Consider the following 52,800-nt stretch of genomic DNA (forward strand, 5'->3'; position numbering starts at 1 on the left):
GATTTCCGCAGAGAACGCGCCGCGCGTGTCGACCGGAATGCCGGAGGTGGACCGGGTGCTCGGCGGCGGCATCGTGCCGGGCGCGGTCTGTCTGATCGGCGGCGATCCCGGCATCGGCAAGTCCACGCTGCTGCTGCAGGTGCTGGCGGCGGTGCAGGGCCGGCTGCCGACGCTGTACGTGACCGGTGAGGAATCCCTGTCCCAGGTCAGTCTGCGCGCGCGGCGCCTGGGGCTGACGCGCATGGACCTGCCGGTGCTCGCCGAAACGCGAGTCGAGGCGATCCTGCAGGCGATGGCGGTCAACGCGCCAGGCTTCGTGGTGATCGACTCGGTGCAGACGCTGTCGTCCGATTCGCTGGATTCGGCGCCGGGCTCGGTGTCGCAGCTGCGCGAGTGTTCGGCGCAGTTGGTGCGCTTTGCCAAGAATCAGGGTTGCTCGATCGTGCTGGTGGGGCATGTGACCAAGGAGGGCGCGATCGCCGGTCCGCGCGTGCTCGAACACATGGTCGACACGGTGCTGTACTTCGAACACGACCCGGGTTCGCGCTTCCGCATCATTCGCGCCGTCAAGAATCGTTTCGGCGCCGTCAACGAGCTCGGCGTGTTCGCGATGGGCGACGACGGACTCAAGGAAGTCGCCAACCCTTCCGCGCTGTTCCTTTCGCGTCACGAGGAGGCCGTGCCGGGCAGCGTGATCATGGTCACGCGGCAGGGCAGTCGGCCGCTGCTGGTGGAGGTGCAATCCCTGGTCGATACCAGTCACGGTTCGCAGCCGCGCCGCGTCGCACTGGGGCTCGAAGGCAATCGCCTCAACATGCTGATGGCGGTGATGCACCGCCACGGCGGCATTTCACTGGCGGACCAGGACGTGTTCGCCAATGTCGTCGGCGGCATGCGGATTCAGGAGACGGCGGCCGATCTGCCGCTGCTGATGGCGGCGCTGTCGAGTCTGCGCGGGCGCCCGGTGCCGATGGATACGGTGGTCTTCGGCGAGGTCGGGCTGGCCGGGGAGATTCGTCCGGTCGCCGCAGGTGAGGAACGCTTGCAGGAAGCGGTCAAGCATGGCTTCCGTCGCGCGCTGGTGCCGGCCGCGAATCAGCCACGCCGTTCCGCGAAACTCGACATGGAAATCGTGCCGCTGCAACGCCTGTCTCAAGCCATCGACGCCTTCTGAGCTGCGCTAAGGACCGTGCCGCGAGCGACACCCTGCACAATGTCGCCTGCGACATGGCCGTTGCCCTCATCCACCACTCGCAGTCGCGAGCGGTCCCCCTCCCCCGCAAGCGGACGAGGCTAGGTCGGCATCACGCGGCGCGTGATTCAGGTTAAGGGCGCGGGGAAATCAGTCGAAGCTGGAAAAATCAGGCCGCCGCTTTTCGACAAACGCGGTCATCGCTTCGCGCGCTTCGCCGCCGGCGAGCATCGCCACGAAGGCATCGGATTCGAGCTGCATGATCGCGGCGATCGCCTCGCCTTGGCCCTGCTTCATCAGGCGCTTGGTGGTGCGCAGCGCCTCGGGCGGCTGCGCCACCAGACGCAAGGCGAGTTCTCGCGCAACGGCTTCGGTTTCGTCAGCGGCGACCACGCGATTGACGAGGCCGAATTCGACTGCACGCGCGCCATCGAAGCGTTCTCCGAGCATCAACAGTTCCGCCGCCTGGCGGTGCCCCAGCAGTTGCGGGAACAGCATGCTGGAGCCTGCTTCCGGACACACGCCGATATTGACGAACGGCATCTGGAACACGGCGTTGTCGCCGGCGATGACGAAGTCGCAATGCAGCAGCATCGTGGTGCCGACGCCGATCGCGATTCCGTTGACGGCCGCCACCACCGGCTTCGGGTTGTCGATCAGCGCTTTCAGAAAGCGCCATACCGGGGCATCCTCGCCAACCGGCGGATGCTTCAGGAAATCCTGCATGTCGTTGCCGCTGGAAAAGATCTCCGCATGCCCGGCCAGTACGATGACACGGACCTCGCGGTTTTCGGCGGCGGTCAGCAAGGCGTCGCTGAGAGCCGTGTACATCGCCTTGGTCAGGGCGTTTTTCTTGCCCGGCCGGTTGATGCGAATCGTGCAGATGCGATCGCTTTGTTCGCTTAGGATTTGCGACTGTTCGGTTTCGTTCATGGTGATTGCGCCTGAAATTGAGTGCTGCGGAGATTACCACGCGGCCCCGTCCGTCCAGAGCGTCGGCGAGAGGGGCGCGGGTCTGGTTGTGGCACTCATTTTGCGAATATTTACCCGTCTGTTTACCTCCATTCAGATCAATACATGACTCGAATTCGCGTGTTCGCTGCGAGCCTGCTCCTGTCCACATTCGTTGCCCCGGCGGCGGCGGATACCGTCGACGCCGATGCGATCGATCGCGTGCGCGATGCCGCGATGGACAGCGACTACGCCTATCGCCAGGCGGGATGGCTCAGTGATCGAATCGGCCCGCGCCTGTCCGGTTCGCGCGGACATGCCGCGGCCATCGAGTATGTCGCGGAGCAGATGAAGCAACTCGGCCTCAAGGTCAGCTTGCAGCCGGTCAAGGTGCCGCATTGGGTTCGTGGCGAAGAGACGGCGAGCCTGGTGGACTACCCGGGGCGCCCGGATGGCATCACCCAGAAGGTGATGTTGACCGCGCTCGGCAGCTCCAGCGCCACGCCGCCGGACGGCCTGACCCGCGAGGTGGTGGTGGTACGCAGCCTGGACGAACTCAAGGCGCTCGGCCGCCGTGGCGTGCAGGACAAGTTCGTGCTGCTGTATTCGAAATTCGACCAATTCATGGCGGACAACGGCCACGCCGGTGCAGCCTACGGGCTCGCCGGTGCGTTCCGCTTCGGCGGTCCCAACGAGGTCTCGAAACTCGGCGGCGCGGCGGCGCTGGTGCGTTCGGTCGGCGGCGCCGAATACCGTTTGCCGCATACCGGCGCCACCCACTTCGCGGCCGATGTGGCGGCGATTCCCGCAGCGGCGCTCAGCGCGGAGGACGCCGACCTGATCCTGCGCCTCGCCGAGGATGGCCCGGTGCGCCTGCACATGACACTGACGCCGCAGACGCTGCCGGATGTCGACAGTTTCAATGTGATCGGCGACCTCAAGGGCAGCGACAAGTCCGACGAGATCGTCATCATCTCCGGCCACCTGGATTCCTGGGATCTGGGAACCGGCGCGCACGATGACGCGGTGGGCGTGGCCACGGCGATGTCCGCGGCGGCGATGTTCAAGCAGCTCAAGCTGAAGCCGCGTCGCACCCTGCGGGTGATCGCCTGGGCCAACGAAGAGAATGGCACGCGTGGCGGCAAGACCTATTTCGAGGCGCACCAGCAGGAGATCGAGCAGCATGCAGCGGCGATCGAGAGCGATTTCGGCGGCGGCCGACCGGTGGGTGTGTATGCCCACGTGACCGAAGAGACGCTGGAACTGCTGAAACCGCTCAACGAGGCACTGAAGCCAATTGGCGCCTCGCTGTCCGATCGGCGCACCACACCGACCGGGGCCGACATCAGCCCTCTCGGCAAGGCCGGCGTGCCCAATTTCGCGCCACTGGTGGACTCGCGCAGCTACTTTGATTACCACCACACGGCGGCCGATACCTTCGACAAGCTCGATCCCGAGGAGGTTCGCTACCAGTCTTCGGTGATGGCGACCCTGGCCTGGTGGCTGGCCAATACCGACGAGGTCTTGCCGCGCGTGCCGGTACAGGCGGCGACGACGGGACACTGACCGCGCCGACTGCGCCGGATCAGGGCGTCTGGTCAGGGCGTCTGGATTGAGCGCCGCATCACGAATTCACCAAAACATTTCGGAAAATCACCTGAGCAGGGGATATCGCTGTGCCTGTCGGGGCGGGAGAATGCCGGATGCCTCGACGGGCAGCGCGAAATGATCGCGGTTCCGTCGAGGCGCCGGTTGACCGTCCCCCGACGCAGGCAAGGGCTTTCCCCGGATGCGCAGATCAGCACCGTCATTTCGCAGCGTTGCGCTGCCCGAGTTTGCCGCGGCCCGTGCACGCGATCTGGCTGCGTACGGCGCGCCCAGGCCGTCGCTGCCGCAGACGTCGAGCCGCAGACGTCGATGTACAGCATTCTGCACGGTCTGAAGCGCGGCGAGCGCCAAGCCCGCTTTTTGCTGCCGGCATTCGATCGGCCGGTCACGGGCCGGGAGCGTGAAGTCCCGCCGGAACGGACGATCCGCGATCTAGTCGGCGCCGGTGTGAGTGTCGGCATCGCCATGCCACCGCGCCGCGTGCGACTCGCCGTTGCGGTGTGAGTGCTTCACCGTTCGGTAGAGACCTGCCGGGGGTGAGCGCTCAGCTACGGAAAGCGTCCGGAATGCTCAGCTCGTAGGTTGCGCCGCTGCCCTGGCGCAGGCCCGCCAGATTCGGCCCACGCTGTGAACTGAAGTAGAGGCGGCTACCGTCCGCGGTGAATGCGGGGCCGGTGATCTCGCTGCCGGGCGCGTCGATCTGCACCAGCACTTTTGCAGTCTGGTTGGGCACCACCACGATCAGGCGCTTGGCTTCGCCGTCCTCGGCGACCAGCACGTCACCATGCGGGCTCACGGTGACATTGTCGACATCGTCGAACGGCGGGTCGATGAAGCTGTTGTCGAACACCAGCTCGATCAAGGCATTGTCGATGTCGTAGGCGTAGACACGGTTGTCGCCCTTGCTGGCGAAGAACAGCAGGGCACGCGTCACCGCGCTGCCGCCGGGCGGAATCTGGGACAGCTCGGGCGGCACCTCGTACAGCCAGATGCCCTCGCCCCCGTTGAACACCGTACCCGGCACCATGCTGCCTTCGGCGCTCAGGGCTTCACGGACCGTGCCTTGCGGTTCGCCGGCACGCTGCACGTCGACCCATTCCACACGATGCAGGCTGCGCAGCAGCGCATCGTCCTCGGCGTAGCCGCCGTTCTCGTAGCCTTCGATGTTCATCGCCTGCAGCGTGCCGCTCTGCATTTGCAGACGCGGCATGCCGTCTTCGCCGGTCACCAGGTCGCTGCTATCGGCGACGAAGCGGTACAGACGCCCCGAACCGGAATCCTCGGTCAGGAACACGCTGCGCGTGTGCAGGTCCACCGCGGCGGCTTCGTGGCTGAACAGGCCCAGCGCCGGCAGGGCGCGCGCATCGTCCGCACTGCCCATCGGCAGACATTCGTAGACGCGGCCGTCGCCGGTTTCCTCGCAGGACAGCCAGGTGTGCCAGGGCGTGGCGCCGCCAGCGCAGTTGCGGCGGGTGCCGTCGAGAATGCGCCGGGCGGCGACGATGTTGCCGCCAGCATCGAACTGCAGTGCGCCGACGCCACCGTCGGGTCCGGCAACCTCGCTGTTGGACACGTAAACCCAGCCACCATCTTCGGTGGCGAAGCAGGCGCCGCCGTCCGGCGCCTCGTGCCAGTTGTAGCCGTTGAGGCCGAGAGGTTCGAAGCGGCCGGTCAGCGGATTGCTGAGATTCCGGGCCACCGCGCGCAGAGCGAAGCCTTCCGGGATGTACACCCCGTCGATTCCGGAATCCACCAAGGGCCCGACCTTGGACAGAGGCCCCGGAGCGATCGTGAACTCGGATTGTGGGCCCAGTGGTTCGCCGCCGCCGGAATCCAAAGCGCCGCCGCTTCCGGAGCCGCTGCAGGCCTTGAGCCAGGGCGTCAGCGAAACGGCGCCCGCCGTCCAGAATGCTTGCTGCAGAAAACGACGACGACTGCTGCGACCAGCCGATGAGTGTACCGACATGTGTGTGCTTCCCCGGAAAAAAGGCGAAGCATCGCAGCCTTGTTTTGCGTGGCGATGACAGCCGCCACGCGGCGGGCCTCAGAACATCTCGGTCTGATCGCTCGCGCCGACTTTTTCGCCGACCGCGGGCGCTTCACGCGACGCGATCCACTCGCCGGTGATCATCTGGTCATAGGTCGCACCCGGTCCGACCATCGGATAGACCAGGGCGTCCGGATCGATGATGACTTCGAGAAACGCCGGACCGTCGAATTCGATGAACTCGCGAATCACGCGCGGCAGATCCTCTCTGCGGTCGAGGCGCACGGCGTAGTCATAACCGTCGGCCTGGGCCGCCTTGACGAAGTCCTTCTTGTGCAGCGACTTGTCGGTGGCCGAGAAACGGCTCTTGAAGAACAGTTTCTGCCACTGGCGCACCATGCCGTCGCCGAAATTGTTGAGCACCACGACCTTGACCGGCAGGTTGTAGGTGGTCACCGTTTCGAGCTCGCCGATGTTCATGCGAATGCTGGCGTCGCCGTCGATATCGATGACCACGCGATTCTGGCCGGCGAAGGCCGCGCCGATCGCGGCCGGCAGGCCGAAGCCCATGGTACCCATCGATCCCGAGGTCAGCCACAGACGCGGTTCGCGAAAATCGAAATACTGGGCGGCCCACATCTGGTGTTGTCCCACGCCGGTGGCGATGATCGCCTCGCCGCCGGTCAGGCGATTGATCTCCTCGATCACGGCGTAGGGCTGGATCAGGGCGGATTCGCGGTCGTAGTTCATCGCGTGGCGCGTCTTGAGCTCGGCGAGGTGCCGGTGCCAGGCCGACCAGTCACGCGCGAAGCCGATGTCCTTGCCGTGTTCCGTGAGTTTGCGCAGCGCCGCCGGCAGCAGGCCGACGTGATGCCAGTCGACGCGCTTGACCTTGTTGATCTCGGCGGCGTCGATGTCCAGGTGCGCGATGAACTTGGCGCCGTGCGCAAACTGGTCGGGCTTGGTGGCCACCCGGTCGTCGAAGCGGCTGCCGACGGCGATGATGCAATCGGCGTCCTCGACAGCGTAATTGGCGTAGGCGCGGCCGTGCATGCCGAGCATATGCATCGAGCGTTCGGCGGTGGTGTCGTAGGCACCCAGGCCCATCAGCGTCATCGTCACCGGAATGCCGAAACCGTCCGCGAACTCACGCAGCGCCTGCGCCGCGCCGGCATTGATCGCGCCGCCGCCGACGTAGAGCAGGGGCCGTTCGGCGCGCGACAGCAAATCGAAGAAGCTCGTGCACTTGGATTCCGGAACCGGCGAGGCCTCCAGCGCACGCAGGCGGGCACGAAAGCCCGGCACCGGCAGCACGCCTTCGCCGGAGTAGGGCCCCATCCAGTTCTGCACATCCTTGGGCACGTCGACCACGACCGGCCCCGGGCGGCCCGAACGGGCGATCTCGAACGCGGTGCGTACCGTCGCTTCGAGCTGGCTCGGGTCCGTGACCAGAAACACATGCTTGGCGCAGGCACCCATGATGTTGGTGACCGGTGCTTCCTGGAACGCATCCGTGCCGATCGCGGACGTCGGCACCTGACCGCAGATCACCACGATGGGGATCGAGTCGGCCATGCAATCGCGCACCGGGGTCACGCAGTTGGTGGCGCCGGGGCCGGAGGTGACCAGTGCCACGCCGACCTTGCCGGAAGCGCGTGCGTAGCCGGATGCCATGAAGCCGGCGCCCTGTTCGTTGGCCGGCACGATCAGCGGCATGCGCTCGTCGTGCAGCTGGTTGTAGCGAAAGATTGCGTCGTAGGTGGGCAGAATCGCGCCGCCGGAATAGCCAAATACCGCGTCGACGCCCTCGTCTTCCAGTACCTGGACGATGATGTCCGCGCCGGACAGTCGTTGGCCGGCGAGGCGATGGCGTAGCGGTGAAAGCGGAGCTTGGGTCATGGCGACATCTTCTGCGGTATCGAACCGGGCGGCTTGCCGAACACGCTGCCCGGTCTGGGTTGAATCACCCGGTTCGAGCAGCCAAGGTCCGCAATAGCGGCCTTCCGGAACAAAAAAAGGGTGCGAAGATTAGCGCTGTTGCGTCGCCGATGCCATGCGGAGCCGCAGTTTGAGGGATACGAGACCCGCTCAGCGTCCCCAGCCGAGCTTGTGGCTGAGCTTGGAAAGCACGCTGCGCTGCTCCGGCATGCGCCCGACACCGCTTTCGGTCAGCTCGATGTCGAAGTGTTCATCGGCGCCATGGAACCGCACGATTCCTGCCTTGTAGGCCAGATCCAGGGCGTGCAGCAGCGCATTGTCGTCGAGCCCGGTGCCGTGCCAGCGGCTTTTCATTGCCGAGTAGCCGATCCGGCTTCCGGAGAAACGCTGCGGGCCTTCGAATGCGCCGGAAATCAGGTCGCGCAGTTCCGAATCAGGAACGTGCGGCCCCGGCTGAGTGATTTCCGGCGCACATTCCAGGAGTCGCGCCGGGGTCAGCGGGCCGCGGATGAACTCGGCACCGCCTTCGCCGAGCTCCCAGTAAACATCCATTCCGCGAATGCGGTGGCGCAGGTATTCGTCGCGCAGCAGGACATCGAATGCGGTCCGCAGGTCGCCGGCGCGCAGCCCGGTTTCCTGCCAGTAACGCGACACCGTGACGCCGATCAGCAGTTCACCCTTCTTGAGCTTGAGATCGCGGAAGATCGACAGCACCTGGTTGCGGAGCGCGATCTCGCTCAACGTCAGCCCGCGGCCAATGAACACGGTGGGGCGGATGTCGGGCTCGGCCACCGGCGCCGCTTCGGTGTCGATCGCGGGCGGCGCACTGGTGGAAAAGCGGGTCGCGGAGAGCAACCGCCGGTAGCCATCCGGACTCAGACGCAGATGCGGCGGCGTCAGCCCGGGCGCCAATTCCACCCATTGCTCCTGGATCAACTGCGCGAGCAGATCGGCCAAACGCTGATCGTCCTGTTCGGTGCGTCGCCAGCGTTCGCGCAGCAAGTGCAGCGGAGCGCCCATCGACAGGCTCACGCAGTGCGCGTCCAGCCATTCGAGCAGCTCGTCGCACTGCTGTTCACCGACCAGGATTCTCGGCTGCATCGCACTCTCCCCCTATCCGGACTTACTGATAACGTGCCGACAGGCGCAGTGCAAGCCTGAGTGCTCGCCGCTTTACGTAAACTCGCGCTTTGTCGGATAGCCCCACGAGTTTGCATGGATTTCGGAATTGGCGAGAGCTACGCGCTGGCCAGCGCCTTGGCCTGGGCGGTGGCAGTGATTCTGTTCAAGCGCTCCGGCGAGCAGTTGCCGCCGTTCGAACTGAACCTGGTCAAGAACCTGCTCGCGACCGTGCTACTGGCGGTGACCGTGTGGCTGCTCGCGGGTGCCCAGCTGCCGCGCCTCGGCCCGGCCGACATCGGCCTGACGGTGGCCTCGGGCGTGCTGGGTATCGCGGTGGGCGACACCCTGTATTTCCGCGCACTCAAGCTGCTGGGCGCGAGCCGCATGGGCGTGGCGCAGACGCTGTACTCGCCGTGCGTGATCCTGTTGTCGGTGATGTTTCTCGGCGAGCGCCTTTACTGGTGGCAGGTCGGCGGCGTGGCGCTGGTGTTCGGCGGTATCCTGCTGGTCGGCTATGTCGGCAAGGGCATCAGTATCGCGCGTTCGACCCTGGTGCTGGGCTTCACGCTGGCCGCAGCCTCGGTGTTCATGATGGCGCTGGGCATCGTTCTGGCGAAGCCCTTGCTGGTGCAGCATGACTTCCTGTGGATCGTGTTCCTGCGCACTGCGGCCGGCTTGCTGGGCATGCTGCTGCTGGTGGCCTGGCGTCGCCAATGGCGTTCACTGTGGCAGACCTATCGCGGCGTGCGGCGCTGGCCGGTGATCGTGGCCGGGGCCGTGTGTGGAACCTACCTGGCGATGATCTTCTGGCTGGCAGGCTACAAGTACACGGACATGTCGGTGGCCGCGGTGCTCAACGAGCTGGCGGCGGTCTTCATCCTGGTCCTGGCCGTGATCTTCCTGCGAGAGAAGGTCGGGCGTCGACAGATACTGGGTACTCTGCTGGCGATGCTCGGCGTGGCGCTGGTGGTCGCACGGCCCTCGGCGTGATTGCGCGCACGAATCTCGCTTCAGGACGAGCAGCTCACCTCGATGTGCTGCGCCCAGGCCGGCGGTTCGGCGAAGTAGCGTTCCATGTCCGGCTGTTCGTCATAGGGTCGCGCCAGCAGACGCATCAGGCGATCGATTTCGGTGGCGTCGCCTTGCTGTGCCTGTTCGATCGCGCCTTGCGCCATCCAGTTGCGCAACACGTATTTCGGGTTGACGGCGTTCATGTTCTGCCGGCGCTGCGCATCGTCCGAATGCTCGCGCCGCAAGCGTGCGCGATAGTCGTCCAGCCAGGCGTCGAAGGCTTCGAGATCGCCGACGTAGTCGCGCAGCCGCGGCGCCGCATCGGTGGCGCTTTCGAGTTCCGAGAGCATGCGGAAACTGCGTGTGAAGTCGGCACGCGAACGGTGCATGATCGTCAGCAGGCGGTTGATCAGCTCGGGATCGTCGCTTTCTTCGGCGACCAGGCCCAGTTTGGCGCGCCAGCGCCGTGTCACCGCCTCGGTATAGGTCGGCGGGAAAGCATCGAGTATCGCCTGCGCGATCTCCACGGCCTGTTCGGGAACCTCATGCAACAAGGGCAGGCAGGCCTGCAGCAGGCGTGAACAGTTCCAGTGCCCGACTTCCGGCTGGCGATCGTAGGCGTAGCGGCCGCCCTCGTCCGTGTGATTGCAGATGTGGTGGGCGTCGAAGGCGTCCAGAAAACCATATGGGCCGTAGTCCAGGGTAAGGCCGAGCACCGAGAAGTTGTCGGTGTTCATCACGCCATGGCAGAAGCCCACGGTCTGCCATTGCGCCATCAGCCGCGCGCTGCGTTCCACAACGATGCGCAGCCAGGCGGCGTGGCGCTGCGGGTGTTCGAAGAGTTCCGGAAAATGCTGTTCGATCACCTGATCGGCGAGCGGCGCCAGTGCTTCGTGGCGACCTTGGTAGTAGAAGAACTCGAATTGTCCGAAGCGCACGTGGCAGGGCGCGACGCGGCTGATCACGGCGGCGGATTCGATGGTCTCGCGTCGCAGCGGCAGGCTGGAGCCGACCAGGCTGAGCGCGCGGGTGCTGGGGATACCCAGATGATGCAGCGCGCTGCCGGCGAGGTATTCGCGGATGCTGGATCGCAGTACCGCGCGCCCGTCGGCAAAACGTGAATAGGGCGTGGGGCCGGCGCCCTTGAGCTGAATATCCTGCCAGCGCCCCTGGGTATCCTGAACCTGGGCCAGCAGAATCGCGCGACCGTCTCCGAGCTGCGGTACGAATACGCCGAACTGGTGCCCGGCGTAGACCGTGGCGATTTCGCAGCCGCCGGACAAGCGCGCATTGCCGGACATCAGCGCCAGAAATTCGGGGCTATCCAGTGAATCGGGGCTCAGCCCGAGTTCCGCCGCCAGGTCCCGATTGACATGCAGCAGTCTGGCGTCCGGCAGCGGTTCCGGTTCGACCCGGGAAAAATAGTCCTCGCCCAGCGTGACAAAGCGGTTCTGCGGATTCAGGCCGGGCAGGGTGATGTCGGGTCGCAGCGGGCTACGCTCGTCGCGGGGATCGTCAGGGCGCACGTTGTTCCGTGTTTGCGTCGGAACCCACGATCAGACGCGCGCCGCGCTTGTGAGTCAAGTAGTGGATCGACCATTGGTAGGCGACCGGCATGCGATTGCGCGCACCGATCAGGAAGTCGATGTGGGCAACGCACCACGGCAGCCAGGCGAACGTACCCTTCATGCGGATGCGCCCGAAATCGATCACGGCGGCACGTCGGCCGCCCAGATCACGGTTCGCGCCTCCACGCGAACGTCGCCGATATCCGTACCGCGTGCGTCGCAGTTGGCGACCAGGGCGTTGAGCATCACTTCCACACCCATCTTTACGGGCGAACGCTGAGTGAATGTCGACAGGGATTCCGGAAACGGCGGCAGTATGCGCGGGCCGCCTTCGAGCAGCACGATGCGTGCGTCGCGCGGCTTGATCGAATGAAAGTCTGAAACCAGCGCATGCTTCGCCTGTTCGGCGATCGCGCCCGCCATTTCCACACCGGAGGGGCCGGCACCGATCACGCAGAAGGTCGTCAATGCCTGGCGTTCGGCTTCGTCCTGCGAGTTCTCGGCGCGCTCGAAGGACATCAGCAGTCGTCGCCGGATCAGCGTGGCATCGCCGATGCGCTTGAGCCCCGGCGCCGTGGGCGCCCATTCGTCATGACCGAAATAATTGTGGGTGGCTCCCGTGGCCAGCACCAGCCAGTCGTAGCTGCTGCGTCCGTCCTTGAGCTGTACCTGTTGCCGATCGCGATCCACGTCCTGCACGTCGGCGAGCAGAACGCAGGCGTTTTTCTGATCGCGCAGCACGCCACGAATCGGCCGCGCCACGTCCGAGGGGTTCAGCTCGGCGGTGGTCACCTGGTACGGCAAGGGCTGGAACAGGTGGAATTGCGGCGATCGACGATGGTGATGTCGACCGGCGCCTTCGCCAGCGCGCGTGCCGTCGAAAGCCCGCCGAAGCCGGCGCCGACAATGACCACATGGGGGTGATTCGTTTCGTTCAAGTCAGCCTGCTCGGCGAAATGGCGGCGCGACATTACGCTGCCGGCGCTCGGTTTGTTCGTGCGGTGCGTCATGCCGATGACGCGAGCATGGCGGGGCAACGGGTCGGGCGCAATGCGGCCGCCGCCGCAGACTGGGGCGGGGGCGAAATTCGAGCTAGGATGGCCCAGCGCAAGTGTCCGTCGGGACGATTACAGGGAGAAATCAGGCATGTCGTTCGAATACCCCGGCCTTTGGGGCACCATCCTGCTGGTGCTGGATATCTGGGCGATCCTCAACGTTGTCCAGAGCCGTTCCGATACGCTCAAGAAGGCGATCTGGATCGTGGTGATCCTGCTGTTGCCGCTGCTGGGATTCATCATCTGGCTGCTGATGGGCCCGCGCTCGCCGCGCAAGACCTGAGATGTCTGCACGCTGGGGATTGGCCAAGGGGCCGGGCGCTCGTCGAATGTGCGGTTGGTTGTTGGCGGCGGCCGTGCTTCCGTGGATCGGGCCGGCGGCGGCTGCGGACCTGGATTCGATTCGGGACTGTGTGCGCGCCAATGTGCCGTCGAGCATTCGAATCCAGAACGTGAAGCTCACCGCCTTCGACCGCGCCGGCGGTTCGCGCGAAATGATGGGGCGCCTGTTCGCGATGCGCGAAGACCAGGCACAGCTTCGTCTCATGCTGAGGCTGGATGCGCCGCCGGACGTCGCGGGATCGGCCTATCTGGTGCGCGGGCGCGAACAGGGGCAGGAGACGTACGTGTACGTGCCGGCGCTCAAGCGTGTGCGTCGCCTGACGGGCTCCAACCTCGATGGCAGCCTGTTCGCCACCGACTTCAGCTACGGCGATATCAGCCAGATTTATCGTGCCTTCGACGCCGGCAGCGCGGTGCTGGAGGATGCCGGCGAGATCGGGCAGCGCGCGGTGGACCGGATTGCCTTCGACCCGCGGGAGCAGCACGATACGCGTTTCGACCGCATTCGGGTGGCGGTCGACCGCGAGACCTGCGTTGCGCTACGCATCGAATTTTTCGAGAACGGAGCGGTGGGCAAACGCTACGAAGCGGATCCCGAGCGCCTGCGGCAGTTCGACATGCACTGGTATGCCGAGTTTGCCCAAATGCGCAACCTCAAGCAGGAAACGTACACGACGCTGGAAGTGCAGGAGGTGAGCGGCGGCGACGCCCTGTCGAATCTCTACTTCATGCCCATGACGTTCTATGAGGGGCCGTAGTTGCTGAGGGCACTGTCGCGGCTGTTGGCGCGGCGGCCGGCCGCGACCGTGGCGGCGACACTGTTGCTGAGCGCGTTCGCGGGTCTGGCGGTGATCTCGGTGGACGGTGTTTTCCGCATTCATGTGGACCCGTCGCCGGAACATCTGCTGAGCGGGCGCGACGGCGAGCGCGGTGCACTGAAGCGTGTCGAAGCCCTGTTCGGCGACACCGACGGTGTGGTGGTGGCGGTGAGGCTCGCGCCGGTGTTCACGGCCGAGCATTTGCGGACCGTGACGCGAATCCACCGCGCCCTGATGGCGCTTGATGGCGTGCGCGAGGTGCAGTCACTGGCCAGCGCGCCGAACTGGTTGGCCGATGATGATGACGTTCAGACCGGCAGCTTCACACAGCAGGCCGCGCTGGATCCCTCGCGAATCGCCGCGCTGCAAGGGCAATTCGAGGCCAATCCGCTGTATCGCGGTTCGCTGGTGTCGGCGGATGGCAACACCGTAGCGTTCCTGCTCAGTCTGCATCAGGTCGACGAAGCAGCTTATCGAAACGAACACTTCGACGCGCGGATCCGCTCCGCGGTCGCTCAGGCAGCCGGCAATGAGGTCGTGCCGGTTGCCGTGACCGGCAGTGTCGCGGTGGCGGCGGCCACCACCAGCGCGCTGCTGCGCACGATGACCCGAACCGTGCCGGCGGTGTTCGTCATCGTGGCGGCCTTGCTGCTGATCGCGTTCCGCAGTTTTCGCGTGGCGCTGGCCAGTGCGCTGACGATCGGTCTGGCCCTGTGGTGGATGATGGCGCTGGCCGGCGTAGCCAGCATTCCGATCAATCTGGTCACCGCAATCGCACCACCGCTGGTGGTGGCGCTGGGGCTGTCGTATTCGGTGCATCTGCTGTCCGACTATCTGCGCGCCCACCGCGACGGGTATCCGCCTTTGCAGGCGCATCTGCGCACACTCAATCGTGCTGCGGTGCCCGTGTTGATGAATGCGGTGACCACCATCGCCAGCGTGTTGGCGCTGATGCTGTCGCCGATGCCGGCAGTCCGCGAGTTCGCGCTGCTGGCCGCATTCGGCACCGCCGTGCTGGCCCTGATGACGCTTGGCTTTCTGCCGGCCGTGTTGCGACTGGTCGGCTGCGGGACCCGCTTCAGTGAATCGCCGGGGGACCGCCTGGCGAGGCGCGTGGCGCCGGCGTTGGCGCGGTTCGCGCTGCGTCGCCGGGCACTGTTGCTGGGGCTGGCCCTGGTGATCGCGGTCTGCGGATTCTGGTCCACACGCCATCTCGACGCCGGAGCCGAATACATCAAGACGTTCTCGCCGGGTTCGCAGGTTCGGCAGGACTACGAGACCGTCAGCGCCGCCTTCGGCGGCGCAACCCGCTTGTCGATCCTGATCGAGACCGGCATCGACGGCAGTCTTGTGGACCCGCCCGTGGCGCGGGCCCTGGATCGCTTCGCGCAGTGGCTGCGCGCGCAGCCGGAGGTCGGTTCGGTCAGCTCCTACCTCGATTCACTGAAGCTGATGCACCAGGCCGTCAATGGTAATGATCCAGACGCCTTTGTCGTGCCGGGCAGTGCGGCCGCGAGCAAGCAGCTGTTGCTGCTGGGTGGGGGAGACGTGGTGCGGAGCACGCTCAACGCCGGATTCTCCACGGCGCTGATCAGTCTGCGCAGCCGGGCTGAGGATGCCGCCGCCGTCCGCGAACTGGTGACTCGTATCGAGTCGGAGATGGCGCATCTGCCGCCGGTGCTGCAAGGCGAGGTGACCGGCCGCGCGGTGCTTGCGACGCGTGCGGTGGACGATATCGTCAGCGGGCAAAGACAATCTTTGATCATTGCCTTCCTGGCGATCTTCATAGTGCTTTCGGCGCTGTTCATGTCGCTGCGCGCCGGCCTCTTGGCAATGCTGCCGAACCTCGTGCCCGTGGCCGTCTACTTCGGCGCGCTGGGCCTGTTGGACATTCCGCTGTCCCCGACCAACAGCCTGGTGGCCTGCATCGTTCTGGGCATCGCGGTCGACGACACCATTCATTTTCTGGCGCGCTTCAACGCCCGGGCGCGCGAAACCGCGGACGAACGCGGTGCAGTGGAGTCCGCGCTGGCCACGGTGTTGCGTCCGATCACGTTGACCACCCTGGCCCTGTGTCTCAGCTTTCTCGCCTTCGGCAGCGGTGAGCTGCAGACGCAGACGCAGTTCGGCGTGTTGGCGGCGATGACGCTGGCCGTGGCCTGGCTCATCGACCTCAGCCTGACGCCGGCTTTGGGCTCGATGTTCCGCGTCGTCAGCTTCTGGGATGTGCTGCGTGTCGATCTGGGCAGCTCGCCGCAGTACACGATCCCGCTGTTGGCCGGTCTCAGCGACAGACAGGCCAAACTGTTCGCTTTGCTGTCCAAGGTGCAGCGGGTGCCGGCCGGTACGCGCGTGATTCACGCCGGTGAGCGTTCCCGCGATATCTACGTGGTGATCGAAGGCCAACTGGAGGTCTGGGTGCAGCGTGGCAGTGAGCACCGCGCGCTGTCGAGCCTGCAGCGCGGCGCCACGATCGGCGAGGCCGGCTATTTCGGCCAGCGACGCACCGCCAACGTCGATACGGTGAGCGATGCGCGCCTGCTGCACTTCGATTCCCAGGACCTGGAGCGCCTGCGTCGGCGCCACCCGCGCATTGCTGCCACGATATTCCGCAACCTCGCGGCGATTCAGGCCGAGCGGCTGGCCCAAGCCACGGCGATGATCGATTGAAATCGAGCAGGCGGCGCGGGTAGGCCGTGGTGCCCGGCGGAGTGGGGCGTGCCGGCGGTGCGCGGGCTAGGATGGTCGATGGCAGAGGCGCCGCCGCGCACCGCGAATTGACCGAAACGCGCGGTGTGGCGCGAATATTTCGAAAATCCAGATAGAGGAGTGCAAGGCCATGAGCCTCAAGGGAAAGACCCTGTTCATCACCGGTGGATCGCGTGGTATCGGTTTGGCGATCGCCGTTCGCGCGGCGGCCGATGGCGCCAATGTCGCGATCGCGGCGAAGACCGCGGAGCCCCACCCCAAGCTCGAAGGCACGATCTATTCGGCCGCCGAAGCCATTGAGAAAGCCGGTGGACGCGCGCTGCCCCTGGTCTGCGACATTCGTGAAGAGGATCAGGTGCTCGCCGCGATCGCCAAGACCGTGGAGACCTTCGGCGGCATCGATGCCTGCATCAACAACGCCAGTGCCATCTCGCTGACCGGCACGATGCAGACCGACATGAAGCGTTATGACCTGATGAACCAGATCAACGCACGCGGCACCTATCTGGTCGGGCGCAGCTGCATCCCGCACCTGCGAAAGTCCGACAATCCGCACATTCTGTCACTGTCGCCGCCTCTGGACATGAGTGTGAAATGGTTTGCCCCGCACGTCGCATATTCCACCGCGAAATATGGCATGAGCCTGTGCACCCTGGCCTGGGGCCAGGAACTTCGATCCATGGGCATTGCGGCCAATTCACTGTGGCCGCGTACCGCGATCGCCACTGCGGCGATCAAGCTGATCGGCGGTGAGGAACTGATGCGGCTGTCGCGCAAGCCGGAGATCATGGCCGACGCGGCCCATGTGATCCTCAACAAGCCGGCATCCGGGTTCACCGGCAATTTCTGTATCGACGACCTCGTACTGTCCGAGGCCGGTGTGCGCGACTTCTCGAAGTATCTCGCGGTGCCGGGAATGGCCGAGTCCCAGCTGATGCCGGACTTCTTCGTGCCTGACGACCTTCCGACCCTGCCGCAATGAGCCGCTGGCGTCCGCCGTCGGGAGAGCGCAAGACGCCGTACATCACGGCCCAGGGCTATGCCAGGCTCAAGGCCGAATACGATCAGCTCTGGCGAGGACGTCGCCCCGAGGTGGTGCGCGCCCTGGCCGCGGCGGCCGCCGAAGGTGATCGCTCCGAAAACGCCGAATACCACTACCGCAAGAAGGAACTGCGCGAGATCGACCGCCGTGTGCACTATCTGCAGCAGCGATTGCCGATATTGAAAGTCGCCGAGGCGATTCCCGGTGATCCGCAGTGCATCTTTTTCGGGGCCTGTGTCGAACTTGCGGACGAGGAGGGTGTCACACGACGCTACAGGATCGTCGGCCCCGACGAAACGGACGCTGCGCAAGGGCGGATCAGCATCGATTCGCCCTTGGCGCGCGCCCTGCTGAAACGACGTGTCGGCGAGATCGTCACTGTTGCGTTACCCGCCGGAGAGGCTGAATTCGAGATTCTGACCATTTCCTATGGTCCATAATCCGTTCGGATTCTGGCGCCTGGCATCCGCGGGCGCCGTTTGTTCGCATACCCATTTCAGACGAGACACGGAACCCAAGGTCGTTCAATGAACAAGCTCCACACCATCGGCGCCCTGTTGCTGAGCGCCATCACGATTTCCGCCTGTTCCACCACGACTCCGTACCAGCCGCTGCGTAACGGCTACGGCTATTCGGATCAGAAACTGGAGTCGAACCGTTACCGCATCAGCTTCAGCGGCAATTCCTCGACGCCGCGCGATACCGTTGAAAACTATCTGCTGTACCGCGCCGCGGAGCTGACGCTGCAGTCCGGCAACGACTACTTCGTGCTGGTCGACAATTCCACCGAGGCCGATACGCGCTACCGCCAGAGCATCAATGCGTATAGCGGCTTCGGCCATTACTACTGGTATCCGTCGGTCGCGGTCAGCAGTGGCGATTCGTATCCGATCACGAGCTACGAGGCCAGCGCCAACATTCAGGTATTCAGCGGCGAGAAGCCGGCCGACAATCCTCAGGCTTTCGACGCGCGCGACGTGCGTGCCAACCTGCAGCCCTTGGTGACCCTGCCGAGCGAGTGAGGCTGCGCCAGCGTGATGAAGAACGGGGCCTGCTTGGGCTCCGTTCTTGGTTTCGGCGTCCGCGTACGGTCATGATTCGACGGGCATCAGCGTTTCAAGCGCCCGCCAGCCGCCCTCCACCGACACGACCTTGGAATAGCCCATGCGTGACAGGTTGTCGGCCGCCAGTGCAGAGCGGTATCCGCCGCCGCAATACAGGTACAGCGGTGTGTCGGGGTCGGGCACGACGGTTTCGATGTCGCGTTCGATGATGCCCTTGCCGAGCCAGCGCGAACCGCGCACGTGGCCGTCGTCGTACTCGCTGCGCTCGCGCACGTCGATCAACTGGGCGCCCGGTGCAGCCTGCAGCGCAGCGGCGAGTTCGACCGCCGGAATCTCGCGGATTCTTGTGCGCGCCTGTTCGACCAGGGCGACGAAGGCGGGGCTGTGCTGTTGCGCCATTTGCTTGCATACTCCGGACTGCGTATTTCGGACGAGTCGAAATGCTCCGGTCCTATGATAGATTGCCTTGCAGAAAGCCTGTACCAGCGCGTTTTCGAGCGCTCTGCTACAGACTTTCTATTGTGGGTACGCCTCCATCATGAGGAGATTGCGCAGCGGGCGCGCCGCGATTCTGGCGGGCGTTCTGATCATTGTCGGGACAGGAACGGCCGCGGCGCAGGACAGCGCCGCGCAAGTGGACCAGGCGCTGGATTCGACGATGCAGCGTCAGCGCGACAACATCCGTTCGCAGACGCGGATCAACCAGTTGGACGACGCGACGCGTGAGGCGCTGCAGCGCTACCGCGCGGCACTTTGGCAAAGCCAGCAGCTGGACGCCTACGCTGGGCAACTCGACCAGCTGTTGGGCACGCAGTCCGAGGAAATGGCGTCCTTGCGCTCGCAACTCGACGAACTGCAGGTGACGGAGCGCGAGATTCTGCCGCTGATGCTGCGCATGCTGGACGGATTGGAACAGTTCGTCGACGAGGATCTGCCGTTCCTGCAGGGCGAACGCCAGGAACGCGTCGACAATCTGCGCCGCAGCTTTGCCGACCCGGCGACGAGCACGGCCGAAAATTTCTCACGTCTGATCGATGCCTATCGGGTCGAGTACGAGTACGGCCGCGGGCTCGGCGCCGAGCGCGCGGCGCTGGACGAGGATGGCGCGGTGGTCGACATTCTGCGCGTGGGCCGTGTGGGCCTGTTCTATCGCCAGCTCGACGGCGCCGAGGTCGGCGCCTGGGACGCACAGCAACAGGCATGGCACGTACTGCCGGACCGGTTCGAGCCCGATATCCGTCAGGGCCTGCGCATCGCGCGTGAGACCGCGGCCGCCTCGATGCTGGTGCTGCCGCTGGCGGCACCGGGAGCGCCCCAATGACCGGCGTGATGTGCCGCGCACTGACGGTTTTGTGCCTGATGGGTTTTTGCAGTGCGCTGTTCGCTCAGGCGCCGGACGCGGACTTCGATGCCTTGCTGCAGGAGCTGCGTGAATCGGCGCAGGACAGTGCCACGCTCAATCGCGAGCGCGAGGCGCGCTTTGTCGAGCAAAAGCAGCAGCGTGAGGCGCTGATGCGCGAGGCCGAGGCCAAGCTGGCCAGCGCCCGAAAGAAGGCCGCGGCGGCCAAATCCCGTTACGACACTCAGCAGGCCGAACTGCTTGCCGCGCGCAAGAAGCTCGATGACGGCGTCGGCGAACTCGGTCAGGTCTATTCGACACTGCGCTCCGCGGCCGGGGAGTTGCGCCAGCAGGCACAGGGTTCGCTGGTCAGTGCGCAGTTCCCGCAGGGCGAATCCCTGCTCGGCACCTTGGCGGATGGGCGGCGCCTGCCGCGACTGGCCCAGATCGAGGCCTTTCAGCTGTGGTTCCTGCGCGAACTGCGGGCGCAGGGTGAAGTGGACGGTTTTGACGCCGCGGTCGTGGCTACCGATGGCGAACGCAGCCAACAGCGGGTGACGCGGGTCGGGCCCTTCACGGCATTCACTGAAGCCGGCTATCTGGTGCGTGGCGACGACGGTGCCTTGCAGTTACTGCCGCGTCAGCCGGCGCCGGGTTTGCACGGGCTGATCGACGATTTCGTGGAGGCGCCCGCAGGCGAGTCCACCGCCATTCTGATTGACCCTACGCGCGGCGAGCTGCTGAAGATCGAGTCCGAAAAGCCGCGCCTGTTCGAGCGGCTGGGGCAGGGTGGCGCGGTCGGCTATCTGATATTGACGATCGGCGCGGTCGGTCTGCTGCTTGCGATGCTGCAGTCGGCCTGGCTGACACGCGGCGCGGTTCGGGTGCAGGGCCAGCTTGCGCGAATCGAGCAACCGGACGCCGGTAATCCCCTGGGGCGCGTAATGCTTGCCGTGGACCAAGCCGATGGCGACGATCCGGAGCTGCTGGAACTCAAACTGTCCGAGGCAGTGGTGCGCGAGGCACCGCGGCTTGAGCGGTTTCAGGGTTTGTTGCGCCTGTTCGTGGCCGTGGCACCCTTGCTGGGGCTGCTGGGCACGGTGACCGGGATGATACTCACTTTCCAGGCGATCACCGTGTTCGGAACCAATGACCCCAAACTGATGGCGGGAGGCATCTCACAGGCTCTGGTCACGACCGTGCTGGGCCTGGTGGTGGCGATCCCTCTGCTGTTCCTCAACAGCCTGCTGCAGACGCGTTCGCGCGCGATCGTGCAGATTCTGGACGAGCAGTCCGCCCTGGCGCTGGCGCGGCGGCTGGATCGGCGCTCCGGTGCATCCGATGTTTGAATGGCTGGCGCCGGCCCGTTCCGTCGCCGATTTTCTCGATGCCGGCGGATGGGTGCTGTGGACCGTGCTGTTCGCCGGCGTGCTCATGTGGACCCTGATCGTCGAACGCTGGCTGTGGTTTCTGCGCGCCTACCCACAGGCACGTGCACACGCCAGCACGCTCTGGCAACAGCGACCGGATCGGCGGGACTGGGCTTCACGGCGAGTGCGCGCGGCGATGATCGGCCGGGCATCGCAGTCGATGTCGGCGACGCTGCCGCTGATCCGCACGCTGATCGCGGCCTGTCCGATGCTCGGCCTGCTCGGCACCGTGACCGGCATGATCGAGGTGTTCGATGTGATGGCGCTGACCGGCACCGGCGACGCCCAGGCGATGGCGGCCGGCGTGTCCCGCGCCACCGTGCCGACGATGGCCGGCATGATCGTGGGTATTTCGGGCCTGTTGCCGATGCACCGCCTCAACGGGCGTGTGCGCGGTGAATCGGAGCGCTTCGGCGAACTGCTCGAAGCGGGAAGCGGCGAATGAAGATGAAACGCCACGACAGTCCTCCCGAGGACAACGGCATCGACCTCACGCCGATGCTGGACGTGGTGTTCATCATGCTGATCTTCTTCATCGTGACCACTACCTTCATTCGCGAGGCTGGCATCGAGATCAACCGGCCCAATGCGCAGACCGCGCAAAAGCAGGAGCGCGTGAACATTCTGGTGGCGATCGCGCCGAACGGTGAGATCTGGATCGACGGTCAGCGCGTCGACATCCGCGGACTGCGTGCTGCCATCGAAACCCTGCGCGGCAAGGATCCGGACGCCAGCGTGGTGGTGCAGGCGGACCGGGACGCGCGTGCCGGTTTGCTGGTCGAAGCCATGGACCAGGCCAGACTGGCCGGCGTTCGTAACGTCGCGGTGTCCGCGCAGCGAACGCCATGATGGCGACGCCGCGCGTCGGCGGCGCCCTGTGCATCGCGCTGCTGGTGGTCCTGGTGCTGTTCTGGCTGATGCAGGCGATGATCGCGCCACCCGAAGCGCCGTTGGACGACGCGCGCCGTGTCGCCGAGATCGCCACGGCACCGCCGCCCGAACAGCCGCAACAGACGCAGCAGGCGCTGGCGCAGGCACCGCCACCGCCGCCGCCACCGGCGCCGGCTGCGCTGGCCCGCCCGGAGATTCCCTTGCCTGCGGCCGCGGCCGTGACGCCCAGCGAGATCGATGTGGCAATGCCGGCCAGTCTGTCCGGCGGACCGACGCTGGGCAGTGGCAGCTTCGCCGGATTTGGCGCCGGCGGCGGCACCGGCTCGGGCGGCGGCGGGTACGGACAGGGTCAGGGCTTCAGCGGAAAGCCCTTGGTACCGCTTTCGACCGCACGTCCGCAAATGCCGGACTGGGCCTGCAAGCGCAAGATTCAGGGCTGGGTCGAGGTCGTGTTCACGGTGATGCCGAATGGCCGGGTGCGCGATGTGCGCATCGTCGACGCCGACCCGCGCGGAGTCTATGAAGCCGCTGCGGTCGAAAGCGTCTCCAACTGGATCTATGCTTCGCACGACAATGCGCGTGAAGTGAAGCAGCGGGTCGAGATGGACCCGGCCGATTGTGCCTACAACTACCCACGCTGAGTCGTCCGCAATGATCCGATGCACAGACAGGCTCGGTCCAAGCATTGCGCAAGCATGCCGGGCAAGTCTGCTGATTGCGGCCTTGCTGTTGGGGGTGGCGTCGAACGCCTTCGCCGATCAGTACCGCAGCAACGTGCGCGAACTGTCGAAGCCCCCGCCGGAAATAGGGCAACAGGACCCGGCGGCGCTGTTGAAAAAGATCCGGGAGCCGTACCCACGCGCCCTGCTGCTGCGCGAACTGGCGGCGCGCGAGGCGGCGGCGGGGCGCTACAGGCAGGCGGCGGACTATCTCGATCAAGCCCTGGCGACGGGCGCGCTGTCGGGCGTAGCCGAACAGGCGATGCGTGAGGATCTCGCCGGGCTGCGCAGCGCCAGCGGCGACCCTGACGCCGTGATCGGCAGCCTGGAGCCGATGCGGCGATCCGGTCGAACGATGTCGCCCGCGCAGCGCGCCGCCCTTGGCGCCGCCTATGCGCGCAAGCGGCGCTACACCGAAGCCTTGCCCATGCTGCGCTCGGCGGTGGAGGCGGCTGGCGCTGCCGTGGACCTGTCCTGGCTGCGCGCCCTGCAGGCGGTCCATGCCGGGCTGGGCGATGACGCCGCGGCGGCCGATCTCGCATTGCGGGTGCTGCGTCGCGCTCCGCAACAGGACCAGTCCTGGCTCGATGCGGCAGCCTGGCAGCTCAAGGCAAAGCGCGATACGCGCGCCCAGGCTCTGCTGGAACTGGCGGCGCGGCAGGGCATGCTCAGCGAACCGGAACAGCGCATGCAGTTGCTGCGCCTGACGGCCCGCATCGGGGCACCGTTTCAGGCAGCTTCATTGCTGCGTCGTTGGATCGAAGACGGCACCGTGCCATCGTCCGCTGAGCGGCGGCATCTGCTGGCCCAGCTCTGGCTCGCCGCGCGCGAAGCGCGGCTCGCGAGCACTGCGATCGAGGCCTCCTTGCAGGATCGAACCGATCCGCAACTGCTGGTGCAGCTGGCACAGATCCACATGGATCAGGAGCGCTACGCCGAGGCCGAGCGGGCTTTTGAACGCGCCATCGCCGCCGGTGACGATGGCGCCGACGTGCATTTCTCGCTGGCGATGGCGCGCTATCAGCAGGCCGATATAGACGGTGCGTTGGCCGCACTGAGCAGTGGTCCGCGCGGCAACGCCGCGCAGCAGAAACTGTCGAGGTCGTGGAGCGACTATCTGCAGTCAGGTCGTGCGCGTGAGCAGGCGATGCGCGCCGCCGTGGAACGACAGGCCCAGCAACGGGGTGCGCCCGACGATCTGCAGGCACGTCTCGGCGGAGGCTTCGAGGAACGACGCCTTGATGTGACGCCGAGCGCCGCAGGCACGTCCGGCGATGGGCTGACGCCGGTCGGCGCCGAAGCCGGGGGTAACGCTGATGGCACGATCCCGCCCTGGACCGGAAAAACGGTGTCGGCCAGCGAGCGCGCGCCCGAGTTCACGATCGACGCCGCGAACCAGGCGCGTTATGCCGACAAGCTGGCGCCGGGCTATCGCGCGATGTTCGAGGCCTACCCCGATTTTGCGATGCCGGTTCATGCCAGCCAGCGCAGCGTCGTGTATCCGAAGGCTATCGACATTGCCAGCGCCGACAACCTGGAACGCGCGAAGCTCGTGGGTGCGGATACCTTGACCGGCGCGCGCCTGGGCTTTCCGTTCATCCATCCACAAACGGGCGTTGAGGTGATGTGGAATCACCGCCTGCGTTGGCGCGGCAATTCCATGGAGCGGCGCACCACCCAGGTGGTGGTGCAGGCGAACGGCGCCACCAGTAGCCGCCTCAAGCAGCACGAGCGCCTGCTGGCTCGATACGCCAATCTGGACGCGCCCTCGGATCTGCAGCAGGACAATGTGCTGCTGTACTACCTCACTTGGTTTACCGGCAGCGGTGACGACTTTCTGGCTTTGGTGCACGAAACCGCCAATGCGGAGCGGTCGCCGCGCGCCATCTGGGTGCAGCCGCCTGGTGTGCCGCGCCTGTTCCGCTTGCCGCCGGTTGGCTATGACCAGGTGTTTCCGGGCTCAGAAGGCCTCTACTTCGTCGATATGCTCGACATGTACAACGGCCCGTTCGACCGCTATGTGTGGAAGCTGGCCGGCAAGCGTGAGCTCTACATCCCGTATAACAACCGCAAGTTGGCGGAGGGCGTGTACGCGGCCAAGACCTTGCTCAAGCCGGGGCATCTTCCGTCGCAAGTCCTGCGCTATGAGCTGCATCGCGTCTGGGTGGTCGAAGCCACGTCACGGGAGGGCACCCGGCACAGCTTCGGGCGCCGTGTGTTCTATGTCGACGAGGACAGCTGGAACGTGGTGTTGGTCGAGAATTACGACAGCGAGGGACGGTTGTGGCGTTTCCAGGAGGGACACCTGAACTATCATCCCGGGATTCGCGCGGCGGACTGTGCGCCGGTGGTGACCTACGACCTCAAGGACGGGCGCTATTTCGTCAACCGGCTACGAGTCGACGATCCCGAAGCGCAATTCGACGTACCCGGTATCGGTACCAGAGACTTTCTGCCCTCGGCCGTGCGAGGCCGCTATGTTCATTGAGTCTCGATTGCGAGCGTTTCGTAAGTGGCGTCCAACATTTTGTAAAATGAACGCTAAAGTTAGTCTCCACGAAACGATGCTTCAACCGAGATAGGTGGTCAACACACGCGAAAGGTCCGGAAAGATCGTCTGCATGTCCGACTCCACGCCCTTGCGCAGCTTGTTGTAGAGCGCCTGCAGCGACTTGTGATCGGCGCGGGCGACGCGCGCATCGGCGACGCCGAGCATCGCCGGGATCGCGCGTTCGGAATGCTTCTGCAGATAGACGCTAAAATCGCCGGCGCTACTCTGGCTGAACTCCTGATACAGTGGATCGAGCGCCACCGCGAATTCCGGAATCAGCTTGCGCATGGCGTTGCGCAGGAAATTCGGCTTCGCGGAATTGGCGGTCGAAAGCGCCGCCTTGTACGCCAAGCCTTTGAGGCCGGATCGCTTCGAGACGAAACGCTCGACCAGTTGAGTGCAATCGTTGATGAGTTCTTCGCGGTGATGGTCCGCGAGCAGCAGATCCGGCAGGCTCGCCATTGGCCCTCCAGCAGGGGATTTGACGGACGTCTATGGACGGAGATGAAAAGCGCCTCAAGCCTAGCATGACGAAGCTCACAACCCGCCCCTTCGAGCGCAATTTGCGCATGGCGCGTCTGGGTTTCGGCACCGGTGCGAAGATCGCTGCGCACTCGTTCTCGAACCTGTTTCGCGATGCCGGTGGGCGCGCGGATGCCGATCGCGTGTTCTACGCGCGCGAGGCGCAGGTAATGGCCGACGAACTCGGCCAGCTCAAGGGCAGCATCATGAAGGCTGGGCAGATGCTGTCGCTGTACGGGCAGTATTTCCTGCCACCCGAAGCCGTGGATGTTCTGTCCAGCCTGCAGGACGACACCCCGGCTGTCGCCTGGCCAGTGGTGGCGCCCGTACTGGAGCGTGGCCTCGGCAAGCAGCGCCTCGCAGAGCTTGAGGTCGACGAGCGTCCCTTGGCCGCCGCTTCACTGGGGCAGGCACATCGAGCCCGGCGCCGCTCGGATGGTGCCGAACTGGTGTTGAAGATTCAGTACCCCGGTGTGGGCGATGCGATCGAAAGCGACGTCAACACCTTGTCGCGTGTGATCGGCATGACACGCTTGGCGCCGCGTGGCCTCGATCTCAACTCGATCTTTGCCGAAGTGCGCGAGATGCTGCATCGCGAGGTCGACTACGTTGCCGAACGGCGTTTCACCGAGGATTTCGCTGAACGGCTGGCCGATGACGAGCGCTACGTCGTGCCCAGGATCTACCGCGAGTTCTGCAGCGATCAGGTGCTGGCCACCAGTTTCGAGCCCGGCGAGGGAGCTCGCGCCAAGGCCGTGCAGTCGCTGCCGCAGTCGGTGCGAAACGAGCTGGCCCTGAATTTCCTGGATCTGTTCCTGATCGAATTCTTCGACTGGGGCATGGTCCAGACCGACCCCCATTTCGGCAATTACCGGATCCGCCAGGAAGCCGGACACCCACGCATCGTATTGCTGGATTTCGGTGCCACGCGCATCTTCGGGCGCGGCTTTGTCGACGGCTATCGCAGTATCGTCGCCGGAGCGCTGGCGCGTGATGCGGCACGTGTCATCGATGGCGCCAGGGCGATCGGCCTGATGGACGATGCGTTTCCGCAGAACGTGGTATCCGCCTTCGTCGACTTGTGCGAGCTGATCATGGAGCCGTTCCGGGAGCCCCATGACGCTGGCGATGGCCAGCAATGGTTCAATGCCCAGGGAGCTTATCGTTGGGCCGAGAGTGATCTGCTCAAGCGCGTTACCACCCGCGCCAGTCGCAACGCCCTGTCGCGGTACTTCAGAGTGCCGCCACGTGAAATCGTGTTCCTGCACCGCCGCCTGGCGGGTGCTTTCATCATGGCGGCCACGCTCGGCGCCGAAGTGTCGGCGCGTGAACGATTGCTGGCGCGGCTCTGAACCGCCGGCCTCGCCTGAATCCCTGCTGAATCAAGTGCGTAGGCAATTTCTTACTTCAAGTTGGCGCCACCTGCACGGGTCCGATAGGATCGCCCGATCCTGAATTTCAACTGCTCAGAAACCCGAAGGAGGGTTTATGAAGACCACACTCATTGCAGGTTTCCTTGGATTCGCTGCGATTCTGTTTGCTGCGGAGCCGGCCCTGGCGGCCGTGTCGGCGCAGGAAGCGGCACGCCTAGGCAAGGACCTGACGCCGATCGGGGCCGAGAAGGCCGGCAACAAGGACGGCACGATTCCAGAATGGACGCCGGGCGAGCAGGACGGCGACCTCAGTGGCGAGTATCCACATAACGACGATATCGACGGTGAGAAGCCGACGTTCACGATCACCAAGGCCAATATGGCCAAGTACGCCGATAAGCTCACCGAGGGACACAAGGAGCTGTTGGGGCGCTATGACGACTACAAGATGAACGTGTATCCGTCCTACCGTTTCGTCGCCTTCCCCGATGAGATCTACGAAGCGACTCAGAAGAATGCGACGACTGCGGAGCTGGTTGCGCCGGACCGCCCGCAGGGCGCAACGCTCGGGTTCCCGTTCCCGATCCCGAAATCTGGCGCCGAACCGATCTGGAACCACAAGCTGAAATGGCGCGGCGAAGGCGTGCGTCGTTACAACAATCAGATGATCGTGCGCCCGAACCAGCCGATGCAGCTCACCAAGCTGATCGAGGATGTGCAGTTCGCCTACGCCAGCATCGAGAACCCGGTCGAACTCGAGGACGGTACGCCGTACCTGTATTACCTATCCGAAACGGTCGCGCCGCCTCGACTGGCCGGCCAGTACATTCTGGTGCACGACAAGACCGGTACCGGCAACGAGGGACGGTCGGCCTGGCTCTACAATCCCGGTTTCCGCCGCATTCGCCGCGCGCCGGCGGTGTGTTGCGACAATCCGTACGAGGGCACCGAGGGTTATCAATTCTACGATCAGGTCGATATGTTCAACGGCATCCTCGACTACTACGACTGGAAGTTGCTCGGCAAGAAGGAGATGTACATTCCTTATAACGACAACAAGGTTGCCAGCGACAAGGTCACCTACAAGGACATCGCGACGCCGAATCACGTCAATCAGGATCTGCCGCGCTATGAGTTGCATCGCGTCTGGGTGGTGGAAGCCAACAACAAGCCCGGCCTTCGCCACAAGATCAAGAAGCGGGTGTTCTATATCGACGAGGACAGCTGGAATATCGTCGCCGTGGATAACTACGATCAGCGCGACGAACTGTGGCAGTTTCAGGAGGGACATCTGACGGTCGCTTCGAATGTACAGTCGGCCGGCACGGTGCCGGAGGTGATCTACCACTTCGACTCGGGTGTGTACTTCGTGACGGCGGCCTTCAACGAGGACGAGCCCTACAACTTCGACGTCGATTTCAGCAAGAATCACTTCAGCGCGTCTTCGGTGCAGAAGAATTCGTCGAAATAAGCGCTGAGACGATCATCGGTCGCCGGCAGATTCCACCGGCGGCCTTTTCCTTGCATGAGAGCTGGCACAATCGGTTGAGGGGCAGCCGGGCAGCGGCACTCACTTGGCGAACGGGTACAAAATGGGGAACGACCTTCAATGCTGAATTTCGATGAAACCTTGCAGCTCGGCGGTAATCAGGAGCGCTTTTTTCGCATGCTTCAGGACAAGTCCTTCTTCGAGCGCAAATACAAGGACATGCGCCTGCAGACCGCCGAAGTGCTGGAGCACGAGGGGGTCGGCGAGGTGATCAAGGTGACTGTTCGCTACTCGGCTCCCTTGGGGGAGGCCTTGCCGCCGATTGCGCAAAAGTTCGTGGGCGACGAGATCGTCATCACCCAGCATGAACAATGGGATTTTTCCACGGGAAAGGCCAGCATTCGGCAGGAGGTCCGCAATGCGCCGGCCAAGATCGGTTCGGACATCGAATTCGGCGAGGCGGCCGACGGCGTTCAGGTGGAGATGCATTGGCATGTCAATGTGAGCGTCCCCATGATCGGCGCCAAGCTGGAAAAGATGATCGGTGATACTTTGCGCATGATGATGAAGGCGGAGTTCCGCTCATCGCGCAAGCTGCTCGCGGAATACTGAGCCGTGTTCACCCCGCGTTGCGCCGACAAGTCACCGGGTCCGTTCGATCAGTTGCTGAGCGTGCTTGCGGCGTTTTTTGGCGTCCAGAGCCGGCGCAATCGCGAACGCGATTTCAAGCATGGCAAGGCCATCAACTTCGTGATTCTCGGCGTGGTGATGACTATCGTGTTTGTGATCGTGCTGGCGCTGGTGGTCAAGCTCGTGTTGCGTAGTGCCGGAGTCAGCTGAGGGCGCGCGAGGACATTACGCCGCGGCGGGTATGGCGCCCTTGAGCATGTACAGCGCGCTTTCGGCGAACAGGTTGGGGATGGTTCTCGAAAGCCAGCCCTGGCGCTGCGCCGGCCCGGTGAAATTGCGCCGCAATATCGACCAGGCCTGCTCCTGGCACAGGGCTTCGAAGTCGTTGACCGTGCACAGGTGGATGTTTTCAGTGGCGTACCAGCGGCTGGGCAGGGCCGGCGTCATCGGCATGCGTCCGCGTACGAGCTGGGTTCGTGCACGCCAGTGGCCGAAGTTGGGAAACGTCAGCACCCCGACCTGGCCGACCCTGAGGATTTCCTGGATGGCGAGATCGGGATGCTGCAGGGCCTGTAGCGCCTGCGACATGACCACGTAGTCGAACGATTGGTCTCCGAACTCCTCGAGGCCGGCGTCGATGTCGGCTTCGATGACATTGACGCCATTTTCGATACAGCGAAGCACGTTGGCCGGGTCGATCTCCAGGCCGTAGCCCGAGACCTCGCGGCTCTGCATCAGGTGTGCAAGCAGCGCGCCGTCGCCGCAGCCGAGGTCGAGCACACGGGCGCCGGGCTCGATCCATTCGGCGATGATTCGCAGTTCAGGGCGCAGCGCGATCATGCGCCGACCTCAAGCGCCACACGGTTCAGGTAGGCGCGCAACAGCTGGTGATACTCCGGCAAGGGCATCAGGAAGTCGTCGTGCCCCAGTTGCGATTCGATCAGGGCATAGCTGACGTTCTTGCCGGCCGCGACCAGGGCCTGCACGATTTCGCGCGAGCGCTCCGGCGAGAAGCGCCAGTCCGCCTCGAAGGCCAGGACGAAGAAGCGGGCGCTGGCATGCGACAGCGCGGCCACCAGATCATCACTGTAGTCGCGGGCTGGGTCGAAATAGTCCAGAGCCTTGGTCATCAGCAGGTAGGTGTTCGCATCGAAGCGATCCACGAACTGCTGGCCCTGATAACGAAGATAGCTTTCAACCTCGAACTCGACTTCGTAGTTGAACTGCATGTGGCCACCGCGCAGCACCCGTCCGAATTTGGCGCGCATCGCCTCGTCGGAGAGGTAGGTGATGTGCCCGAGCATGCGCGCAAGCTTGAGCCCGCGCGAAGGCACCGTGCCGTGCTCGTAGAAATGGCCGTCGTGAAACTCCGGGTCTGACAGGATGGCCTGACGCGCGATTTCATTGAAGGCGATGTTCTGCGCCGAAAGCTTGGGCGCCGCAGCGATGACGATGGCGTGCCGGATGCGCTCCGGCAGATCGATCGCCCACTGCATGATCTGCATGCCGCCCAGGCTGCCGCCAATGCCCGCCGCCCATTGCCGGATGCCCAGATGATCGGCCAGCAAGGCCTGGGAGCGCACCCAGTCGCGAACGGTGACGATGGGGAAGTCCGGACCCCAGTGCTTGCCGGAGTCCGGATTGATGGTTCCCGGCCCGGTGGAGCCGCGACAGCCGCCAAGGTTGTTGAGGCACACCACGAAGAAGCGATCGGTATCGATCGGCCGCCCCGGCCCGATGCAGTTGTCCCACCAGCCCGGCTTGCGGTCGCCGGCAGCATGGAAGCCGGCAGCATGATGGTCACCGGACAGTGCGTGGCAGATCAGAATGGCGTTGCTACGGTCGGCATTGAGCCGGCCATAGGTTTCCACCATCAGCTCGTGCTGCGCCAGGGTGCGGCCACAGTCCAGCAACAGTGGCGCATCCAGCGTGATGCGCTGCGGTACGACGATGCCGAGGCCGCCGAATTCCTCCGGAGCGGGGGACGAATCGTTCACTTCAGCGCAGAATCCCCGGAACGCCGATCAGGCGGGCGAGCACTTGGAGCAGCAGGATGACCACCAGCGGAGACAGGTCGAGCCCGGAGATTGGTGGAATCACGCGGCGCACGGGGCGCAACAATGGCTCGTTGAGGCTCCACAGGATGCTGCCAGCAGGATTGTTGTAGCCCGGGCCGACCCAGGACAGCACGGCCTGGATCAGCAGCGAAAAGGTATAGATCTGCAAAGTCAGCCAGGCCATTTTCAGCACGGCGAACCACAGTGCCTGGATCAGCGGCACGCCCAGGCCGAGGATCGCGAAGATCACGTAGATGTAGATCACCGTACAGACGTAGGTGACGAGAATTCCCGCTATGTCGATATTGCGGTAGCGCGGCAGTACGCGCCCCGGCAGATCGACCAGTGGCTGCGTGACCTTCCAGATCACCTGGCATACCGGGTTGTAGAAGTCCGCACGCACCAGCTGCAGCAGAATCCTCAGGATCATCACCATCAGGTACAGCTGCAGCAGCGTGTTGACCAAAAAATAAAACGCGTTGTTCACATTCGCGGACATGACATTCCTTTCAGCTGCGGTCCAGTTCGTCACCCAGTTCCGCGGCGCGGCGGGCTGCGCATTCGAGCGCGGCATTGTAGAGCTTGCGGACGCCGCCGTTCTCCAGCGATTCGATGGCCGCCGCCGTGGTGCCACCCTTGGAGGTGACCTGGAGGCGCAGCGCTGCGGCATCCTCGTCGCTGTCGCTGAGCATGCGCGCGGCACCGGCGACGGTGTGCGTGGCCAGTTGGCGCGCCGTGTCCGCCGGCAGGCCCAGCGCGATGCCGGCATTGCACATCATTTCGCACAACTGGAAAACATAGGCTGGGCCGGAGCCGGACACGGCGGTGAGCGCGTCGAGCATCGGTTCGGTCTCCACCCAGCAGGTCTCGCCGACGGCGCCGAGCACGTATTGGGCGGCTTCGCGGGCCCCGGCTTGCGTCTCTGGCGGCGCATACAGGCCGCTCATGCCGGCGCGGTAGAGCGCCGGCGTGTTCGGCATGCTGCGTACGATTTGGACTTGCGGGCCGAGCCAACGGCGCAGACTGTCGATGCGGATACCTGCTGCGATCGAGATCACGGCGCTGCCGCTGGGCAAGCTGAGCCCGTGCACGGCGGCCTGGAGCACCTGCGGCTTGACGGCGAGTACCACGACCTGCGCGTCACGCACGGCCTCGGTCGCGCTGTTCGCATTGCTGATGCCGTACTGTCGCCTCAGCGCTTCCGCCTTGGCCCGATCGGTATCAACGACCGCAATCGCTCCAGGCTTGTGGCCGGAAGCGACCAGTCCGCCGATCAGGCTCGCAGCCATGTTGCCGCCGCCGATGAAGGCAATCGTCTCTGTCATGTTCCCGGAAAGCTCGTTCGAGCCGGTTGCTGAGTTCAGCCGCCTATAATACTGGGCTGCCTGCAAAGCCGCTGCCACTCCGATGGCGACGCGGCGGCGCGGGCGGCGCCATTTTCAACCGGATAGCCAGGTGAACGAAATTGCAGGACGCACCGCACGCGAACGCGCGCGGCTGCTGCACGACTATCGCGTGCGCATCGACAACGCACGGGTCTATGACGTGGCGATCCGCAGTCCGCTGGATGAGGCGCCGCGGCTGTCCGCGCGGATGGGCAACCGTGTCCTGCTCAAGCGCGAGGACGCGCAAGCGGTCTATTCGTTCAAGCTACGCGGTGCGTACAACCGCATCGTCCGGCTATCGGATGCTGAGCGCCGCCGTGGCGTGATCTGCGCTTCGGCCGGCAACCACGCGCAAGGCGTGGCGCTGGCCGCCCAACGTCTGGGAATACCCGCATGGATCGTGATGCCCCGGACCACGCCGCAGATCAAGGTGGATTCGGTACGTTCCCTGGGGGCCCGCGCGGTGCTGCACGGTGATGCCTATGACGATGCCGCCGAGCATGCCGCGGAACTCTGTGCCGCCAAGGGACTCAGCTACATCCCTCCGTATGACGATCCGGAGATCATTGCCGGACAGGGCACGGTGGCGCGCGAAATCATCGCCCAGCATCCGGACCCGATCGATGCCGTGTTCGTGCCGGTGGGCGGCGGCGGGCTGATTGCCGGCGTGGCCGCGTATCTCAAGGCGGTACGGCCCGAAGTGAGGATTATCGGCGTCGAGCCGAGCGATTCGAACTGTCTGGCTGCGGCGATGAAGGCCGGTCGTCGCGTGAGCTTGCCCCAGGTGGGCCTGTTCGCCGACGGTGTGGCGGTGCGTCAGATCGGCAAGGAGAATTTTCGCCTGGCGCGTCATTTTGTCGATGAAGTGATCACGGTCGAGACCGACGAGATCTGCGCGGCGATCCGCGACATGTTCAATGAAAAGCGCGCGGTTCCCGAGCCCGCAGGTGCACTGGGCATTGCCGGCATCAAGCGCTGGGTGGTACAGCACGGCGTGCGCGACCAGACCCTGTGCGCGATCGTCAGCGGTGCCAACGTCAATTTCGATCGGCTCCGGCATATCGCGGAGCGTGCGGAGCTGGGTGATGCCAATGAGGCGCTGTTGGCCGTTACGATTCCCGAGCGTCCCGGCAGTTTTCGGCGCTTCTGCCGGGACCTGGGCCGCCACAACATCAGCGAATTCAACTATCGCTATGCGGATGCCCAGGGCGCGCATGTGTTCGTCGGGGTGAAACTGGCCGGAGGGCGCGACGAAGCGGCCCAAGTGCTTGAAGGCTTGCGTGCCTCGGGTTACGCGGTCGTCGATCTGTCCGGTGACGAGATCGCGAAGGTCCACATCCGCTACATGGTCGGCGGGCGCGCTCCGGGTCTGAGTGACGAGCGCCTGTTTCGTATCGAATTCCCGGAGCGGCCAGGCGCCCTGCTCAACTTCCTGAGCCGGCTTGGTGACCAGTGGAACATTTCACTGTTTCACTACCGCAACCACGGCGCCGCGCATGGGCGGGTTCTCGTCGGTCTGCAGGTGCCGCGACGTGAACGTGCCGAAAACCGCCGTGTGCTCGACGAAATCGGCTACCCCTGGTGGGAGGAATCGGAGAATCCGGGTTACGAGCTGTTTCTGGGCACCGCTTGACGGCATCAGGTGCGCGACAACAGCCTTTACGCCTTACGCCTTACGCCTTACGCCTTACGCCTCACGCCTTCTCAAGCGCCATGATCCGCCGCCAATGCTGTGGTGTGACCGGCAGGATCGAGAGCCGGTTGCCTTTCGCGATCAACTTGAAGCCAACCAGTTCGTCGGCGTGCTCGCGGAGCTCGGACAGCAGTATCGGGCGCTTGAGATGGCGCTCGTAGCGGACATCCACCAGCAGCCAGCGCGGTTCCTCCGGCTTTGAGCCGGCGTCGTAATGATGGTGCTCAGGATCGAACTGTGTCGGATCGGGATAGGCGTTGCTGGCGATTTCGGCCAGTCCGTAGATACCGGGTGCGGCGCAGTTGGAATGGTAGAAAAGGACGCCGTCCCCAGGCTTCATCCGGTCACGCATGAAGTTGCGTGCCTGATAGTTGCGCACCCCGTCCCAGGGCTCGGTTTGCCTTGGGCGTTTCTTCAGATCGTCGATACCGAAGCTGTCAGGCTCCGATTTCATCAACCAGTAGGCCATCAGAGCTTCTTGTCGCTGTCCGGCACGAACATGATCGGCACGTCGATATTGTCGACTGCCTGCAGGTCGTAGAGGAACTTGAGCATCACATCCTGCACCACGGCATAGAAGGCGCTTCCCGGCTCGACCAGGGCGGCGCGTTCGGGCGGTGTGACCTTGCCGATCGCGGTGTGGAATTCGTGATCGTAGTGGCCGAGACGATCTTCGCCGGATTCATCGCGATAGACCACGGTGAACTTGTAGCGGTCGATGACCTGCTGGCCGTTGTAGCCCAAGCTTATGCCGGCCTTGATTCCGGCTGCTCGGGCCTGTGTGGGGTCGTAGGAATTCTCGGCGGTGACCGTGATGCTCGCCTTCACGGCGGGGTCAGTCGTCGGCAGCATCACCTTGCTGTGACGTAACACGTTTTCGACGTCGGCCTTGAGCTGGCGGGAGCTGCCCTCGTCGGATTTGCCGTTGCTTTCGTAGTTCGCCTCGACTTTCACCGGGACCAAGCGTGCGGGGTGCTTGAGTTCTTCGTGGCGGACCGTCTCGAAATCCGGCAGCACGAAGGACTGCACCGTGGGACCACAGGCGCTCAGGCCGAGGCATACCGCGGTCGACATCACTGGCCAGGCCGACGAAAACAAACGCATGCGGTCAAATTCCTTGTAGGGGGGCGAAGGGAGTGTCGCATGTCGGACGATTGACGGGAAACTGGTGCAAAGCGCCTATAGTTCGCGTGAACTTGGCGTGATCCCATGGGGTGGCTGCCGCGCCGTACGGCTCAGCGGTTCCGGAATCGGCGGATGCCAGCGGGTGTGATCAGGCCGTGCAGCCGAATGTCCCAGGCCTGATGCGGCAATGGCTGGTCCGACAGCTGTTCGAGATGGGCGTACCCGACGCGCAGGGGGCGCCGCCCAGCCGCGTGGCTCGCGAACCATCGATCGTAGTAGCCGCCACCGGCACCGAGGCGGAGTCCATGCATGTCCACCGCCAGCAGCGGAACCAGGACCACATCAATCACGCGCGCCGAGATCCGCCGTTGCCGCTTCGGTTCGGCGATGCCGTAGCGATTCGCGGCATGTCGAACGGAGTGATGGGTTCTGCCGAGGTGCACGAAGTTCATGCGTCCCGCAACGGGCGTCAGCTTGGGCACCAGGACCGTGATGCCGCGGCCTTGCAGCTTGCCGATCAACGGCCAGGTATCGAGTTCGCTGCCGTGAGGGAGATAAACGGCAACGCAGCGTGCGCCGTGTCTGAGCAGAAACGCGTCGGCGCGGCAGGCGGCGCGGGCTGCGTCATAGAGGCGTTGGGCGCGTGGGATGGCCTTGCGCTGCGCACGGAAAAGCCGACGCAATGACTGCTTCGCGTCGGCTTGTGAAATCAAGGTGTCTCCCGCCTGTGCCGTCATCCGTTATCGACCTTGAGACAAAGTCTCAAGTGGGCACCTCACCACGCTATCGGGCTTCCCGTTGCAAGACGGGCCTGCACGCCAAACACGGATCTGGTTCCCGGGTCAGGTAAATAGGCTCAAGGGGTTCCAAACAGACATCGAACACCGCAGGAGACACCCTGCCATTATCCCCGTGTCGGCTCGGGGAATAAAGGTGCAGAGCCAATCAGTTGAACATCGGGTGCCGAAGGCCGGCGCCAGAATCGGACGCTAGGCCCTTCAATCCGTGGAAGCCAGGGTGCTGTCGATGTCCAGACACAGTTGGCTGAGTCGTTCGATCGTCTTCGCGTTGGCGCCGGGAGCGATGGGCTCGACGCCCTGGTGCTCAAGCAATTCGCGGGCGATATTCAGCGCCGCCATCACGGCAATCCTTTCCACGCCAAGTGCCTTGCCGCGTTTGCGGATCGCGTTCATGCGCTCGTTGAGGAACTCGGCGGAGGCGATGAGCGCCTCGTGCTCTTCCTGCGGGCAGGCCACGCTGTATTCGCGCCCCATGATTCTCACAGTGACTGTCAGGGAGGCGGGGCCACTCATCCGTCCTGCTCCAGTTCGAGCGATTTGATTCGTTCGACGATGCCTTCAACGCGTTTGCGCAACTCGGCATTCATCGCGAGCAGCCGGTCGCGCTCCTGCAGCGCACGGCGACGCTCGAGGCGGGCCTGGCGATAGGCGGCCAGGAGTCGCTGGAGGCGGTCCTCGAGTTGCGCGAGCTCGTGGTCGAGCATCGGTCTTGATCCGGGAAATGCGAATGGGCGGCGCCAGTATAACGCCGCCCATCGGGCTTCCGTGAAGACCTTTTCGGTCGCCGCCTGCAGTGCCCGTTGGAGAACCTGGACGGACGAGGGTCTGAAGCCTAGCGCAATACGATGTACATGGAGGCCGGTCCGCGCCGGACCAGCAACAGCAGCTCCTTCTGGTCCTTGACCGCCTTGCTGAAACTCGCCATGTCGGTAACGTTTCGACGATTGACGCTGTCGATCACGTCTCCAGGGCGCAAGCCGGCATAGGCAGCCGCCGAGCCGGTGTCGATGCTGTGAATCATCACGCCCTCGACCTGGCCCGCCAGCGGGTGGTCGTCGGGAATCGGGCCGAAGGTCGCGCCGTCCAGCAGGTCGCTGGGCGCTTCGCCCGGCGCGCCGCTCTCGGTGCTGTCGCCGATCTCGATGCGTTCCTTGCGCTCCTTGCCGTCGCGAATGAGCGTCACCGTCACCGTGTCTCCCACCCGTTTGAGGCCGATCGCATTCTTCAGCATCAACATGTTTCGGACTTCCTGCCCGTCAATCGCGACGATCACGTCCTCGGTCTTGAGCCCGGCCTTGTCGGCCGGGGAGCCGGGCAGCACCTGAGTCACCACGGCGCCGTGGCGACCATCCAGGCCGAAGGCTCGCGCCAGCTCCGGACTCAAGGGTTGGCCGGTGATGCCGATGAATCCGCGCTTGATGTCACCGAACTCGATCAGCTGGTCCATGATGCTCTTGGCCAGATTGGTCGGGATGGCAAAGCCGATGCCGATGTTGCCGCCGCCGCGCGACAGGATCTGACTGTTGATGCCGACCAGTTCACCGCGCAGGTTGACCAGTGCACCGCCCGAGTTGCCGGGGTTGATCGCAGCGTCCGTCTGAATGAAGTCCTGCAGGCCCTCGGTGCTGGTGGCGCGCCCCAGAGCACTGACGATGCCCGAGGTGACTGTTTGGCGCAGGCCGAAGGGGTTGCCGATGGCGACGACGAAGTCGCCGACTTCGAGTTTGTCCGAATCCGCGACCGGAAGCGCCGACAGTTTCTCCGGGTCCTCCAGCTGGAGCACGGCGATGTCGGTATCGGCGTCACTGCCGATGACCTTGGCCTTGAAGGTGCGTTCGTCCGCCAGGGTGACTTCCACCTTGTCGGCCTGCTCGATGACGTGGTGGTTGGTCAGCACATAGCCTTTGCGGGCATCGACGATCACGCCCGAACCCACGGGCTGCGGCCGCGTGCTGCGCGGCTGCTGTTGCTGCTCCGGCACACCGAAAAAGCGGCGGAAGAACGGATCCTGCAACAGCGGGTTCTGCATCTGCTCGTACTTGGGCACGATGGAGACGTTGACCACGGCCGGCAGCACCTGCTTGATCATCGGCGCCAGGGTCGGTACTTCGGTCTGCACCACCGGAGACGCGTCGGCGACGGCGACCGGACTGAAGTCCGGACCGGACCGCAGCAACACGGTGACCGCTGCGGCCAGCACCGCGACCAGGCTGTAACGCAATAAGTTCATCTCGATTCCTTGAATCCTGACGACATCGCAAGGGCACTCAGGCCCGTAGTCCACGAGTCCACGAAGACTCCCGCCGTATGACCTTTGTCGACGGTCGGAGGTTCCTGCCGCGCCGCCGATCAGCTTATGCGAACGGCGGGATTCAGCGTGTAGAGGCCAACGATCGTCGCCGAGCCCAGAACATGCCCGTCCGCAGCCGCGCGAACATCGGCGGCAGTGAATTCGCCTTCCAGCGGAAGGGTCGCCACGTCGAGTGCGAGCAGTTCGAAATGGTAGCGGTGAGGGCGTTCGTCGTTCCAGGGCGGGCAGGGACCGTCGTAACCCTTGTAGCGACCTGCCATATCGGCGTCGCCATCGAACCAGGACGTGTAGTCGTTCAGGCCCTGGCGGCTGCCGTCCGGTCCGACCGGTGTCTGCTTGCCCTTGGGCGTGACGCCCTCGCTGCAGGCGCCCTCGGCGATGCCACAGGTGTCGGCCGGGATGTCGATCATCGCCCAGTGGACAAACTCGACGCGCGGCAGGTCCGCCGGAACGGACCGACCCTCCTGGTTCACGTCGTCGGCCTGGCTTGGTGCGTCATGGTCGATACATAACAGCGCGAAACTGCGCGTGCCGTCAGGAAGCTGCGTCCAGCTCAATTCGGGATTGAGATTCTGTGACAGCTTTAGGTGCTCGACCGCGTCGATGACCGCGAACGCGCAACGGCCCGGAATGGCGCCGCCGTCGAAAAAGCTTTGACTGGTGAGTTTCATCGAATCCTCCTCATGATGGTCGAACTGCCGGGTCAGCGCAATGGATTCCAGCGGCCCAGCGCGCCACGTGCCAGCCGGCTCCATGCGCTCTGCAGCCGTTCCGGCAGACGTCTCGGCCGATGGTAGCGAATCGAGTACAGGTCGTGTTCGCTGAACCGGCCCAGCAGATAGTCGTCGCTGGTCTTGATCTCATCGACCAGCTTCAGCTCCAGCGCGCGCGTGCCGAACCAGTGTTCTCCGGTCGCGACCGCGTCGATCGCAAGTTGCGGCCGGTGTTCGGTGACGAACGACTTGAACAGCGCATGCGTTTCGTCCAGTTCCTCACGGAACTTGGCGCGCGCCTCGTCGGTATTTTCTCCGAACAAGGTTAACGTGCGCTTGTGCTGACCGGCCGTATGCAGTTCGAAGTCGACCTTGTGCTCGTCGAGCAGGCGATGGAAATTGGGCAATTGGGCGACCACGCCGATCGAGCCCAGAATCGCGAACGGCGCCGCGATGATCCGGTCGGCGACGCAGGCCATCAAATAGCCGCCGCTCGCCGCGACTTTGTCGACGGCGACCGTGAGGCGCAGGCCACGACCGCGAATTCGCGCCAGCTGGGACGCGGCGAGACCATAGCCATGCACCAGTCCGCCCTCGCTTTCGAGACGGACCAGTATCTCGTCCTCGGGTTCGGCGACCTGCAGTACCGCGCTGATCTCCTCGCGCAGATGCTCAACCGCGGAGGCCTCGAGGTCGCCCTCGAAATCGAGCACGAATATCCGGCTGCGAGCTTTGCTGCCGCCCAGCTTCAAGGCCTTTTGTTCGCGCTTCTCCTCGCGTCGACGATCGCGGCGGTGGCGTTTCAGCTGAGCCGGCGTCAGCATTGATTCATAGAGTACGTCCGCATGACCGCGAAAGCGTTCGTTCAGACTCTGCACGTACAATGTCGAGGCCGATGCCTTAGCCTGACGGACCGCGCCGACAATGCCGCTGACGATGAACACCACGGCAAGCACCAAAGTCGCAGCCTTGGCCAGAAACGTCAGATAATCGAAAAGATAAGCCACTATGGTGGAACTCTTTGATGGGGGGCGGAATTGCGGGGTCGCTAGTCTAGCGGCGATGTTGTAGATTTGTTCATGTTTGGCGGGACGCCCATTGATTTCTGAACAGGGAGCGGCCAAACTGTTGCACGGCAGCATTTTGCAGATGCTGGCGTGTCCGGCGCTGACTTCCATCCCTCGGTGGAAGCGGTGAAGAATAAGCAAGACAGGATTCAGTCTTTTGGGAGAGTCGTTATGCGGGCGTCCAGCGTTTTAGCGCTATTGGGAGCTGCATGTATTTTCAGCTCATCGGCATTCGCCGAAGAGTACAAGGAGATGCGCCCCTATTTCACGGAGAGTCTCACCTATACCTTCGGCGATTCCGAGCGCAATGCGGATGATGCTTGGGGTGGGTATATCGGCCTGGGGGCGGCGCTGACCGAGTACTGGGGTCTGGAAGCCGGCCTGTTCTATCAGGCATTTCCCATGGGCGGAAATTCCGATCCGAATCGCTGGGAAGAGTGGGGCGTTGAAGCCAATGCTCTTTACTTCTATTCGCGCAAGCCGAGTTTCTCCCCGTACTTCAAGTTCGGTCTGGGTACGGCATGGACCGACCTGGAAACGCCGGCCGGCGACGCCGACACTCGCCAGCCGTTCTATCAGGCCGGCCTCGGCTTCATGAGCGCCTTCAAGTACTTCACCCTGCGCGGCGATGTCGCCTACCGCTATACCGACGCCAAGTTCTCGGGCCTTGACGACTTCCAGGAGCCGCAACTGCGCCTGGGTATCGCGATCCCGATCGGCAAGGCCGAAGTCGCGGAAGCCGACGACAAGATGACCGCCCCGGTCACCGACTCGGATGGTGATGGCGTGCTCGACGATCGTGACCAGTGCCCCGGCACTCCTCGCGGCGTTCGCGTCGATGCCAAGGGTTGCCCGATCGATACAGACGGCGACGGTGTGCCCGATTACCTCGACAAGTGCCCGGCCTCTCCGGCAGGTACGCCAGTGGATTCCAGTGGTTGCCCGCTGGCGACCAAGGTCGACCGCAAGTTCGAGGATGTGAACTTCGGGTTCGATCGCTTCGACCTGACCGACTACGCTCGCGTGACCCTCGACAAGACGGCGGGCGAGATCAACGCCATGGTCCAGAAGAACCCGGGTGTCCGTATCGAGGTTGAAGGTCACACCGACTCGATTGGCACCAACGAGTACAACCAGGCACTGGGCGTGCGTCGTGCCACTGCGGTCAAGGATTACCTGATCCGTAAGGGTGTGAGCGGCGATGTGATCACCACTCGCAGCTACGGTGAGACCAAGCCGATCGCCACCAACGATACGGCCAAGGGACGCCTGCTCAACCGTCGCACCGAGATTCGCGCGACGTCCGAGTAAAAGGTCGCCGACCGTAGTAGCGTCATCAAGCCCTCGCCGGTTTATCCGGCGGGGGTTTTTTCTTTGTCGGCTTTCGTCGACGTTTGATCGCCCGCGACTTGCTTCAATGTCGTGACGCTGGGTAGTCTCGACAAGCAGTCCGCTCTCAAGGCTCGGGCTTGGCGAATTGGGGGAACACAATTGATGAGACTTTGCGGCCCGGTGCTGTTGCTCGGCTTGTTGTTCAACGGCACGGTTCACGCCGAAGTCTGCGTGGACGGCGATGTTGACGGCGTCTGCGATGATCTCGATGACTGCCCGTATACCGAGCTGTCCGCATTCGTGGGTGCGAACGGTTGTGCCCTGGACGGTGATGCGGATGGGGATGGAATCGCCGATCAATCCGATCGCTGTCCGTACTCTCCGCAAGCTGCGATTGTGAATGCCCAGGGCTGCGCGGCGGATTCCGACAGAGACGGTGTCCCGGACGGCCCGGACCGGTGCCCGGCCACGCCATCCGGCATGAGCGTGGATGAGCATGGCTGTCAGGCCGACCGGGCGAGCTCTTCGAGTTCCGCCCGCGCGGCGGCGGCCAGTTCGCCCGACAACCAGGCGGGCGAGGGGCCTGGTGGTTCTGTGACCGATTTTGATCCGACTTCAGACAGTCCGCCGCCGACGGTACTGCCAATGAAGATCGACGGCTACCTGCGCAACTCAAGCAACATCCCGAGCGAAGCGATGCACAGGCTCGCCGATACGGCGGATGTTGTGACGCGGCGTCTTGAACGTGAGCCCGAGCTCAGCATCACCGTGACTGGATACGCGGATGCTCGTGATGAAGCGTCACTGGTGCACGCCCTGTCCGAAAATCGGGCAGCCCTGCTGCGCGCCGCACTCGGTGCCAAAGGTGTTCCGATGTCCCGCATCTATGCGGTCAGCGGAGGCGCATCGACCCAGGGCGCAAGTGCGCTGATCGAGTGGACGCAGCGCTAGAACGTCCGCTTCAGTTCCGCGATCCGTTCATGCTGGGGGGCGATCGGCGGCGGTTCTGAGCTGGGCAACCATCCAACGAGGTTTGAGCGGACCAGTGCCTGGAGAGCGTCGGCATGCCCGGGTGCATCGTTCAGCGCGGGGATGTAGCGTAGTTCGCGTCCGCCGGCGGCCAGGAAATCGTCCCGATTTCGAATGGCGATCTCTTCCAGCGTTTCCAGGCAATCCACCGCGAATCCGGGGCACAGCACATCAACCGAGGAGACGCCTTGAGCACCAAGGGCCTTCAGCGTCACATCGGTATAGGGCTCCAGCCAGGGGGTGCGACCGAAACGGCTCTGGAATGTGATCACGACGCGATCCCGCGTGCAGCCGAGGTCGGCGATCAGCAAACGCGCGGTTTTCTGGCATTGGCAGTAATACGGGTCGCCGTTGGTGACGTAGTGCTTGGGGATGCCATGAAACGACAGCATCAGGCGCTCGGACTGACCTTTGGTCTCCCAGTGTTCGCGCACGCTGTTCGCAAGCGCAGCGATGTAGCCCGGATCGTCATGGTATTGATGGATCGAACGCAGTTCCGGCATCCAGCGTCGCTGCATCAATGACGCGAATACGGCATCCATGACCGCTGCGGTCGTGGACCCTGAATATTGCGGATATAGCGGCAATACGAGGATGCGCCGTACGTTTTCGCGCTCGAATCGATCCATTGCCGCCGCGATGGACGGCTGGCCGTAACGCATCGCCAGAACGGTTACCACCGATGTTCCGAGTTCGGTGCTAAGGCGATCCGCGAGTGCACCAGTGAGTTGTTGCGAGCCGACGAGCAGGGGAGATCCGCCGTCCTGCCAGACAGCGGCGTAAGCGTGAGCGACCCGCTTGGGCCGAAACGGCAGCACGAAGCCGTACAGGATCGGCAGCCAGATCGCACGGGGTATTTCGACTACGCGCGGGTCGCTCAGAAATTCGGCAAGGTAGCGCCGAACGGCTTGCGGCGTCGGGCTGTCCGGCGTGCCGAGGTTGACCAGCAAAACCCCCAGCTTGGGCGTTGTCGTGTGCGCGAGCGTTTCTTTGGGGTTCATCCCGAGTGCATCATTTGTCTTGGCCTAGGGTGCCGAGTTTGAGGCGCCGGAAATAGTCCTTGTAGGCGCCCATCGCCTTGCCGCCGAGCAGCACCATGGTCGGCAGGTTGACGGCGAGCATGAAGCCCAGCGCGATGGTACTGAGCGTATCGATTTGCGTATCGGTTTTGATGAAACCCAGGCAGGTCACGAATACCAGCACGCACCACAGCAGTCGGTAGGGCGTGACCGCGCGTTCGCCGAGCAGGTAGACCACGCCCTGTTCGGCGTAGTAGCTCCAGGTGATGATCGTGGAGAGTGCGAAGAACCACACGGTCAAGGTTACCATCCAGCGCCCCAGCCCGGGAAAGGCGCTGTCGAATGCCTTGGCGGTCAAGGTGGCGCCGGGGTAGTACGAAAACAATCCACGTTCGGCAAAGACCGGCGCGCTTTCTGATTCCAGCGCCCGCCACCGAACCTCTGGCCCGTCGTTCCCGGACACGACATCGCCGAACAGCGATGCGCGCTTCTGTTCCACCTCGACCACAACGAACACCTGATCGCCCGCCGTCCACTCACCGTTCTGCGGCGGCGTGGTGATGCTGGGCACCCATGTACCAGGCGAGGATTCGACGATAGTGGGCTGTGCCATCCATTCGGCCGTGGCGGCTCGGGACCAAACGCCGCTGGACAGAATCACCAGCGCGGTGATGGTGCAAACCACGATCGTATCGATGAAGGGTTCCAGACCGGCGACCACGCCTTCGGTGACCGGCTCGGAGGTCTTGACTGCCGAATGCGCGATCGGCGCCGAGCCCAGCCCGGCTTCCGAGGAAAACAGCGCACGCTTCATGCCGAAGATGAAGCTGGTGCCGAAGGCGGCGCCGGTAAACGCCCCGACACCTTCCGCCGGTGAGAAAGCCGAAACGAAAATCAGGTGGAACATCGCCGGCAGTTGCTCGGCGTTGGCCAGCAGAACCGCAAGCCCGCTGATTACATAAAGCGCGCACATGATCGGCACCACGGTACCGGCAATTGCGCCGATGCGGCGAATGCCGCCGAGAATGACCGCGCCCACCAATATCGCCAGCACCAGTCCGGTGATCCAGGTCGGAACACCGAAGTAGAGCCGGCTCAGTTCAGCCACGTTCCAAGCCTGGAACATATTGCCACCGGTTATCCCGAACACGATCAGCGGAATCGTGAACAGCAGCCCCATGATGACGCCGAACCCTGCCAGTTTCGGGGACAGTGCGGCGAACCCCTTTTTGCACACCCACATGGTTCCGCCGTGGGGCTCGTCGGGATTGCTCATGTCGCGGTACAACAAGGCCAGCGTGACCTCGGTGCTCTTGATCGCCATGCCGACCAGACCCACCACCCACATCCAGAATACCGCGCCCGGCCCCCCCAGGCTGACCGCGATGGCCACGCCTCCGATATTGCCGAGACCGACCGTGGCCGACAGCGCGGCCGACAAGGCCTGGAAATGCGTAAGGACGCCGTTACCCTCACCGGTGATTCCGGGCACCTTGCCGCGAATCAAGGCGACTCCGTGCGTCAGCGAACGATACTGGCTGAAGCCGCTCCAGATCGTGAACAACACGCCCACGCCGAGCAGGCTGAGCAGCACCGGCACGGAGAGCATGACGCCATTGATTGCGCCCAGTACCTCGAAAAACCCTTGCATCGTTTATCCCTTGAGGGCGGAAATCAGAATCCATGCGATCGCGATCGGAGCCACGAATCGCAATATGAATAACCAAGCGCCGGCCCAAGCTTGCGATAGTTCGCCCCCGTTGGACAGAGCGCGCAAGGCCGGTTTCGCCCAGAACCAGCCGACGAACAGGGCCGTGAACAGCCCGCCTGTCGGTAGCAACACGCTGTTCGACAGGAAATCCACCAGATCGAACCAGTTCTTACCGAATACGGTGACATCCGACATTACGCCGAATGACAGCGAGGCCGGAATCCCGAGCAGAAAGCAGACCGCCGAGGCGGCGACGACGACCACCCGGCGACTCAAGCCATGCTCATCCACGAAGTAGGCCACCAATGGTTCCAGGATCGATACGGCTGAGGTCAGCGCAGCGATGGCTAGCAGTGAAAAGAACAGCACGCCAAAGAAGTTGCCGAACGGCATCGCGGCAAATACGGCGGGTAGCGTGATGAACGTCAGGCCGGGGCCGGCCGAGGGGGAAAGCCCTGCCGCGAAGACGGCGGGGATCACCATCAGACCCGAGAGAATGGCCACGGCCGAATCGATCAGCCCGATCGTCAATGCGGCCGACGGCAGATTTTCCCTGGCGGACAGGTAGGAACCGTACGTCAGCATCGTGCCCATTCCGATCGACAGCGAGAAAAAGGCCTGGGAGATCGCCGCGAAGAAGGTATCGGCGGTGACCGCGCTCCAGTTCGGCTTGAGATAGAAGATAAGGCCATCGGTGGCGCCGGGCAGCGTGACCGAGCGGACCACCAGTATTAGCAGCAAGGCAAACAAGGCCGGCATCAAGACCTTGTTGGCTCGCTCGATGCCGGCATTGATGCCACCGACGACCACGATGCCGGTGATCAGCATGAAGCCACCGGCATACACGATTGGTTGCACCGGGTCGGCAACGAAATCGCCGAACAGGTCGGTCAGCGCCGCCGAGTCGGTCGTATCCAGAGCACCCTGCGCCATGTGCACGATATAGGCGAGCGTCCAGCCCGCAACCACAATGTAGAACGAGAGGATCACGAAGCCGGTCAGGACACCGAGGTAGCCCACCAGCGGCCAGGCGCGCCCGCCGAGGAGCTTGAATGCACCGACGGGATTGCGTTGTGCGGAGCGCCCGACCAACATTTCCGCCACGACCAGCGAGATGCCGAAGGCTAGAATGATTCCGAGATAGATCAGCAAAAAGGCGCCACCGCCATTTTGGCCGGTGGTGTACGGAAAGCGCCAGATGTTGCCAAGTCCGACGGCCGAACCGGCCGCCGCCATGATGAACCCGAAACGACTTCCCCAGTGTTCGCGACTGTTCATTGCAATTGTGATCCCCGTAAATGGATCAGCCGCCGGTAGTTCTCACTCCGACGGCTGTACGGACTACTTCCAATGGTCCGTCTTCAATAGACTGTTTGTAGCAGATTTGATGCCTGACCGACGAACGACCGCGTACCGTTCACCGCTTTCACCGTTCCACGATCGCGACGACTCCTACGCCGCCGGCCGCGCAGATTGAAATCAGCCCGCGTCCCTTGCCGTCCTGCGACAGGATCTTTGCCAGATTGGCCACGATCCGTCCTCCGGTCGCTGCGAATGGGTGGCCGGTCGCAAGCGAACCGCCCCTCACATTGAGCTTGCTGCGATCGATCGCTCCAAGCGGCTTGTCGAGGCCGAGCTTTTCCTTGCAGTAAACCGGATCCTGCCAGGCCTTGAGCGTGCACAGCACCTGCGCCGCAAAGGCTTCGTGGATTTCGTAGTAGTCGAAGTCCTGCAGGCTCAGGCCGGCGCGTTCCAGCATGCGCGGAACCGCGTAGGCCGGCGCCATCAGCAGGCCTTCCTTCTTTTGAACGTAGTCCACGGCCGCGGTTTCACAGTACGTCAGATAGGCTAGCGGCTCGATCCCGCGCGATTTCGCCCATTCCTCGCTCGAAAGCAGCACGGTGGACGCACCGTCGGTGAGCGGCGTGGAGTTGCCCGCCGTCAACGTCCCGTTCTGCCGGTCGAAGGCCGGCTTGAGCGAAGCGAGTTTCTCCAGCGAGATGTCCGCGCGCAGATTGTTGTCGCGCTTGACGCCGGCGAACTCCACCAACAGGTCATCGTAGAAGCCCTCGACATAGGCCTGGGCGGCCTTGTGATGGGACTCGTAGGCCAGCTGATCCTGCTCGTCGCGCGGAATGTTCCATTCCTTCGCCATCACTTCACAGTGCTCGCCCATGCTCATCCGGGTGCGGGGCTCCAGCACGGACGGAACCGCAGGCGCCAGCATCGATGGCCGGATACGCGCCAGAACCTTGAGCCTTTGGCCGGTGGACTTGGCGCGATTGGCGTCCAGCAGGATCTTGCGCAGTTTGTCGTTGACGGCGATCGGCGCATCGGAAGTCGTATCCACGCCGCCGGCGATGCCGACCTCGATCTGGCCCAGAGCGATCTTGTTGCCCACCAGAATCGCGGCTTCCAGGCCGGTGCCACAGGCCTGCTGCACGTCATATGCCGGGGTTTCGGGAGCCAGGCCGGAGGACATCACGCACTCCCGGGTAAGGTTGAAATCGCGTGAGTGCTTGAGCACCGCACCGGCGGCGACTTCGCCCAGGCGATCTCCATGCAGTTGGAACTTGTCGACCAGGCCCCGCATCGATGCCGTCAGCATGTCCTGATTCGACTTGTGGGAGTACGCCGTGTTCGATCGGCAGAACGGAATGCGCGTGCCGCCCAGAATCGCAATCTTGCGGATTTCAGTCATTTATCAGAGTCCTTGAAAGGCGTTAAAGCCCCGCCCGCGCGGGGCTTTCTTGATACGCCGAAAAAAGAATTCAGGGAAGCCCTTGAAAAGGGCCGGGCGACCCATATCATTAGCAGCCCTCGTGGGAGACTGCTAACAGCGAGGCTGATTGCCGCCTAAGGGCCCATCTTTGATGGACTACTTAGGCTGCACGTCCGCCCGCTGTTGGGCGAGCAATCCGCGGGCCAACCCAGTCATCAATTTTTTTGCTGGAGACATTTAGATGGAATTGAACCTGCGTCCTCTGCACGATCGTGTGATCGTCAAGCGCCTGGAAGAAGAGCGCACATCGCCCGGCGGCATCGTGATTCCGGATTCGGCTGCTGAAAAGCCGATCAAGGGCGAAGTCCTGGCCGTTGGCCCGGGCAAGCTGCTCGACGACGGCAGCGTCCGTCCGAGCGATCTCAAGGCCGGTGACACCGTGCTGTTCGGCAAGTATTCCGGTACCGAGGTCAAGCTCAACGGCGCCGACTACGTAGTGATGCGTGAAGACGACATCATGGCCGTGTTCAGCTAAACACGCGCGTACACCTTTAATACGAACATCTGGAGAAACGAACAATGGCAGCTAAAGAAGTCAAGTTCGCCGACGACGCGCGCAGCCGTATGGCCAATGGCGTCAATATCCTCGCGAATGCAGTCAAGGTCACCCTCGGTCCCAAGGGCCGCAACGTCGTTCTGGACAAGTCCTTCGGTGCCCCCACGGTCACCAAGGACGGCGTCTCCGTCGCCAAGGAAATCGAGCTGAAGGACAAGTTCGAGAACATGGGCGCGCAGCTGGTCAAGGAAGTCGCTTCCAAGACCTCCGACGCCGCTGGTGACGGCACCACCACCGCCACCGTGCTGGCCCAGGCGATTCTGACCGAAGGCCTGAAGTCGGTTGCCGCCGGCATCGACCCGATGGACATCAAGCGCGGTATCGACAAGGGTGTCGAGGCCGTCACCGCCGAAGTCAAGAAACTCTCGACTCCGTGCAAGGACCGCAAGGCCATTGCCCAGGTCGGCACCGTGTCCGCCAACAGCGATGAAGCCATCGGCGAAATCATCGCCCAGGCGATGGACAAGGTCGGCAAGGAAGGCGTGATCACCGTCGAAGATGGCTCCGGTCTCGAAAACGAGCTGGACGTCGTCGAAGGCATGCAGTTCGATCGCGGCTACCTGTCCCCGTACTTCATCAACAACTCGCAGAGCCAGCAGGTCGAGCTTGAAAACCCGGTGGTGCTGATCACCGAGAAGAAGATCAGCAACATCCGTGATCTGCTGCCGGTGCTCGAAGGCGTGGCCAAGTCCAGCCGTCCGCTGATGATCATCGCCGAAGACGTTGAAGGCGAAGCGCTGGCGACCCTGGTCGTCAACAACCTGCGTGGCATCCTCAAGGTCGCGGCCGTCAAGGCCCCGGGTTTTGGCGATCGCCGCAAGGAAATGCTCAAGGACATCGCCATCCTTACCGGCGGCACCGTGATTTCCGAGGAAGTGGGCCTGTCGCTCGAGAAGGTCAGCCTGGAAGACCTGGGCAACGCCAAGAAGATCCAGATCACCAAGGAAAACACCACCGTCATCGACGGCGCCGGATCCAACGACAAGATCAAAGCGCGTGTCGACGAACTGCGTGCGCAGCGTGACGACGCGTCCAGCGACTACGACCGTGAGAAGCTCGACGAACGTATCGCCAAGCTCGCCGGCGGCGTTGCCGTGATCAAGGTTGGTGCGGCCACCGAAGTCGAGATGAAGGAAAAGAAGGCGCGCGTCGAAGACGCCCTGCACGCAACCCGTGCGGCCGTCGAAGAAGGCATCGTCCCGGGCGGTGGTGTTGCCCTGGTCCGTGCCTCCACCGCGCTGGAAGGCCTCAAGGGCGCCAATGACGACCAGACCGTCGGCATCAGCATCCTGCGTCGTGCGATTCAGGAGCCGCTGCGTCAGATCGTCAAGAACACCGGTGAAGAACCCTCCGTGGTTCTGAACAAGGTGCTCGAAGCCAAGGGCAGCAACGGCTACAACGCCGCCAATGGCACCTACGGCGACATGCTCGAAATGGGCATCATCGATCCGGCCAAGGTGACGCGTCTTGCGTTGCAGAACGCGGCCTCCGTCGCCGGTCTGCTGCTCACGACCGAAGCCATGGTCGCCGAGCTGCCGAAGAAAGAAGCCCCGATGCCGGCCGCGCCGGACATGGGCGGCATGGGCGACTTCTAAGAAGCTCGCTTCCTGGCAACAAGCTGTCAATGATCGGGGCGCCTCTGGCGCCCCGATTTTTGTTTGTGGTCTACATTGTGGTCTGCTTCATGCCGATGATGTCGGGTGTTGTCGTGCTGGCATGGTATGAATTATCTACGTCAAGTCACTTATATTGATGTGGACTCGGGATACTCTGTCGAGGTAGTCGGTTATCCGAGTACTTGGATTCGGGCAACTCGTAGCGGTCATCAAATGAATGACCCAGAACCATAAGAGATATGTCCTGCCGGACTGAAGGCTCGGTTTGTGGGCCAGTCGCTCCCATGAAACGGGGCGAGCTTCATGTGCGAGGAGGACCAATGCGACACATTCAGCAAAGAATTATTGACTCGTTTGCCGCTGTGGATGGCGCGGCAGCCTTGTTGCCACTGTCAACCAATTCGAAAGCGCGCTGACCGTGGACGAACTTCATTCCTCGGAATTGAAGAGCATTCTCCATTCCAAACGCGCCCACATCTACTATCTGGAGCATTGCCGAGTTCTGGTGAATGGTGGCCGGGTCGAGTACGTCACCGACGCCGGCAAGGAATCGTTGTACTGGAACATTCCAATAGCCAACACCACCACCATCCTGCTCGGCACCGGAACGTCGATTACCCAGGCGGCAATGCGGGAACTGGCCAAGGCCGGAGTGCTGGTCGGCTTTTGCGGCGGTGGGGGGACGCCGCTGTTCAGCGCCAATGAAGTCGATGTCGAAGTCGCCTGGCTGACGCCGCAAAGCGAGTACCGGCCCACCGAGTATCTTCAAGCCTGGGTCCGATTCTGGTTTGACGACGGCCTCAGGCTCCAGGCCGCGAAATTCTTCCAGCGCGCCCGTTTGAAGCGTATCGCTGCACACTGGCTGCGCAGCCGGGAACTGAAAGAGGCGCGTTTCGAACCCGAAGCCGATGAACTGTCGGCGCTGCTTGAACGCGCCGAACAATCCATCGACGCGGCCCTTGATACGGAATCGCTGCTGACCGGCGAAGCACGCCTCACCAAGGCATTGTTTCGAACCGCCGCCCGTGCCAGCAGTTATGGCGACTTCACCCGAGCCAAGCGGGGCGGGGGAGCGGACCCGGCCAATCGTTTTCTCGACCACGGCAATTATCTTGCCTACGGGCTCGCCGCCACGGCCACCTGGGTGCTTGGCTTGCCGCACGGGCTCGCCGTCCTGCACGGCAAGACCCGTCGTGGTGGTCTGGTGTTCGACGTAGCCGACCTGGTCAAGGACGCTGTGATTTTGCCGCAGGCCTTCATTTCCGCCGTCCGCGGAGACGAAGAGCAGGAATTCCGCAGGGCCTGCATCGAGAGCCTTACACGCAGCGAATCACTGGACTTCATGATCGACTCGATCAAGCAGATCGCGGTCGAGACCGGGAGCGAGGGTTGATGCGCGCCAGCCGTCCAATCGTCGAGCGGTCATGCAGCGCTTCCTTAACGCGTCCAGTCTTCCATGCGCAGCCCAGGTACCTGGGAAAAGGCCCGGTCGTTGCTCACCAATACCGCATACTCAGCGCTTGCATGCGCTGCGATCATCAGGTCCAGCGGACTCAGGGTGCGCCCGATTCGTTCAAGTTCCGCACGCAGGTTTCCGTAGCGGGTTGCCACCGGTCCATCCCAAGGAAGCACTTCGAGCCGAAGCAGCAGCTCATGAACGGCTGCATGCAGTCGAGTGGCTTCGGGTCTGCGTGCCAGCCCATAGCGCAGTTCCCCTTCGGTCACCGCCGAGATGCAGATCGTCTCCATGGGCACCGAGATCAACCGTTTTCTGATTTCAGTGTTCCCACGAAGCAGGTGGCTGACGGCATTGGTATCCAGCAGATAGCGTGTCACCCGTCGATGTCCGCCAGGGGATCACGGTCTTGCGCGGCTTGTGTCCGTTCGGCGGGGCTGAGGAAATCTTCCGGAACGTCGACGCCGCCCAGCGCCGCGAAAAAGCCGTCCCAATCGGTGGGGCGCCGCGACAGAATCACATCGCCTGTCGCTTCGTCACGGCGGATGAAAACCTCATCCGTATCAAAGCGGAAACTGGCCGGTAAGCGCACGGCCTGGCTGCGTCCATTGGCAAAGACTTTTGCGGTTTGGCTCATGGCGAAAATCCTCAAGCGTGATGTATACCAAAGTATATACCGGCCATCGTTTGCTCGCCATGGCGGCGGAGACTCTGAGTGTCCGAGGCCTGAATTTTGGCTCTTGTGCAGTTGTATGAGGTAGTTTTCCGGCTTTGGGGAAGAGCGCGAGGGGAGGTTC

Annotated in this window: 51 protein-coding genes, 1 other RNA gene and 1 pseudogene (1 of these 53 cut by a window edge); 26 read left to right on the forward strand and 27 right to left on the reverse strand. The window is 63.7% G+C overall.

The features are described from left to right. Positions 1–1,174, forward strand: partial view of a DNA repair protein RadA gene (gene radA, locus RM530_RS09850; protein WP_311365057.1) — the 3' portion only. 176 nt of this gene lie to the left of the window's left edge; only the last 1,174 of its 1,350 coding nucleotides appear in the window; the start codon falls outside the window, past its left edge; the stop codon is at positions 1,172–1,174. A 168-nt stretch (positions 1,175–1,342) separates the two neighbouring features. Here the strand turns inward: radA and RM530_RS09855 are convergent, their stop codons facing one another. Then, positions 1,343–2,125 carry an enoyl-CoA hydratase gene (locus RM530_RS09855; protein WP_311365058.1) on the reverse strand — a complete coding sequence of 261 codons (783 nt, stop codon included), beginning with the start codon at positions 2,123–2,125 and terminating at the stop codon, positions 1,343–1,345. Between the two features lie 144 nt (positions 2,126–2,269). Between RM530_RS09855 and RM530_RS09860 the strand changes: the two genes are divergently transcribed. Further along, a complete protein-coding gene (locus RM530_RS09860; protein WP_311365059.1) occupies positions 2,270–3,709 on the forward strand; it encodes a M20/M25/M40 family metallo-hydrolase in 1,440 nt (479 codons plus the stop codon). 351 nt (positions 3,710–4,060) lie between these two features. Beyond that, positions 4,061–4,255, forward strand: a complete 195-nt coding sequence (locus tag RM530_RS09865) for a hypothetical protein (RefSeq protein ID WP_311365060.1) — start codon at positions 4,061–4,063, stop codon at positions 4,253–4,255. Between the two features lie 40 nt (positions 4,256–4,295). Here RM530_RS09865 and RM530_RS09870 read toward each other — a convergent pair whose 3' ends face one another. From RM530_RS09870 to RM530_RS09880, 3 genes are all read right to left on the reverse strand, one after another. Continuing rightward, positions 4,296–5,717, reverse strand: a complete 1,422-nt coding sequence (locus tag RM530_RS09870) for an alkaline phosphatase PhoX (RefSeq protein ID WP_311365061.1) — start codon at positions 5,715–5,717, stop codon at positions 4,296–4,298. A gap of 78 nt (positions 5,718–5,795) precedes the next feature. After that, positions 5,796–7,637, reverse strand: a complete 1,842-nt coding sequence (ilvB, locus tag RM530_RS09875; RefSeq protein WP_311365062.1) for a biosynthetic-type acetolactate synthase large subunit — start codon at positions 7,635–7,637, stop codon at positions 5,796–5,798. 189 nt (positions 7,638–7,826) lie between these two features. After that, entirely contained in the window at positions 7,827–8,777 is a 951-nt protein-coding gene (locus tag RM530_RS09880; protein WP_311365063.1) for a hypothetical protein, read from the reverse strand. A gap of 114 nt (positions 8,778–8,891) precedes the next feature. On the opposite strand from RM530_RS09880, the gene RM530_RS09885 reads away from it, so the two are divergent. Then, entirely contained in the window at positions 8,892–9,788 is an 897-nt protein-coding gene (locus tag RM530_RS09885; protein ID WP_311365064.1) for a DMT family transporter, read from the forward strand. Between the two features lie 20 nt (positions 9,789–9,808). On the opposite strand, the gene RM530_RS09890 is transcribed toward RM530_RS09885, so the two are convergent. Next, a complete protein-coding gene (locus tag RM530_RS09890) occupies positions 9,809–11,335 on the reverse strand; it encodes a protein adenylyltransferase SelO (RefSeq protein ID WP_311365065.1) in 1,527 nt (508 codons plus the stop codon). After that, positions 11,325–12,348: pseudogene (locus RM530_RS18715) on the reverse strand (NAD(P)/FAD-dependent oxidoreductase). Before RM530_RS18715 ends, RM530_RS09890 begins: the two are co-directional and overlap by 11 nt. A 175-nt stretch (positions 12,349–12,523) precedes the next feature. Between RM530_RS18715 and RM530_RS09910 the strand changes: the two are divergent. The 6 genes from RM530_RS09910 to RM530_RS09935 all read left to right on the forward strand — a co-directional run bounded on the left by RM530_RS09910 (position 12,524) and on the right by RM530_RS09935 (position 18,365). Continuing rightward, entirely contained in the window at positions 12,524–12,715 is a 192-nt protein-coding gene (locus RM530_RS09910) for a PLD nuclease N-terminal domain-containing protein (protein WP_311365069.1), read from the forward strand. A 73-nt stretch (positions 12,716–12,788) separates the two neighbouring features. After that, positions 12,789–13,532: an outer membrane lipoprotein-sorting protein gene (locus tag RM530_RS09915; protein ID WP_311365070.1), complete on the forward strand. Its 744-nt coding sequence runs from the start codon at positions 12,789–12,791 to the stop codon at positions 13,530–13,532. Beyond that, positions 13,533–16,262, forward strand: coding sequence for an efflux RND transporter permease subunit (locus RM530_RS09920; RefSeq protein WP_311365071.1), 2,730 nt, complete (start codon positions 13,533–13,535; stop codon positions 16,260–16,262). Positions 16,263–16,431: 169 nt separating this feature from the next. Further along, positions 16,432–17,283, forward strand: a complete 852-nt coding sequence (locus RM530_RS09925) for an SDR family oxidoreductase (protein WP_311365072.1) — start codon at positions 16,432–16,434, stop codon at positions 17,281–17,283. Then, entirely contained in the window at positions 17,280–17,783 is a 504-nt protein-coding gene (gene greB, locus RM530_RS09930) for a transcription elongation factor GreB (RefSeq protein WP_311365073.1), read from the forward strand. Before RM530_RS09925 ends, greB begins: the two co-directional genes overlap by 4 nt. Before the next feature lie 87 nt (positions 17,784–17,870). Further along, the gene (locus RM530_RS09935; RefSeq protein ID WP_311365074.1) at positions 17,871–18,365 is read left to right on the forward strand and encodes a CC0125/CC1285 family lipoprotein; all 495 of its coding nucleotides are present in this window, start codon (positions 17,871–17,873) and stop codon (positions 18,363–18,365) included. Between the two features lie 69 nt (positions 18,366–18,434). On the opposite strand, the gene RM530_RS09940 is transcribed toward RM530_RS09935, so the two are convergent. Then, positions 18,435–18,806: a rhodanese-like domain-containing protein gene (locus tag RM530_RS09940; RefSeq protein ID WP_311365075.1), complete on the reverse strand. Its 372-nt coding sequence runs from the start codon at positions 18,804–18,806 to the stop codon at positions 18,435–18,437. Positions 18,807–18,945: 139 nt separating this feature from the next. Here RM530_RS09940 and RM530_RS09945 point away from each other — a divergent pair, with 139 nt between their 5' ends. The 6 genes from RM530_RS09945 to RM530_RS09970 are packed head-to-tail and all read left to right on the forward strand — an operon-like array spanning position 18,946 to position 25,274. Next, on the forward strand, positions 18,946–19,728 hold the full coding sequence (locus tag RM530_RS09945) for a DUF3450 domain-containing protein (RefSeq protein ID WP_311365076.1): 783 nt from the start codon (positions 18,946–18,948) through the stop codon (positions 19,726–19,728). Continuing rightward, a complete protein-coding gene (locus RM530_RS09950) occupies positions 19,725–21,095 on the forward strand; it encodes a MotA/TolQ/ExbB proton channel family protein (protein WP_311365077.1) in 1,371 nt (456 codons plus the stop codon). Before RM530_RS09945 ends, RM530_RS09950 begins: the two co-directional genes overlap by 4 nt. Then, on the forward strand, positions 21,088–21,621 hold the full coding sequence (locus RM530_RS09955; RefSeq protein WP_311365078.1) for a MotA/TolQ/ExbB proton channel family protein: 534 nt from the start codon (positions 21,088–21,090) through the stop codon (positions 21,619–21,621). Before RM530_RS09950 ends, RM530_RS09955 begins: the two co-directional genes overlap by 8 nt. Further along, entirely contained in the window at positions 21,618–22,025 is a 408-nt protein-coding gene (locus RM530_RS09960; protein ID WP_311365079.1) for an ExbD/TolR family protein, read from the forward strand. Before RM530_RS09955 ends, RM530_RS09960 begins: the two co-directional genes overlap by 4 nt. Beyond that, positions 22,022–22,708, forward strand: coding sequence for an energy transducer TonB (locus RM530_RS09965; RefSeq protein ID WP_311365080.1), 687 nt, complete (start codon positions 22,022–22,024; stop codon positions 22,706–22,708). Before RM530_RS09960 ends, RM530_RS09965 begins: the two co-directional genes overlap by 4 nt. Before the next feature lie 10 nt (positions 22,709–22,718). Beyond that, positions 22,719–25,274 (forward strand): DUF1329 domain-containing protein, encoded by a 2,556-nt coding sequence (locus RM530_RS09970; protein ID WP_311365081.1) that lies wholly within the window; start codon positions 22,719–22,721, stop codon positions 25,272–25,274. An 81-nt stretch (positions 25,275–25,355) separates the two neighbouring features. Here RM530_RS09970 and RM530_RS09975 read toward each other — a convergent pair whose 3' ends face one another. Next, entirely contained in the window at positions 25,356–25,799 is a 444-nt protein-coding gene (locus RM530_RS09975) for a DUF6918 family protein (protein WP_311365082.1), read from the reverse strand. Positions 25,800–25,864: 65 nt separating this feature from the next. Here RM530_RS09975 and RM530_RS09980 point away from each other — a divergent pair, with 65 nt between their 5' ends. The 4 genes from RM530_RS09980 to RM530_RS09995 all read left to right on the forward strand — a co-directional run bounded on the left by RM530_RS09980 (position 25,865) and on the right by RM530_RS09995 (position 29,561). Further along, positions 25,865–27,211, forward strand: a complete 1,347-nt coding sequence (locus RM530_RS09980; RefSeq protein ID WP_311365083.1) for an ABC1 kinase family protein — start codon at positions 25,865–25,867, stop codon at positions 27,209–27,211. Between the two features lie 136 nt (positions 27,212–27,347). Then, positions 27,348–28,703: a DUF1329 domain-containing protein gene (locus tag RM530_RS09985; RefSeq protein ID WP_311365084.1), complete on the forward strand. Its 1,356-nt coding sequence runs from the start codon at positions 27,348–27,350 to the stop codon at positions 28,701–28,703. A gap of 138 nt (positions 28,704–28,841) precedes the next feature. Next, the gene (locus tag RM530_RS09990; protein ID WP_311365085.1) at positions 28,842–29,333 is read left to right on the forward strand and encodes a DUF2505 domain-containing protein; all 492 of its coding nucleotides are present in this window, start codon (positions 28,842–28,844) and stop codon (positions 29,331–29,333) included. Positions 29,334–29,336: 3 nt separating this feature from the next. Further along, positions 29,337–29,561 (forward strand): DUF2970 domain-containing protein, encoded by a 225-nt coding sequence (locus tag RM530_RS09995; protein WP_311365086.1) that lies wholly within the window; start codon positions 29,337–29,339, stop codon positions 29,559–29,561. Between the two features lie 15 nt (positions 29,562–29,576). Here RM530_RS09995 and metW read toward each other — a convergent pair whose 3' ends face one another. From metW to proC, 4 genes are read right to left on the reverse strand one after another with little or no spacing between them, the layout of a single operon-like run. Beyond that, on the reverse strand, positions 29,577–30,182 hold the full coding sequence (gene metW, locus RM530_RS10000; protein WP_349256216.1) for a methionine biosynthesis protein MetW: 606 nt from the start codon (positions 30,180–30,182) through the stop codon (positions 29,577–29,579). A 5-nt stretch (positions 30,183–30,187) separates the two neighbouring features. Beyond that, on the reverse strand, positions 30,188–31,348 hold the full coding sequence (gene metX, locus RM530_RS10005; protein ID WP_311365088.1) for a homoserine O-succinyltransferase MetX: 1,161 nt from the start codon (positions 31,346–31,348) through the stop codon (positions 30,188–30,190). 1 nt (position 31,349) lies between these two features. Then, on the reverse strand, positions 31,350–31,907 hold the full coding sequence (locus RM530_RS10010; protein WP_311365089.1) for a YggT family protein: 558 nt from the start codon (positions 31,905–31,907) through the stop codon (positions 31,350–31,352). A gap of 10 nt (positions 31,908–31,917) precedes the next feature. Then, a complete protein-coding gene (proC, locus tag RM530_RS10015) occupies positions 31,918–32,733 on the reverse strand; it encodes a pyrroline-5-carboxylate reductase (protein WP_311365090.1) in 816 nt (271 codons plus the stop codon). Between the two features lie 130 nt (positions 32,734–32,863). Here proC and ilvA point away from each other — a divergent pair, with 130 nt between their 5' ends. Then, positions 32,864–34,426 carry a threonine ammonia-lyase, biosynthetic gene (gene ilvA, locus RM530_RS10020; protein WP_432276086.1) on the forward strand — a complete coding sequence of 521 codons (1,563 nt, stop codon included), beginning with the start codon at positions 32,864–32,866 and terminating at the stop codon, positions 34,424–34,426. A gap of 61 nt (positions 34,427–34,487) precedes the next feature. Here ilvA and RM530_RS10025 read toward each other — a convergent pair whose 3' ends face one another. The 9 genes from RM530_RS10025 to sohB form a co-directional block, all read right to left on the reverse strand. Further along, positions 34,488–34,955, reverse strand: coding sequence for an EVE domain-containing protein (locus RM530_RS10025; protein WP_311365091.1), 468 nt, complete (start codon positions 34,953–34,955; stop codon positions 34,488–34,490). Beyond that, entirely contained in the window at positions 34,955–35,590 is a 636-nt protein-coding gene (locus tag RM530_RS10030; RefSeq protein ID WP_311365092.1) for a hypothetical protein, read from the reverse strand. Before RM530_RS10030 ends, RM530_RS10025 begins: the two co-directional genes overlap by 1 nt. Before the next feature lie 131 nt (positions 35,591–35,721). Next, entirely contained in the window at positions 35,722–36,324 is a 603-nt protein-coding gene (locus RM530_RS10035) for a 5-formyltetrahydrofolate cyclo-ligase (protein WP_489752850.1), read from the reverse strand. Between the two features lies 1 nt (position 36,325). Continuing rightward, positions 36,326–36,507, reverse strand: a non-coding RNA gene (gene ssrS, locus RM530_RS10040) — 6S RNA. 102 nt (positions 36,508–36,609) lie between these two features. Continuing rightward, positions 36,610–36,924: a cell division protein ZapA gene (locus RM530_RS10045; protein ID WP_311365094.1), complete on the reverse strand. Its 315-nt coding sequence runs from the start codon at positions 36,922–36,924 to the stop codon at positions 36,610–36,612. Next, positions 36,921–37,115 (reverse strand): hypothetical protein, encoded by a 195-nt coding sequence (locus RM530_RS10050; RefSeq protein ID WP_311365095.1) that lies wholly within the window; start codon positions 37,113–37,115, stop codon positions 36,921–36,923. Before RM530_RS10050 ends, RM530_RS10045 begins: the two co-directional genes overlap by 4 nt. Positions 37,116–37,243: 128 nt before the next feature. Beyond that, positions 37,244–38,641: a DegQ family serine endoprotease gene (locus RM530_RS10055; RefSeq protein WP_311365096.1), complete on the reverse strand. Its 1,398-nt coding sequence runs from the start codon at positions 38,639–38,641 to the stop codon at positions 37,244–37,246. A 119-nt stretch (positions 38,642–38,760) separates the two neighbouring features. Continuing rightward, the gene (locus RM530_RS10060) at positions 38,761–39,393 is read right to left on the reverse strand and encodes a YbhB/YbcL family Raf kinase inhibitor-like protein (protein WP_311365097.1); all 633 of its coding nucleotides are present in this window, start codon (positions 39,391–39,393) and stop codon (positions 38,761–38,763) included. Positions 39,394–39,425: 32 nt separating this feature from the next. Beyond that, positions 39,426–40,442 (reverse strand): protease SohB, encoded by a 1,017-nt coding sequence (sohB, locus tag RM530_RS10065; protein ID WP_311365098.1) that lies wholly within the window; start codon positions 40,440–40,442, stop codon positions 39,426–39,428. A 231-nt stretch (positions 40,443–40,673) separates the two neighbouring features. Here sohB and RM530_RS10070 point away from each other — a divergent pair, with 231 nt between their 5' ends. Together RM530_RS10070 and RM530_RS10075 are read left to right on the forward strand one after the other, a co-directional pair. Beyond that, on the forward strand, positions 40,674–41,813 hold the full coding sequence (locus RM530_RS10070) for an OmpA family protein (protein WP_311365110.1): 1,140 nt from the start codon (positions 40,674–40,676) through the stop codon (positions 41,811–41,813). Between the two features lie 183 nt (positions 41,814–41,996). After that, on the forward strand, positions 41,997–42,785 hold the full coding sequence (locus RM530_RS10075) for a thrombospondin type 3 repeat-containing protein (protein ID WP_311365099.1): 789 nt from the start codon (positions 41,997–41,999) through the stop codon (positions 42,783–42,785). On the opposite strand, the gene hemH is transcribed toward RM530_RS10075, so the two are convergent. The 4 genes from hemH to RM530_RS10095 all read right to left on the reverse strand — a co-directional run bounded on the left by hemH (position 42,782) and on the right by RM530_RS10095 (position 48,294). Next, positions 42,782–43,864, reverse strand: coding sequence for a ferrochelatase (gene hemH, locus RM530_RS10080; RefSeq protein ID WP_311365100.1), 1,083 nt, complete (start codon positions 43,862–43,864; stop codon positions 42,782–42,784). The genes RM530_RS10075 and hemH overlap by 4 nt on opposite strands. A 10-nt stretch (positions 43,865–43,874) precedes the next feature. Then, positions 43,875–45,533 carry an alanine/glycine:cation symporter family protein gene (locus tag RM530_RS10085; RefSeq protein WP_311365101.1) on the reverse strand — a complete coding sequence of 553 codons (1,659 nt, stop codon included), beginning with the start codon at positions 45,531–45,533 and terminating at the stop codon, positions 43,875–43,877. 3 nt (positions 45,534–45,536) lie between these two features. Beyond that, a complete protein-coding gene (locus tag RM530_RS10090) occupies positions 45,537–46,871 on the reverse strand; it encodes a sodium-dependent transporter (protein ID WP_311365102.1) in 1,335 nt (444 codons plus the stop codon). A 148-nt stretch (positions 46,872–47,019) separates the two neighbouring features. After that, positions 47,020–48,294, reverse strand: coding sequence for an acetyl-CoA C-acetyltransferase (locus RM530_RS10095; RefSeq protein ID WP_311365103.1), 1,275 nt, complete (start codon positions 48,292–48,294; stop codon positions 47,020–47,022). A gap of 268 nt (positions 48,295–48,562) precedes the next feature. Here RM530_RS10095 and RM530_RS10100 point away from each other — a divergent pair, with 268 nt between their 5' ends. The 3 genes from RM530_RS10100 to cas1f all read left to right on the forward strand — a co-directional run bounded on the left by RM530_RS10100 (position 48,563) and on the right by cas1f (position 51,940). Next, the gene (locus RM530_RS10100) at positions 48,563–48,850 is read left to right on the forward strand and encodes a co-chaperone GroES (RefSeq protein ID WP_349256217.1); all 288 of its coding nucleotides are present in this window, start codon (positions 48,563–48,565) and stop codon (positions 48,848–48,850) included. A 44-nt stretch (positions 48,851–48,894) separates the two neighbouring features. Further along, on the forward strand, positions 48,895–50,526 hold the full coding sequence (gene groL, locus RM530_RS10105) for a chaperonin GroEL (protein WP_311365105.1): 1,632 nt from the start codon (positions 48,895–48,897) through the stop codon (positions 50,524–50,526). A 439-nt stretch (positions 50,527–50,965) separates the two neighbouring features. After that, positions 50,966–51,940, forward strand: coding sequence for a type I-F CRISPR-associated endonuclease Cas1f (gene cas1f, locus RM530_RS10110; RefSeq protein WP_311365106.1), 975 nt, complete (start codon positions 50,966–50,968; stop codon positions 51,938–51,940). A 44-nt stretch (positions 51,941–51,984) separates the two neighbouring features. Here the strand turns inward: cas1f and RM530_RS10115 are convergent, their stop codons facing one another. Next, positions 51,985–52,383, reverse strand: coding sequence for a type II toxin-antitoxin system VapC family toxin (locus tag RM530_RS10115; protein ID WP_311365107.1), 399 nt, complete (start codon positions 52,381–52,383; stop codon positions 51,985–51,987). Beyond that, positions 52,380–52,640, reverse strand: coding sequence for an antitoxin (locus RM530_RS10120; protein WP_349256218.1), 261 nt, complete (start codon positions 52,638–52,640; stop codon positions 52,380–52,382). The genes RM530_RS10115 and RM530_RS10120 overlap by 4 nt, the downstream gene beginning before the upstream one ends. Positions 52,641–52,800 lie beyond the last annotated feature (160 nt).

This window comes from Banduia mediterranea (genome assembly GCF_031846245.1).
Taxonomy (GTDB): domain Bacteria; phylum Pseudomonadota; class Gammaproteobacteria; order Nevskiales; family Nevskiaceae; genus Banduia; species Banduia mediterranea.

Coding starts and splice junctions, on each gene's coding strand:
- RM530_RS09855 (WP_311365058.1), bottom strand. CDS start 2,125: ATGAACGAAACCGAACAGTCGCAAATCCTAAGCGAACAAAGCGATCGC.
- RM530_RS09860 (WP_311365059.1), top strand. CDS start 2,270: ATGACTCGAATTCGCGTGTTCGCTGCGAGCCTGCTCCTGTCCACATTC.
- RM530_RS09865 (WP_311365060.1), top strand. CDS start 4,061: ATGTACAGCATTCTGCACGGTCTGAAGCGCGGCGAGCGCCAAGCCCGC.
- RM530_RS09870 (WP_311365061.1), bottom strand. CDS start 5,717: ATGTCGGTACACTCATCGGCTGGTCGCAGCAGTCGTCGTCGTTTTCTG.
- ilvB (WP_311365062.1), bottom strand. CDS start 7,637: ATGACCCAAGCTCCGCTTTCACCGCTACGCCATCGCCTCGCCGGCCAA.
- RM530_RS09880 (WP_311365063.1), bottom strand. CDS start 8,777: ATGCAGCCGAGAATCCTGGTCGGTGAACAGCAGTGCGACGAGCTGCTC.
- RM530_RS09885 (WP_311365064.1), top strand. CDS start 8,892: ATGGATTTCGGAATTGGCGAGAGCTACGCGCTGGCCAGCGCCTTGGCC.
- RM530_RS09910 (WP_311365069.1), top strand. CDS start 12,524: ATGTCGTTCGAATACCCCGGCCTTTGGGGCACCATCCTGCTGGTGCTG.
- RM530_RS09925 (WP_311365072.1), top strand. CDS start 16,432: ATGAGCCTCAAGGGAAAGACCCTGTTCATCACCGGTGGATCGCGTGGT.
- greB (WP_311365073.1), top strand. CDS start 17,280: ATGAGCCGCTGGCGTCCGCCGTCGGGAGAGCGCAAGACGCCGTACATC.
- RM530_RS09935 (WP_311365074.1), top strand. CDS start 17,871: ATGAACAAGCTCCACACCATCGGCGCCCTGTTGCTGAGCGCCATCACG.
- RM530_RS09940 (WP_311365075.1), bottom strand. CDS start 18,806: ATGGCGCAACAGCACAGCCCCGCCTTCGTCGCCCTGGTCGAACAGGCG.
- RM530_RS09945 (WP_311365076.1), top strand. CDS start 18,946: ATGAGGAGATTGCGCAGCGGGCGCGCCGCGATTCTGGCGGGCGTTCTG.
- RM530_RS09950 (WP_311365077.1), top strand. CDS start 19,725: ATGACCGGCGTGATGTGCCGCGCACTGACGGTTTTGTGCCTGATGGGT.
- RM530_RS09955 (WP_311365078.1), top strand. CDS start 21,088: ATGTTTGAATGGCTGGCGCCGGCCCGTTCCGTCGCCGATTTTCTCGAT.
- RM530_RS09960 (WP_311365079.1), top strand. CDS start 21,618: ATGAAGATGAAACGCCACGACAGTCCTCCCGAGGACAACGGCATCGAC.
- RM530_RS09965 (WP_311365080.1), top strand. CDS start 22,022: ATGATGGCGACGCCGCGCGTCGGCGGCGCCCTGTGCATCGCGCTGCTG.
- RM530_RS09970 (WP_311365081.1), top strand. CDS start 22,719: ATGATCCGATGCACAGACAGGCTCGGTCCAAGCATTGCGCAAGCATGC.
- RM530_RS09975 (WP_311365082.1), bottom strand. CDS start 25,799: ATGGCGAGCCTGCCGGATCTGCTGCTCGCGGACCATCACCGCGAAGAA.
- RM530_RS09980 (WP_311365083.1), top strand. CDS start 25,865: ATGACGAAGCTCACAACCCGCCCCTTCGAGCGCAATTTGCGCATGGCG.
- RM530_RS09985 (WP_311365084.1), top strand. CDS start 27,348: ATGAAGACCACACTCATTGCAGGTTTCCTTGGATTCGCTGCGATTCTG.
- RM530_RS09990 (WP_311365085.1), top strand. CDS start 28,842: ATGCTGAATTTCGATGAAACCTTGCAGCTCGGCGGTAATCAGGAGCGC.
- RM530_RS10010 (WP_311365089.1), bottom strand. CDS start 31,907: ATGTCCGCGAATGTGAACAACGCGTTTTATTTTTTGGTCAACACGCTG.
- proC (WP_311365090.1), bottom strand. CDS start 32,733: ATGACAGAGACGATTGCCTTCATCGGCGGCGGCAACATGGCTGCGAGC.
- RM530_RS10025 (WP_311365091.1), bottom strand. CDS start 34,955: ATGGCCTACTGGTTGATGAAATCGGAGCCTGACAGCTTCGGTATCGAC.
- RM530_RS10030 (WP_311365092.1), bottom strand. CDS start 35,590: ATGCGTTTGTTTTCGTCGGCCTGGCCAGTGATGTCGACCGCGGTATGC.
- RM530_RS10045 (WP_311365094.1), bottom strand. CDS start 36,924: ATGAGTGGCCCCGCCTCCCTGACAGTCACTGTGAGAATCATGGGGCGC.
- RM530_RS10050 (WP_311365095.1), bottom strand. CDS start 37,115: ATGCTCGACCACGAGCTCGCGCAACTCGAGGACCGCCTCCAGCGACTC.
- RM530_RS10055 (WP_311365096.1), bottom strand. CDS start 38,641: ATGAACTTATTGCGTTACAGCCTGGTCGCGGTGCTGGCCGCAGCGGTC.
- RM530_RS10060 (WP_311365097.1), bottom strand. CDS start 39,393: ATGAAACTCACCAGTCAAAGCTTTTTCGACGGCGGCGCCATTCCGGGC.
- RM530_RS10070 (WP_311365110.1), top strand. CDS start 40,674: ATGCGGGCGTCCAGCGTTTTAGCGCTATTGGGAGCTGCATGTATTTTC.
- RM530_RS10075 (WP_311365099.1), top strand. CDS start 41,997: ATGAGACTTTGCGGCCCGGTGCTGTTGCTCGGCTTGTTGTTCAACGGC.
- hemH (WP_311365100.1), bottom strand. CDS start 43,864: ATGAACCCCAAAGAAACGCTCGCGCACACGACAACGCCCAAGCTGGGG.
- RM530_RS10085 (WP_311365101.1), bottom strand. CDS start 45,533: ATGCAAGGGTTTTTCGAGGTACTGGGCGCAATCAATGGCGTCATGCTC.
- RM530_RS10090 (WP_311365102.1), bottom strand. CDS start 46,871: ATGAACAGTCGCGAACACTGGGGAAGTCGTTTCGGGTTCATCATGGCG.
- RM530_RS10095 (WP_311365103.1), bottom strand. CDS start 48,294: ATGACTGAAATCCGCAAGATTGCGATTCTGGGCGGCACGCGCATTCCG.
- groL (WP_311365105.1), top strand. CDS start 48,895: ATGGCAGCTAAAGAAGTCAAGTTCGCCGACGACGCGCGCAGCCGTATG.
- RM530_RS10120 (WP_349256218.1), bottom strand. CDS start 52,640: ATGAGCCAAACCGCAAAAGTCTTTGCCAATGGACGCAGCCAGGCCGTG.